The following is a 55,594-nucleotide window of genomic DNA, read 5'->3' as shown; positions in this document are numbered from 1 at the left end:
GGACAGCCCCATCGGGCTGTCCGGCCGATTGCTGTCATGGCCTTAAAAAAACTGGCCCGGTTCTTCGCTGGAGCGATGAACGGTCGGGTTCCGCCAAGCGCGCGTTCGACTGCTTGACTCTCCCCGGTGCGCAGGCAGGGATGGCGACCGAACAGAATGATGGTGACGACATGCCCTTGCCTGATGGACAACATGGACGTTGATTATCCGGGCAGCCCTGCCCGATACATTTTGTGTCGGGAATGGAGAACAGCCTGAAGGGCGATTGAGGCACAAGCTATGACGGACGTTCGTAAAAGACGCGCTCGCGATCCTGCAGCTACCCGTGAGGCGATATTGGACGCCGCGCAGGCGCTGCTGGCCAAGCATGGCCCCGAAGGCATCAGCCTGGCGGAAGTGGCGACGCTGGCCGGCGTCAATCGGGGCACTGCCTATCAGCATTTTGAAACGCGCGACAAACTGATCGCCGCTACCGCTGACGGCGTGTCCGACAGCATGTTCCGTGCCGTGTTCGGCGATCCTGAAACGATTGGCGAACGGCGGGTCGAACAGGTCGACATCGCCGACACGACCGATCGGCTGGCCATTTTCGCGATGGACAATCCTGAACTGTGCCGGATCTGGCTGCTCCAGTTGCTGGCCTCGCCCGATCCGATGGCCGATCCTTTCTGGCGCGAATATGAAGGGTCGTTGCAGCGTTTCGCCGACACCGATCTCGCGCAGCCGGGGATTGATGTCGAAGTGTTGTCGGTGATGATGCTGGCCGGTTCCTTCCTGTGGCCGGTATGGGCACGCTCTCACGCCCGCGACGATGGCGAGCGGCGCGATCTGGCGCGCCGCATGGCGCAGGAAGCGTTGCGCCTGTGCATGTACGGATCGCTGCGCGCTGAAGCTTTCCCCGAAGTTGCCGATCGTCTGCGTCAGGGCGTGGCGGCGGCCGATCCATCACCTTCCCTTTCCAAAAAGGACTAGCCCATGTTTTCAGCCATTGTGATCGACAAGACGGACGATAAGCAGAGCGTATCGCTCCAACAGATTGACGAAGCGCAGCTGCCCGAAGGCGATGTCACGATCGACGTCGACTATTCGACGCTTAATTACAAGGATGGCCTGGCCATCACCGGCAAGTCGCCGGTCGTGCGCAAATTCCCCATGGTACCCGGCATCGACCTGGTTGGTACCGTGCGCACATCCGACCATGCCGACTGGAAGCCGGGCGACAAGGTGGTCCTCAATGGCTGGGGCGTGGGCGAAGGCCATTGGGGCGGGCTGGCGCAGGTAGCCAGCCTCAAGGGCGACTGGCTGGTGCCGCTGCCCGCAGCTTTCACCGGGGCGCAGGCGATGGCGATCGGCACCGCCGGCTACACCGCCGCGCTATGTGTCGAAGCGCTGGTCAAGGCGGGCGTGACCCCCGATCAGGGCGAGATACTGGTCACCGGCGCGACCGGCGGGGTGGGTAGCGTCGCGGTCGCCCTGCTGAGCAAGGCCGGGTACAAGGTCATCGGCTCGACCGGCAAGGCGGCCGAGGCAGACTATCTGACGAAACTGGGCGCGGCGGGCGTCATCGACCGCGCGGACCTCTCTGAAAAGGGCAAGCCGCTTCAGAAGGAGCGTTGGGCGGGTGTCGTGGATTCGGTCGGCAGCTTCACGCTGGCGAATGCCTGCGCCCAGACCCGCTATGGCGGTGCGGTTGCGGCCTGCGGTCTGGCGCAGGGCGCGGACTTCCCCGTCACCGTCATGCCCTTCATCCTGCGCGGCGTGCGCCTGCTCGGCATCGACAGCGTGATGGCGCCAAAGCCGCCGCGTCTTGCAGCCTGGGAACGGCTGGCACGCGATCTCGATCCCGCTTTGCTCGGTGTCATCGCGCATGAAATCACTTTGTCGGAAGCGCCCGACGCTGCCGCCGATCTGATCGACGGCAAGGTGCGCGGGCGCATCATCGTCAATGTGAACCGCTGAACGACAGGGCCAGACCACATCATGACCGACCAGCCGCTTTCGATCGTCGCCGGTCCCCCACTCAGCGAAGAGCCGGGGCTGGGGACGCTGACATTGAGCGGCTGGTTGCGGGAGGTTACGTCCCGTTCTGGCCCGGCCGAAGCGCTGGTGATGCATGAAGGGGGCAGCGTTACCCGCTGGACCTACGACGATCTGTGGGCGCGCGCGAATGAAGTGGCGCGCGCGCTCATCGCCTGTGGCGTGGGGAAGGGCACCCGCGTCGGCGTGTTGATGACCAATCGCCCGGAATTTCTTTCGGCGGTATTCGGCACGGCGCTGGCGGGAGGCGTCGCCGCGACGTTCAGCACTTTCTCCACCCCCGCCGAACTGGACCATCTGCTCCAGTCATCGGCCTGCCACGTCCTGCTGATGGAGCGCAAAGTCCTCAAAAAGGATTTTGCCGCGATCCTCACCGATCTGGAACCGGCCATAGCAACGGCCAGCCCCGGCGCGCTGGCCGCACCCCATTTTCCCTTCCTGCGCTACATCGCCTGCGTCGGCGGTGGCGACGGCATGATCGAGCATTGGGCGAGTTTCCTATCGCGTGGTGATGCGGTTGATCAGGCGCTGGTCGATGCGACCGCCGCCACGGTCACCCCGGCCGACCCCGGCGTCCTCTTCTTCTCGTCCGGTTCCACCGCCAAGCCCAAGGGCATCCTGTCGATGCATCGCGGCGTCACGCTGCAACTGTGGCGCTGGAAACGCTTTCTTGCCGCGAAGGAGGACGCCCGCGCTTGGTCGGCCAATGGCTTTTTCTGGTCGGGCAATTTCGCCATGGCCATTGGCGGTGCCTTGTCATCGGGCGGCAGCCTGATCCTGCAGGCGACCTTCCAGCCCGAAGAAGCGCTGACCCTGATGGAGCGTGAGCGCGCGACCATGGCCTTCGCCTGGCCGCATCAATGGGCGCAACTGGAGGCTGCAACCAACTGGAACGCCGTCAATCTGTCGTCCCTCTATTATGTGAACCCCGCCAACCCGCTTGGCCGCCATCCGACCGTCAATACCGACTGGCAGGAACCGATGAGCGCCTATGGCAATACCGAAACCTTCACGATCAGCACCATCTTTGATTCCGGTACGCCTGTAGAACGGATCGCCGACACCCATGGTGCCCCGCTGCCCGGCAATATCTTCAAGATACTCGACCCGATGACCGGGCACGTCGTACCGCTGGGCGAACGCGGCGAAATCGCGGTCAAGGGACCGACGCTGATGCTGGGCTATATCGGCGTGCCATTGGACGAAAGCGTCGATGCCGACGGTTTCTTCCACACCGGCGATGGCGGCTGGTTCGATGCTGAAGGCCGCCTCCACTGGGAAGGGCGCCTCAACGACATCATCAAGACCGGCGGCGCCAACGTATCTCCGATAGAGATCGACACTGTCATCAAATCCTGCCCCGGCGTGAAGGTAACGCAGACCGTGGGCGTGCCGCACGAAACGCTGGGCGAACTGGTCGTCACCTGCATCGTGCCCCATGTCGGCGCGCCACTGGATGAGGAGGCGATCCGCCGCTTCGCCAAGGCGCAACTGGCCAGCTACAAGGTGCCGCGCCGCGTGCTGTTCTTCAGCGAGGATGACCTGTCGCTGACCGGCAGCGCCAAGATCAAGACTGCGGACCTCAAGGCGCTGGTCATCAAACAACTGGATGCCGAAGCCGCCTGATGGGTGATCAGGCGGATCAGGCACTGGCGATCGCCAATCTGAAGGCCCGCTACTGCGCGGCCGCCGATCTGGCGGCCAGCGACCCGGATCACGCGCGCCGCCTGCTCGCGGAGATTTTCGCGGACAATTTTATCGGCGATTATGGCATGGGCTTGCTCGACGGCGCGCAGGCGATCACCGACTTTCTCTGCACCGCGATCAGCGGGAACAGTCTGTGGGTGCTGCACATGCTCCATTCGCCCCGGATCGACATCGACGGTGATAACGCAAGTGGGGACTGGACCGTGCTGGTCACGCTCAAACGCCGCAATGGCGGTGCGGTCGATACCGTTATGGGCCGCTACAGCGACATGTTTCGCCGCACGCCACAGGGCTGGCGGATCGCACGGGTAGCCTTCACCCGCATAGAATAACAAAAGGGGACAGGATTATGCCCAATCGTTTCACTGGCAAGACCGTGCTTGTCACAGGCTCCGCGGGCGGACTGGGCCGCGCCCACGCGCTGGCCTTTGCAGGGGAGGGCGCACGGCTGATCCTGGCCGACATCAACGAAGCGGGGTTGGCGGAAAGCAAAGCGCTGATCGAGGCGCTTGGCAGCAGCGCGTCGGTCCACCATGTCGATATGGGGCAGGAAGCCGACATCGCGACCTTTGCCAGCGCCGTGCTGGCCACCCATGACCGGATTGACGTCCTCATCAACAATGCAGGCTTGCACGCGGGTGAAATTGCACGCGGCTTCTTCGGGCTGGGCTTGGCGAAGTGGCAGCATTTCTTCGCGGTCAACACCTTCGGTCCGATGCTGCTCGCCGAAGCGCTGCGCCCGGCGCTGGCCCGTGCAAAGGGCGTCATCATCAACAAATGCTCGATGGCCAGCTATAATCCCGCAACCGCCTATGGCATCACCAAGGCGTCGCTCAACATCTTCACCCACGCCATGGCGCAGCAATTCGGCGCGGACGAGATACGCTGCGTCGGCATCGCGCCGGGCCTGATGGAAACCGAAGCGGCATTGCAAGGGGTCGATCCCGCCAATTGGGAACGGCTGAAAGCCATGCAGTCGGTCAAGCGGCAGGGCACGGCGCAGGACATCTCCAATCTCGCCCTGTTCCTCGCCTCCGACGAAGGCAGTTTCGTCAATAATCAGGTCATCCTGTGCGACGGCGGCAACCAGATGCGCGGCTTTCGTTTCTGATGGCCGCACCAGACTTTGCCGAATGGATTGCGATCTGCGAACTGAAGGCGCGCTATTGCCGACTGCTCGACAGCAAGGGCTGGGACGGTTGGGCGGCCCTGTTCACGCCAGACTTTCTTCTGGACGCCACCGCATCGGGCGGACCGCGCATAGAAGGGCGTGAGGCCTTCGTCTCCAGCATCCGCCGGTCGCTGGAAGCCGCAGTCACGGTCCATCATGTCCATATGCCCGAAATCACGATGACGGGTGATGAAGCCACGGCAATCTGGCCGATGATGGATCATCTGGTCTGGCCCGACGGGCGCACGCTGACTGGCTATGGCCATTATCATGACCGCTATATTCGCGTGGGCGGCAATTGGCTGATCGCGGAATCACGCCTGACTCGCCTGCACATGGCGATGGTGCCGCCACTCGATACGCCCTGATTGACCGGCGGGCCATTGCCCCGGCGATCAATCGGCGCCTGATGCCCAAGCCTCTGGCGTGCCGCGCCCGTCCATGCTGGAGTGCCACGAGAGAAGCGTCACGGCGCGCGCAGCCAGAGGGCAGAGGAATGAGCCTGCACACCACTATCCACCTGCACAACGTCCCCGCTGGACGGGAAGCCGACTATGCCGCCTGGTTCGACGGCCCGCATCGTGACGACCTTGCCCGGCTGCGCGGCTTCCGTAGCGCCGACCGCTATGAATTGACGCCGCAGCAGATCATGCCCGACATTCCACAGCCCTGGCGCTATCTGAGCGTCTATGAACATGACACGGCGACCCCGGAAATAGACCTGCCCGCGCTGGCTCCCCTGCTGGCGCAGGCGCGCGACGCCGGGCTGATCGACGACAGCGACGAGAGCGAGCGTATCCACAGCTACGCCATGTATGGCGACTGGGCGTTCAGTCCCAATCATCGCCCCGACCAGCCCTTTTCCGGGGTCAGCATCATCCTGGCCAATTTCGTCGCCGGGCGGGAGGCGGAATATCATCACTGGTATGACACGGTCCATTCCCCCGAAGTCACCCGCGTGCCGGGCAAGGTCGGCATGAAGCGCGGTCGCCTGTCGCCGGTCCAGCTTGAACCCAAACGCTATTGCCCCGGCAGCGACCTGGTATTTTGTGCGCAGCAGACCGACGACCTGCTGTTCACCGTCAAGGATTTCAGCGCCCGCGCCCGCGGCGTCAGCCCCAGCGGTGTCGCCTTCGCCCCGCGCTCCGCCTCCGGCTCGGTCGCGCGCACCGTCCATTATTTCGCGAAGGTCAGCGGCACGACATTCTGGCCCGGCGGCATCGCCTATGATGGCGACCTGTCACTCTATCCCGCCGATTTCGCCCGCCCGGCGGGCTAGGCGCATACAGCTATCGCGCGCGCGATGACCAGCCCCCTTGCCGCGCGCGCGCCGGTGCGGGAAGGAATGAAGCGACAATCAGGACAAGCGGAGCAGGATATGGCCAAGACGATCGTGATCACTGGAGCCGGCGATGGCCTTGGCCGTGCGCTCGCCCGGCGTTTTGCGCGCGATGGGGAAACCGTGATCCTGCTTGGCCGCACATTGTCGAAGGTCGAAGCGGTTGCGGCGGAACTGGGCGCACCGCATCTGGCACTGCAATGCGATGTCGGCGACCCTGACTCGGTGCGGGCTGCCTTTGCAACCATTGCCGCGCAGCATGAGCATATCGACGTGCTGATCAACAACGCCGCCATCTACGAACCCTTCACCCTTGGCGACGTGCGCGACGACCAGATTGTCGCGTCGCTGATGACCAATGTTGCCGGGCCGATCTACTGCGCCCGCGAAGCGCTGCCGCTGCTGCGCGGCGGGGGGCATATCATCAATGTCAGCAGCGAATCCGTCGCCATCAAGATGCCGATGCTGTGGCTTTACGCCGGCGGCAAGCTGGGCGTCGAATATATGTCCGACCTGTGGGCGCGCGAACTGGAGGCGGACAAAGTCCGCGTCACCGTGGTGCAGGCCGGGCAGATGATGGATGAAACCAAGACCGGCACGAACTGGCCGATGGATGTCGCCGTCCGCTTCATGCAGGAAAATGCCAAAGTCGGCCTTAATCCCCGTGAACGGGCGATAAGCCATTATAATAGCGTCACCGACGCCTTTCGCGCGGTCATCGACATGCCCGCCGATTTGCATATGGGCACCGTCGCGCTCAGCGCCCGCCGCAGCTGATCCTCCCTTCCCGACATTCGACAGAAAGACCGCAGCCATGATCACTCTCCCCGACGCAAAGCTCTTTATCGACGGCGTGCTGCGCGATGCGCAGGGTGGCGCGACCTTCGACGTCATCAGTCCCTGGACCGGACAGCCGGTGGGCAAGGCCGCCAATGCCTCCGCCGCCGATGTCGACGAAGCGATCGCCTCGGCCCGGCGCGCTTTCGACACGACCGACTGGTCCACCAATGTCGCAAAGCGCGTCGAACTGGTGACGAAGCTGCGCGCGCTGTTTGAGGAGAATCGCGAACGCCTGTCAGACCTCGCCCGTAATGAGGCCGGCGCGGCGATGGGTGCGGTCGGGCGCGCCCATGTCGATATGGCGCTCGACGGCTGGGACGATTATCTGCGCCTCTTCCCGCAGCTGAAGTGGGAAAAGGATTATGGCGGCCGCACCGGCTATGGTTTTGAAACCCGGCGTCAGGCGGTCTATGAACCCGTCGGCGTCGTCGGCGCGATCACGCCCTGGAACGTGCCGCTCTACGTGAATGTGGGCAAGGTCGTCGCCGCGCTGCTGGCCGGCTGCACCGTGATCCTGAAACCCGCGCCCAACACGCCGGGCATGGGCGCAATCTTTGGCGAACTGGCGCTTGCGGCGGGCTTCCCCGCCGGCGTCCTCAACGTCATCTTCGGCAGCGATCCGGCGCTGGCCGGGGAAATGCTCGTCACCGACCCGCGCGTCGATCTCATCTCCTTCACTGGCTCCACCGGGGTCGGCAAGCGGATCATGGAACAGGGCGCGGCAACGCTCAAGCGCGTGTTCCTGGAACTGGGCGGCAAATCGGCCAAGATCGTGCTGGAGGACAGCGCCAATTTCGCCATGGACGTCGCCCAGTCGATGCTGGTGTTCCACGCCGGGCAGGGCTGCGCCGTCCATTCGCGCCTGCTGGTCCCGCGCAGCCGCTATGAGGAAGCCAAGGCGGTCCTCAAACATGCCTATGCCAGCTTCGGCGACAATTGGGGCGACTATGACAATCCCGCGCATATCATGGGTCCGGTCGTGTCGCAGCGGCAGATGGAGCGGGTGCTGTCCTATGTCGATATCGGCCAGGCCGAAGGCGCGACTCTGTTGGCAGGGGGCAAGGCGCGGCCGGATAAAGGCAGCGGTTATTTCATCGAACCAACCTGCTTTGCCGACGTTACCAACGACATGCGCATCGCCCAGGAAGAGATTTTCGGACCCGTGCTGGTCGTCATCCCGTTCGAGGATGATGATGATGCTGTCCGTATCGCCAATGAAAGCGCCTATGGCCTGTGCGGCGGCGTCTTTTCCGCCGACCTCGATCGCGCGATAGCAGTGGCGAAGCGCATACGCACCGGGTCGGTCAGCGTGAATGGCGGCATGTGCATCGCGGGAGACTTGCCTTTTGGCGGTTACAAGGCCAGTGGCATCGGTCGCGAATGGGGTCTGGAGGGAATCGAGGAATTTCTCGAAACCAAACTGATTGCATGGCGCGCCTGACGGACAAGTAAAGGACGGGATTTTGAGCGCAAAGGCGGACGCGACGATGGAGCAGGGCACGGCCAGGCCGTCCCGCGCGTCAACCGCTACCAAGGCGCTCAGCCATAATCTCAATGGCCAGCGGCTGGGACGCAAGGGGCGCGACACGCGCGACCGGATCCTGGCCGCGACCAACGAATTGCTGGCCGGTCCCCCCGATGTCGAGATTTCGCTGAGCGCAGTCGCGCGCCAGGCATCGCTCGGCATGACCTCGCTCTATAATTATTTCATCGACCTCACAGAATTGCTGCTTGCCGTGCTGGAACCGGTGATGGCGACGGCGGAGGATGAATATGTCGGTCTGCTCCGCGCGCGTTGGGACGACGCGGATCTGGGTGAACGCACATTGGCGTTCGTCACGGCCTATCATGGCTTCTGGGTCAAACATTCGCGCCTGCTCCACTTGCGTAACCGCATGGCCGACGCGCAAAATGAACGGATGATGATGCATCGTGTCCGCGCGGCCCAGCCGGTCATGCGGCTGATGGTCGATCAGATGGATGGTGAGCTCGCCCAGCCGCAATCGCCGGTATTCAGCATGGCGACCGTGCTGATGACCGGGCTGGAACGTATCGTCACGGTGACGACCGACGTTGTCCTGCAAAATACATTGCACGCGCCCAATCCGCTCGGCCGCACCCATTTGCTGCGCGCGGAGGCACGGCTGCTGGAACTGGGTATTCGCGATTATCGGATGCTGGCGGCCTCCGCCGACTGAAGGCTCAGTCCTTCTTGCCGCCCACGCCCTTCAGATAACGCTCCATCCCTTCCAGATAGGCCGGGTTCAGCATCAGCGCGCTATTGGCCATCCGCTCGACATGACGGCCCATGGACGGCCCGACCTCGGCGGCCAGTTCGATCGCGATCTTGGCCGCGCCCATCTGTTCGGCATTCTGCTTCGTCAGGTGACGGCAGAAATTCAGCGCCGCCTCGTCAAACCCTTCATCGGGCAGCACGTCATGCACCAGCCCCATGATCAGCGCGCGGTCGGCATCGGCCTTTTGGTTGCCCATGATCAGCCAGCGCGCCCAGTGCGGCCCACATATGCGGGTCAGGCGACTTACCCCATTGGATGCGGGCAGCACGCCGAACAGGCCTTCGGGGAAGGAGAAAGCCGCGCTCTTGGCCGCCAGTCGGAAATCGCATGACAATGCCATTTCCAGTCCGCCCCCGACACAGGTCGCATGAATGGCGCTGACAATCGGCTTTTCGATATGCTCCATCTCGTCATAGATGCGCTGCATCCCGTTGAGGTTGAGCCGGTGGTTCTCGCGGATGCCGGACGGCGTGCGCGGATAGGCAGGCGCATCCCCGCTTTTAAGGTCCGCCCCCGAACAGAAATAGCGCCCGGTCGCCCGGATCAGCATGACCCGCAATTCCGGCGTATCGCGAAAGCGCAGCAATGCCTGCTCGAACAGCGCCATCGTCTGCGCCGACAATGCGTTCAGCTTGTCGGGCCGGTTCAGCGTGGCGATCAGGATGCCGTCCTGGTCCTGCGTCAACAGATGCGGGGCGTCGCTCATCTCATCATCCTCAGGCGCGGGTGCGTGGCAGGCCCAGCGCGCGCTCGGCGATCATGGAACGATGGACCTCGCTTGTCCCGCCATAAATGGTCGCGCCCTGCGCATGGCGATAGAACATGTTGATCTCCGCCGCCGCGCCCTTGCGCTTGGACAGGGATAGTGGCGCCGTCAGGTCCAGCAGGTCGCGGGCGTCGCTCTGGAATTTTTCGGAGCTGAACATCTTGGCCATCGGCCCATAGGCCAGGTTCGGTTTCTTCTCCATGCTCGCCCAATTGGCGCGGAAGGCGATCAGTTCCGACACCCACAGATTGGCGGCGGTGCGCGCCAGCCGCGCCTGCGCACCCGCATCCTCGATCAGCGGCTTGCCCTTGTGGCTTCTCTCCCGGCACAGCGTTTCGGCGGCGTGGAGCATGGCGCGCTGATATTTGGCAAAGCCGCCGCCATGTTCCAGCTCCAGCGATGCGCTCATCGTCCGCACACCGCCATCAATCTCGCCCAGCCGCCAACTGTCGGGGATGCGGACCCCGTCATAGAAGGTGATGTTGGTGCGCTCGTCCTGAAAGGTATAAACCGGCTGGATCGTCACGCCATCGGCCTTCAACGGCACGATGAACATGGTCAGCCCCTTATGCTTGGCGACTTCCATGTTGGTGCGGCACAGCATCAGCACATAGGTGGACAGGTTCGCCCCGCTGGTGAACATCTTGGTGCCATCGATCCGCCAGCTGCCGTCCGACTCCTGCGTGGCGCGGCACTGCGCGGCAAATACGTCGGAACCGGAACCCGGCTCGGAATAGCCCAGCGAACAGATTACCTCGCCGCGCATGATCTGCGGCAATATGGCTTCCTTCAATTCGTCCGTGCCGAACCGATGGATGATCAGCGCCACCATCTGCGTCACGCCTGCTGCTGGGTTGTTATATCCCTGCACCTCGAACGCATCCATCGCGGCGGTCTTTTCATAGGCGGACAGGCCACGCCCGCCGACATCCTTGGGCAGGCCCAGATAGAGGAGATTTTGTTCTGCCAGCTTGCGGTTCAGCTCCGGATTATAGCCCTCCCAGCTATAGTGGAACGTCTCGCGCATTTCCGGTGTCACGTTCGCGGCAAAAAAGGCCTCAATCTCCTGCGTGATCGCCCGCGCGTCCTCACCCAGATCGAAGTCGACCGGCATCGCGCCTGCGTCCGGCAAGGCGGCGGCTTCCCCGCCATAAAGGCGTCGACCGGCCTCTGCGATCATCGCCTGCGGATCGCCCAGCACCAGCGGCCATGCCTTGGCCCGCAGGTTGAACAGAAAAATATCATATTCGGTGGTCAGGCCATAGCCGCCGAACGTGTGCAGCGCCTGAGCCACCGCCCGGCCTGCCGCATCGCTGTTCCACCATGCCGCCATGGAGATGGTCGCCCCGGCTTCCGACACGCCATCGGCCAGGTCGCGGATCGCCTTCCACACCAGAAACTTGCCGCCATCCATGTCGCACAAAAGGTCGGCGAGCGGATGGGAAATCGCCTGGAACTGGCCGATATACTGGTCGAACTGCTTGCGCTCGCAGGCATAGGCCGCCGCGAGTTTCAACGCCTCCCGCCCGACCCCGGCGAGGCCCGCTGCGATCAGCAGCTTCCATTCCTCGACACCGGCGGCAAAAGTCGCGAGCGCATCCGCGCCCGACGCCAGCGTCACGCGCGGATGCGCCAGCAGGTCGATTTCCGCCATCGGGGTGGAGGCCAGATTTTCCTCCGCGATCCGCGCCGTGTCGGGCACGCTGATCAGGACGATCTCATCGCCCATCCGCGCGATGATTGCCTGCGCCACCTGTCCGCCGCCGATCCATTGGGCAGGCTCGACCGCCGCATCGTGGAACGCCAGGCTGGCAACCACCTCGCCGCTGACGACCTGCGCCAGCAGCGTTGCTCCGGCATCGCCGCCCAGCTGCGCCAGCAGGCGCGCGGTCACCAATGTTTCGGCCAGCGGTCCCGACGCCAGCGTCCGGCCCGCTTCCTCCATCAGGATAGCAGCATCGAACAGGCCCAGGCCGAGGCCGCCTGCGTCCTCCGGCACGCGAATCGACAGCGCCCCCAATTCCGCCAGCCCCGACCATAGCGCTGGGTCAAACCCCGACGGCGCGGCCTCACGCACGCGGGCCATGCTGCTATGTTCGTCCAGAAAGCGCGCGAACATGTCGCGCATCATTTCCTGGTCGTCGGTCAGGTCGAAATTCATGGGGCTATGCTCCGGGGGGATTATTGCGCGGGCGCGGAACGGCGCATCATGACGCTCAGGTCCACCTGTCCGGTAGCGACCCCACCCATGAAACCGCCATCGACCGGGAACACCACGCCGTTGACGATGCTGGCCAGATCACTGTTGATCAGCACCAGTCCGGCGGCCTGTTCCTCTGGCGTCGAATAGCGGCCCATCGGTTCGGCGGCCGCGGCGATGACATCCTTGCCCGACGTCGCCTCGAACGCGGCCATCATCGGCGTTTGCGTGGGGGAGGGCAGGGTGCAGTTGATGCGGATGCCCTGCTTGATCAGGTGCGCGCCCATATATTGGGTCCACACGATCACATTCTCCTTGGAGAAGCTGTAGCCTTCCTTGACCGTGTCGGGATTGGCATCGCACCAGGCGATGGCCTCGTCAAAGCCCTTGGTCGTGACGAATTCCATATTGGTCGGAATCCGGCGGCTCCAGCCAAGCCCTCCCGTCGATGCAATGCTGGCGATCGCCCCGCCTGGTCCCATCAGCGGCAGCACCTGCTGCGTCAGATGGCGCAAGCCGATGAAATTGACCTTCATCACGTCCATCGCCGGGAAGGATTGCGGCAGGCCCGCGCAGTTGAACAGGGCGTCCACCTTGCCGCCGATACCCGCCACTGCCGCATCGATGGATGCCGGATCGCGCAGGTCGACATTGTGGAACGAGGCCAGTGGCAGGGCGCTGTCCTTATAATCCAGCCCATGCACTTCCGCGCCCAGTTCCAGCAACAGCTTTGCCGTCGCCTCCCCCATGCCGGAAAAACATCCGCTCACGATGACGCGCTTGCCCTTATAGCCCAATAGGTCGCTCATTCTTGGCTCTCCAATTCTGATGTCAGGCTTTGGCCGCGGGGGGCCAGCTGATGCTGCCGTCATCTTCCTCGACGAAGATGATCCGTTCGGGGCAGGCGCGCGCGCCATTTCGCGCGGCGCGCTCCTCGCCCTTCGGCACGTCGAACCCCTCGGTATCGATGTAGCCATCGTCATCGAGCGGATAGAGGGTTTCCGACACGGCGGCGCAGCGGGCATTGCCCACGCAACCGGCCTTTTCGATACGAATTTTCATGAGGCGTCTCCGCAATGGTTGCTGTCCTTAGAAAGGAGAAAGATGTGTCGATCAACATGGCCATCCGCTCAATCGCTGCCACGATACGGCAGCGGGGCAGGGCTGTGCGTCTATCGTCGGTGCGGTATCGTCGGGCGACGCGCGGCTGACATTGCCTTTGGCGGCGCTGCGCGCGACACCGGTTTTAACAAGATCCAGGATTGCCGGAGATTCACATGGTCCACGCCGCCTTAAGCCCCGCTGCACCCAAGCCCGCCCATGTACCGGACGCGCTGGTCTATGATTTCGATGTCCATGCCGATCCGGGCCTGCTGGCCGATCCCCACGCCCGCATCCTCGACCTGCTGCACAGCGCGCCGCCGGTATTCTGGACCCCGCGCAATGGCGGCGGCTGGGTCGCGCTGACCCACGCGGCCAATCATGAAGCATCCCGCGACACCGAAACCTATTCCAGCGAGTTCGTACCTCAGGACAAGATGAAGGCGCTTCTCGCCTCGCTGCCGCCGGGCGCGCCGCACATCCCCCAGCCGATCCCGATCACGCTCGATCCGCCGGAACACACCAAATATCGTCAGCCGCTGCAAAAGGTGTTTTCTCCCAAGACGATTGCGGCATTGCGCGACAGTATCCGTGAACTGGCGGGTGCCCTGATCGAGGAGATGAAGCCTGCGGGGCGGTGCGAGTTCATGTCTGCGGTCGCTGAACCGCTGCCGGTGCAGGTGTTCCTCAAAATGCTGGGCCTGCCGCTCGATCGCCTGCCCGAATATCGCGCCATCGTGAAGGAGCATATGGAGGCGATCGACAGCGACCGCGAAGGCTCCATGCGTCGCCTGCAAAAAATCGCCGCCGCCATGCGCGACACCGTGCTGGATCGCCGCGACAATCCGCGCGACGATATATTGTCGATGCTGTGGAAGCTGGAAATTGATGGCCAGCCCACAACGCTCGCCGACATGGAAAATTATGGCGTACTGCTGTTCATCGCGGGGCTGGACACGGTGATGAACGGTATGGGGCTGGCCATGCGCGGTCTTGCCACCGATCTGCCCCTGCAACGCAAATTGCGCGCGGAACCCAAACTGATCGCAGAAGCTGCGGAAGAAATGCTGCGCCGCTACACCTTCACCGTGCCGATGCGCATCATCAAGAAGGAAGCGGAGCTTGCGGGCGCGCGCATGATGCCGGGCGAAACGCTCAAACTCTTCCTGCCCGCCGCCGATCTCGACGCCAAGGAGTTTCCGCAGCCCGACATTTATGATCTCGACCGCGAAAATAACGTCCATATCGCCTTTGGCGTCGGGCCGCATCGCTGCCTCGGCTCCCATCTCGCGCGCGTCGAATTGCAGGTTCTCTATGAGGAAATGCTGGCGCGGATGCCCGAATTCCGGCTCGATCCCAATCATCCGACGGTTTTCCATGGCGGCCATGTCATCGGCATTGAAAGTCTGCATCTGGTCTGGGACGTCTGACCCATGGCCTGGCAACGCTCGCGTCCACGCCTCGACCGGGAAAACCGCGCCTTCTGGACCGGGGGCGCGGACGGGAAACTGCACATCACGCGCTGCGGCGATTGCGGCCAATATACCCACCCCCCGCGTGAGCTTTGCCGCCATTGCCAGTCTGAAAATGTTGCCCCCCATGCGGTCGCAGGGACCGGCACGATCGACACCTACACCGTCAATCATCAGGCCTGGGCCAAGGATATGGACGTCCCCTTCGTCATTGCGCGGGTGAAGCTGGACGATGCGCCCGGCGTCTATCTCACCACCAATATCGTCGGCAGCCCGGTCGATGCGGTGGATATGGATGATCGGGTCCGTGTCCTGTTCGAGGAGCAGGACGGCATCTGGTTCCCCCTGTTTGAGAAGGTGGGCTGAGCATGTCACAGCCTGAAGCCTATATTACGGGCATCGGCATGTCCGACGTCGGCGTTCGCCTGACCCGTTCGCCGCTGTTGCTGACGGTCGATGCCGTGCGTGAAGCCATTGCCGACGCGGGCCTGACCCTCGACCAGATTGACGGCGTCGCAACCTATCCCGGCAAGATGCCGAGCTTCCTGGGCTTTTCGCCGGTCAGTTCGGACGATCTGATCGAAGTGCTGGGCCTCAAGACTCGCTGGCATATCGGCGCGGCGGAATCGACCGCGCAATTGGGCGCGATCGTGGAGGCGGCCCATGCGGTCAAGGCGGGGCTTGCCCGCCACGTCCTCTGCTTCCGCACCGTCTATGAAGCCGCCGCCCTTGCCCGTCCCGAAGAATTCCCGCCTATGGAACGGCGCAAGGATGTGTCGGGCAATTCCCAATGGGTCTCCCCCTTTGGCGCTTTCTCTGCGGCCAACTGGACCGCGCAATTCGCGATGCGCCACATGAAGCGCTACGGCCTGACTCGCGAGCAACTGGCGCAGGTCGCGCTCAACGATCATGCCAATGCCGCGATCAACCCGCGCGCGCTGGTGAAGAAACCGCTGAGCATGGACGAATATATGTCCGCACGGATGATCAGCACGCCCTTCTGCCTTTATGATTGCGACCGCTTCACCGATGCCTCCACCGTCGTGATCGTTTCGGCGGGTGATGCGCTGGGGGACGTTACGGCCACGCCGATCCGCATCGCCGCCAGCGCCGGATCGGTCGAACGCTATAGCTGGGACCAGGCCGAATGGGCGGGTGCCTATCCCACCGGCCGCGACCTGTGGCGCAACACCGACTATAGCGTGAAGGACGTCGATACCGTTCAGCTCTATGACGGCTTTGCCTTTCAGCCGATCACCTGGCTCGAAGGGCTGGGCTTTTGCGACGTGGGCGAAGGTGGCCATTTCCTGGAAGGCGGCACCCGCATCGCCCGCGACGGCGCACTGCCGATGAACACCGGCGGCGGCCAGTTGGGCTGGGGTCGGCTCCATGGCTTTGGCTTTGCCTATGAGGCGGTCGTCCAGCTACGCGGACAGGGTGGCGCACGCCAGATTGGCGGCGATCCCCGTGTCGCCATTGCGACATCGGGCGGCGGTCCGATGGCGGCGGCGCTGTTGCTGGCCAAGGACTGACGACAAATGGACAGCGCCACGCTCGACACGCTGCCCGGATTCCGGCGGCGCGTCCGCGTCACGCCCGCGCCGGGTCAGGTGATCGCGGCACTAGAGGATGATTATCACTGCATGGCGGTCATCCTGCGCCATGACGACGGGATCGTCACCAGCGTCGAATCGGTGATGGAGCGCGTGCCCTGGACCACCTGTCCCGGTGCGCCTGCGGTGCTGGCGGCGACCTTCACCGGCGTCGCGCTGGCCGATATACCCGCGCGCGGCGAAAAGAAGGCGAACTGCACCCATCTGCACGACCTGACCGTGCTGGCCGCCGCCCATGCCGGTGAAACCAACACTATCATCTACGACATCGTCACCTGCGATCCTATTGACGGCCTGGCGACCGCCGAAATCCGCCGTGATGGTATGCCGCTGTTACAGGTCGCCCACCGCAATCATGTGATGGAAGCCCCCATTGCCATTGCGGGCCTGTCGATCATGAAATTGCGCGACTGGATCGAGGGGCTGGACGGCCCGCATCGCGAAGCCGCCAAATTGCTGCAATGGGGCGCGATTCTCGCCAATGGCCGCCTGATTCCGATGGAGCGGCAATCCACCGCTAGCCGGGTGCCGCCCAATTGCTTCACCTTTCAGCCCGACAATGCGGCAAAGGCGATCCGCATTGGCAAGGTGATCGACTTCACCGCCGCGCCATTGACCCCGCTCGATCATTTTGACGGCACCAATTTCGCGTCCCGCTAGCTGTCGAAGCGCGCCGGACGGGACAGGCGAAACGGCAGGGCGGGCGAGGATATCCGCGATTCCGTCCCATCGTCATGAATCAGCGAGACGCGGCCAACGCCGGGCGAGGAAACGACCGCCACCACGCTGTCGACCCACTGGTGCAGCATCGCGCGGGCATGGGCCAGTTCGTCGCCCTGCGTTGATGCCGCGCCCTCGGCCTCCAGCTCGCCTTCCAGCTGCAACACGCGCTCGGTCGCCTGCTTGATAATGTCACTCTTGTCGGTCATGCGCGCCTCTTTCCATCCTCCCAGAATGGCCAGCATTTCCGCCATTGCAAGGCGGTGGCCACATATCGCCCCGGCGAGTTGACCAATGGCCCCTGAGCGCCAATTCAAGGGGCATCCCATTGGCCATCTTGAGGACATCATGGCAGAGCTGAGCAACGCCCCGGCGCCTACCCCGGACCAGCTGGTAGATATCTACCGGCGCATGATCCGTATCGAGCGCAACGACGACGCCATCCGCAAGACCATTCGCCTTGGGCGGCTGGTCATGCCCTATTATTCGGCGCGGGGCCAGGAAGTGATCCCCGCCACCTTGTCATCGCTGATGACCGACGATGACAAGATCTGCACCATCTATCGCGGCATCCACGATATGGTGGCCAAGGACATGCCGCTGCGGCCGCTCTGGGCGGAAATCGCGGGCCGCGTCGATGGCACCTGCAAGGGCAAGGGCGGGCCGATGCACCTGACCCATCCCGAAAGCGGCGTCATGGTTACGACCGGCATTGTCGGTTCGTCCATGCCGATCGCCAATGGCCTTGCCTGGGCAGCCAAGCTGGACGGGTCGCGGCGCGTCACCATTGCCTATTTCGGCGATGGCGCGTCCAATATCGGCGCCTTCCATGAATCGCTCAATCTGGCGTCGGTGTGGAAGCTGCCGGTGATTTTCGTGTGCCAGAATAACGGCTTTGCCGAACATACGCGCTACGAAAATGGCACCTCGGTCGACTTCATCGCCAAGCGCGCAATTGGCTACGGGATGCCGGGCCATACCGTCGATGGCAATGACCCGCTGGCGATGTTCGCCGCCGCGCATGAAGCGATCAGCCGCGCGCGCGATGGCGAAGGGCCGACCCTGCTGGAATGCAAGACCTTCCGCTTCCACGGCCATGTGTTGGGCGACGACGACAAATATATGACCAAGGAAGAGAAAGCGGCGGCGATCGCGAAAGACCCGCTGCCCGCCTTCAAGGCATGGTTGGTCGAACAGGGCCACGCGACCGATGAGTCGCTGGCCGCGATGCAGGCGACGATCGAGGCCGAGATTGAGGACGCACAGGAATTCGGTCTCGCCAGCCCCTTGCCATCGGTGGACGAACTCCGCCGCGATGTTTTTGCGCAGGAGATCCCGGCATGAGCGCGAAGAAGATGAACAGCCTCCAGGCCGTCAATGCGGCACTGCATCAGGCGATGGCCGATGATGACAAGGTGATCGTGCTGGGCGAAGATATCGCCGATCGCGAAGGCGGTGGCGTCACCGGCGCGACCGCTGGTCTGTCGACCAAATTTGGCGACGACCGGGTCAAGTCTACCCCGATTTCGGAACAGGCGATCATCGGTGCCGCCATCGGCGCGGCGCTGGCCGGCTATAAGCCGGTCGCCGAAATCATGTTGATGAACTTCACCGCTGTCGCGATGGACATGATCTTCAACCATGCGGCCAAGCTGCGCTTCATGTCGGGCGGGCAAAGCACCGTGCCGATCACGATCCGCACCCTGACGGGCGCAGGATGGCAGACAGCGGGCCAACATGCCGATCATCTGGAAGGCTGGTTTGCCCATACGGCCGGGATCAAGGTCGTCGCACCGTCCAACCCGGTCGATTATAAAGGGCTGCTACTTTCCTGTATTCAAGACCCGGACCCCTGCATCTTCATCGAATCCGCAGGCTCCCTGTTCATCCCGGCCGAAGTGCCTGACGATCTGGCGCCTATTCCCCTGGGCAAGGCGCGGGTGGTGCAGGAAGGGACCGACGTTACCATCATCTCCTGGTCCTCGCAGGTGATCCGCTGCCAGCAGGCACTGGCTCCCTTGGCGGAAGCGGGCATTTCGGTCGAGCTGATCGACCTGCGCACAGTATCGCCCTGGGACAAGGAAGCGGTGCTGGCGTCGGTTGCCAAGACTGGCCGCGCGGTCATCGCCCATGAAGCGGTGCGCCATTTCGGCCCCGGCGGCGAAATCGCCTCTACCATCGCCGAAGAGTTGTTTGGCCAGTTGAAGGCACCTGTCCGCCGCCTCGGCGCGCCTTATTCGCCGGTGCCTTTCGCCAAGGTGCTGGAGGACGCCTACATCGTCTCGCCAGAGCGCGTGGTCGAAACGGTCAAGGCACTGATGGCCTGACCTATGATGGCTGTCCCGCCGCATCGGGCGGGACAGCCACAATCAGCCAATCGTCTGGCGGAACAGCGCCAAAGTCCGCGCCCAGGCAAGGTCCGCTGCCGCCTTGTCGAAACGCGGCGTAGTATCATTGTTGAAGCCATGCTCCGCGCCGTCGTAAATATAGGCCTGGTAGCGCGTCCCTGCCTGCTTCAGCGCCGCCTCATAATCGGGCCAGGCCGCATTGGTCCGCGCATCATTGCCGCCATAATGGATCAGCAACTGCGCCTTGATCTTCGGTACGTCGGCCAGCGTCGGCGGGCTGCCATAGAAAGGCACTGCGGCGCGCAGATCGGGCAGGCGCGTTGCCAGCAGGTTGGCGATCCAGCCGCCAAAGCAGAAACCGACCGTACCGATCTTGCCATTGCTGCCCGCCATCGTCCGGGCATAAGTCGCCGCCGCGACAAAATCCTCGCCAATCTTGGCCCGGTCCAGCGTTGCAAAGGCAGTGCGCGCTTTGTCCTCATCCCCCGGATAGCCGCCGATCGTCGTCAGCGCGTCGGGCGCCACCGCCATATAGCCATCGACCGCCAGCCGCCGGGCAATATCCTCGATATGCGGATTCAGCCCGCGATTTTCGTGCGCGACGATGATGACCGGCAGCGTCGCGCCCTTCTTCGCCGCCGGTCGCGCGATATAGGCGCGCACGGTGCCGTTGCCCGCCGGCGAGTCAATATCGACATGGCTGATGATGATCCGCTTGTCGTCGGGCTTGATCACTTGGCCGCGCGCGAAATCGGGGCTGAGCGCCGCCAGCGTCGCGGTGGCCGCCGTCGTGCTGCCGACATAGAGCGCGCATTGGCTCAGGAACCCACGCCGGTCGATCGCGCCATGGACATAGGCATCGAACAGGTCCAGCACCGCGCGCGGATAGGCGGCGGCTCCCTTCATATCAGCATCCTGCGTCATATTGCTGTCCTTCCCTCACGCCCACCGCCGCAGGTTTATTGCCGCCTTTCATGGACAAGCCAAGAAAAACTCATAGCCCGCACCCGCAAAGCCTCGCTATGGGAAGCCAACCCCATAGATACAGGATTACCGCCCGGACATGACTGCCCCGCTGTCGCCCCGCACCATCGGTCCCTTCACGGTCAAGGCTATCGGCCTTGGCTGTATGAATTTGAGCCACGCCTATCTGCCCCGGCCCGCGCCCGAACAGGCCGAACGGCTGTTGCTTCACGCATTGGATGCCGGGGTCGATTTCTTCGATACCGCCGCGCTTTACGGCTTTGGCGCCAATGAAGAATTGCTGGGCCGCACCATCATGCACCGACGGGACGCATTCACCCTCGCCAGCAAATGCGTGCTGGGCGGCAAGGACGGCAAGCGCGGCATTGACGGATCACCCCAGGCGATCGCCGCGACGCTGGAGGATTCGCTCCAGCGGCTGAAGGTCGATCATATCGACCTTTACTATCTCCACCGGCTCGACCCCAATGTGCCGATCGAGGAGTCGGTCGGCGCGCTGTCCCGCGCGGTGGAGGCGGGCAAGATCGGCGCGATCGGCCTGTCGGAAATGTCCGCCGCCACGCTGCGCCGCGCTCATGCGGTTCACCCGATCGCGGCGATGCAGACCGAATATTCGCCCTGGAGCCGCAATGCCGAAGTCGCGGTGCTGGACGCTTGCGGCGAACTGGGCGTGGGCTTCGTCGCCTTCTCCCCCGTTGCACGCGGCGTCTTGGCGGGCGGGGTGGGACCGGAAGGTGTGGAGGCAGGAGACGTCCGCGCGTCCATGCCGCGTTTCCATGCCCCCCATCTGGCGCATAATCTTCAACTCGCCGCTGCCTTTGGCCACATCGCGGCGGAAGCGGGCTGCACCATGGCACAGCTGTCGCTCGGCTGGCTATTGTCGCGCCGCCCTTATGTCGTCGCCATCCCCGGCACTACCAGCATCGCCCATCTGGATGAGGATATGGCGACGCTGGCGATCGACCTGTCCGCCAGCACGCTGGCGGCGGTCGATGCGCTGTTCAGCTTCGGTGCGGTATCCGGCCCGCGCTATCCCCGCGCCGCGCAGGCGCAGATCGATACCGAGACATGGGATGGGGAACCGCTCGAATAGCCTATTCCACCACGACCCGCACCCGCCCCAAATTCTGGATGCGGGCAAAGGGCGTGATGGCGTCACCCTGCCGTTGCGATACCACTCGCAGCGCCGGGAAATAGGTGCCGGGTCGGGTGAAGCTGTGGCTGGCCCGGACCGTCACAGTCGCGCCCGCGCGGCGGGGGAGGGCGGCCTTGACCGGGAATGTCCCGTCGCCCTCAAAATCCCATTCCGCCGCCACGATCTGCCCCGCGCCCGGCGGCACGGCGATGCTGGCGGCAAAGGCGACCGGTGCGCCGGACTTCACCAGCGCCTTCACGCCGCCATTGGCGCTGACCTGCGCGATCGGCTGGAGGCCATTGCGCGCAGCCGCATCGGTCGGGACGATCACTTGCCCGTCGGCAATGCGATAAGCGGTGCTGGCAGGCGGGGCGACGCCCCGTTCGACCCAGGCCGAAAGGTCGCGCAGCGCCTGTTGCAGCACGCACCAGATAGCTGACCGTCCGGGTCGGGTCCTCCTGTCGGCTGCTGTCGCCATGCAGCGCATGGTCGGTAAACCATAGCCGCAGATTGTCGTCCGTCGCCGCGCCCAAATGCGCCGCAATCCGCTGGCGATACCAGTCCGCCTGCCACGGCATCGCCTCTCGATCCCACAGATTTTCCACGACGATCATCTTGCCCGCAAATTTGCCGGTCAGTTGCGATCCCGATGTCGCCTGCACGAACAAGGGGCCAAGGATCATGGGTCGTTGCGGATAGATGGAGGTACCATCGCTCTTGCGAAACTGGTCCCAGACCGGAAAGTCGCGTCCGGGTACCTGATGGCGATGATAGGTCTGCGCGGCCAGGAAATTGCTGTTGTCCACCTGCACGGTGTCGCCCGCCTTCACGCTGGCGGCGATCGCAGGATCAGCCACGCCCAGAATGACGACATCCCCGACGATCCGGCTGAGCGCCAGCCGCCGTCCGTCCGCCAATATCAGATCGCCACCCAGAAAATCGACAGCCGGTGGCGCGCTCGACAGGCGATAGGCGACGATGAGCTGCGCCCCTTCGCCCTGCAACGCGGCAAAGGCATTATCAACCCCGCCATCCTTGCGCCCGTCCACCACGCTGGTGTTGAGCTTCAGCCGCGCCGCCTCCGCCGCCGTGATCGCCGCTATCACCTGCGCCTTGTGCTGCACCCGTGCGCCGTCGAAATCGCCGGGATTGTCGAAACCTAGATAGCCCGGCTTGGTCCAGAAATCGGTGAAGTAGCTGGGATCGGCCATCACCATGCCCTGATAGAGGGCGGCAAAGCCATGCACCCCCATGGTGCGATAGCCAAACCAGGACGGCGTGGGGAAGCCCATCTTCGTCACCTCGCGCAGCGCATCGGCTTCGCGCGTGGTGAGGCCGGCATAGGGATCGCCGCTGCCGCCCGGCTCGACCGCGTCGATGATCTGTGGCCAGCGATCCTTCAAGATGCGCATCGCATGCATCCGCACGGTGAACATATTGGGGATCGCCATCGTCGATCCCATGACATAGGGGACCACCCCGTCCCACACGCCGGCGCTGTTTTCGATCGACCCGATCGTGCGAAACGCGCCGCCGCTGCCGCCATAGGCATAGCCATAGGGTCGCTTGCCGCCATACATTTGCTGCGCCACCACGCGCGAATAGGCTGCGGCTGCCGCATTGGCGCGCCACGCGGCGATGGTCGGGTCTACGCCTGTGCCCGGCATACCCACCTGACCGCGCCCGCCGCCATTGGTCTCGACGAAATAGCCGCCCGATGCGAGCGCAAAACCGACCTTGTCCTCCTCGCCGACGCTGGGCAATTGGCCGTTATTCTCGCTGTCGGGAACTGGCGTGATATGCTGGAAGAAGCGTCCCTGATAGTGCGCCTTGTCGGGGAAATAGAAGGAAAAGCGCGTCTCCGTGCCGGTAAAGCCGCCATGGACATAGCGGTGCCGCACTGGCGCGTCGCGCCATTCATCCTTGTCGATAAAGGGCTGGGCAAACATCGCGTCAGCTGCGGGCGCTGGCTGGGCCGACTGGTCCGCACCCGCCGGCACAGCCATCAACAGTGATAGCGTCGCGAATCCCGCGACCATCAATCCAGCCTTCATGCTCTTGTCCTCTCGTCGTGCCGGTCAGGCGGTCATCGCCTGCCGTCCTCTTGCTTCTTCCCAATGATCGCCGTCACCGCCCAGCACCGCGTTCAGTGTCGCGCGTTTCAGGAACAGGTGGCAGGGATGCTCCATCGTCAGGCCAATGCCGCCATGCAGCTGGATCGCCTCCTCGGCGATCAGCCGATAGACACCCGCCGCATGGGCCTTCATCGCCCCCATCGTCACCGCGTCCGCCGCCGTGTCGCTCGCCCGCGCCCAGAACAGCGCCTCGGCTGCGACCAGCGCGGTTTTCATGTCGGCAACGCGATGCTTCAATGCCTGAAACAGCGCCAGCGGCCGGTCGAATTGCCGCCGCGTCTCCAGATAATCGATCGACATGGCCAGCGCCGCGTCCGCGCCTCCCAGGCAGTCGGCGGCCAGCGCGACGCTGCGCAGCGCCGACAGCCGACTGGCCAGCGCCGTCGCGGCGTCGCCGGTCGCCAACACTATCCCCGCCGCATCGCCCGCATCCACATCGAACAAGCGTCGCGTCCCGTCCCACGTCGTCCGCGCCGTGAAGGCCAAATCGCCCACCGGCAACAAGGATATGATCCCCGCCTCCACCTGCAACACATGACTCGCCCGGTCGGCATCCGGCACGGCGCTCAGCCCGTCCGCCAGTGATGCCGTCATCACCTCACCCGCCATCGCCCGGCCCAGCAACTCATCCTGCCCGCCAGCCGCGCTCAGCGCCTCGATCACCAGCATCTGCGCGATCGCCGGACCCGCCACCAATGTCCGCCCAAGCGCCTGGTGGATCACCCCCGCCGCCGCGCGCCCCAGCCCCAGCCCGCCCTGCTCCTCCGGCACGGCCATCATCAGCCATCCCATGTCGGCAATCAGGTTCCAGCTATGGGCCGCATCGGGGGTCAGGTTGCCGTCAAACGCCTTGGCCGCCGCGTCCTGCAATTCGGCTCTGGTCATGCTCATGCCGCGCCCTCCTTCACGAACCAGTTTTTGGGTTCACGCGGCATTCCCAGCAGGCGTTCGGCGATGATGTTGCGCTGGACCTCGTCGCTGCCGCCCGCAATCGTCCAGGCATAGCTGTTCATGAAATCGGCCATCCAGTTGCCCGTCTCCATGCCCCCGCCAAAGGTGATCGGCGCATGATATTGCGCCTCCAGCCCGCCGATCCGCAGCCCCAGCGATGTGAATTCCCGCAACGTTCGCGAATAGGCCAGCTTGACGATGGAGGCGTCGCCGACCCGCTCTTCACCCGCGATCCGATTGGCCAGAAACTGGTCGGCGACGGCGCAGGTCGCATCCACCTTGCTCGCCAGCCGCCCGAAATCGCGCAGCACGCCTGCATCCTCGCCGCGCCCGTTCGCGCGAATGAGGTCGCCGATCCGCCACAGCGCGCCACGCATCCGCGCGCTCAGCTCCAGCAGGGTCAGTCCGCGCTCGGACGACAGGGTCGATTGCGCCACGGCCCAGCCTTGCCCTTCCTCGCCCAGCCGGTCAGCGACCGGAATCTCGACATTGTCGAGGAAGATTTCGGCAAATTCCTCATCGCCATGAATCTGGTGGATCGGCCGCGCGGTCACCCCCGGCGCCTTCAGGTCCAGCAGCAAATAGGTCAGCCCGGCTTGCTTCACGCCCTCGCTGCTGGTGCGCACCAGCAGCAGGCATTGGTCGGCAAACTGCCCCATGGTCGACCACAGTTTCTGGCCGTTGACGACATAGACGTCACCCTTCCGCTCCGCCCGCGTGCGCAGCGCCGCCAGGTCCGACCCAGCGCCCGGCTCGGAAAAGCCCTGACACCAGATTTCGCCTTCAAGGATACGCGGAATATAGCGTTGCTTCTGTTCCTCGCTGCCCCATTCAAACAGGGTGGAGGCGGCATGATAGGTGGACATGAAGGACAAGAGCAGGCGCGGCGTATCGGCCCGCGCAAATTCCTCGTAAATCACCTTCTGCTGCGCCAGCGACCGCCCGCCACCCGGCCAGTTTTCCGGCCAGTGCGGCACGGCATAGCCTGCCTTGGCGAGCGTCGCGAACCAGCTGCGCTGCAATTCCAGAAAGGCCGCCTCGCTCGTGCTTTGGCCACGCCAGTCCTTGGGCGCATGAATGGCGAGCCAATCGCGCACCTCCTGCCGCAAGCTGTCCAGTGCCTCGCTCAAAGTCCCGTGCCTCCACAAAATATATATCAGCTAGGCCGCACTTCGGGCTGTCCGCGCAAGAGGCGGCCCCGTGATATCCCCAAGGCGATACGCTACAATGCCACCTCGATCATCGCGTCCACCACCCGCACCTTATAGGTGGCGATCGGGTCGCGCGCCGGCCCGGTCAGCGCCTCGCCGGTCTCCAGATCGAACCGTGCGCCATGGGCGGGGCAGGCGATCCAGCCCAGCCGCATCCGCCCGCATGCCAGCGGCTCCTGCGCGTGCGAACAGATATTATCGAGCGCATGGATGCGCCCCTCAAAATGACACAGCATGATCGCGCGCCCGCCTGCCTCGACGGCGACGGTTTTGCCTTCGGGTACATCGTCCAGCGGCAACAGGGGGGTGAAGCGGGTATCGTCCATATCCATGCCCCATTTTTAACTCGCATGGCCATTGGGCCAAGTCCGTCGATGCCATATCACCGGGGCGTTCTCTTGGTGCCGCGTCTATTCTCGCCCCGCTCCATCCCTTAATCAGCATGATATGGACTTTGACTGGACAGATCAGGAAACCGCCTTCCGCGACCGGCTGCGCGCGCTGCTGGCCGACACGCTGCCGGACGACTGGGAGCGTTTTTCGCAGCATGGCCCGGCCTCGCCCGCGCTCACCAGATATGCCGAAAGCTTCTGTGGCACATTGGCAGAGCAGGGGTTGCTGATCCCCCACTGGCCGGTCGAACTGGGCGGGCAGGGGCTGGACCCTTGGCACCAGACCATCCTGGCCGAGGAAATGTGGATCGCGGGCGAACCGCGTGGTGGCCAATATATGAACGTCAACTGGATCGGCCCGACGCTGATCCGCTACGGCTCCCCCGATCAGCAGGCCCGCTATCTGCCCCCGATCGCGGAAGGCAAGGCACTGTGGTGCCAGGGCTTTTCCGAACCCGGCTCCGGCTCCGATCTCGCCTCGCTGCGCACCCGCGCGGAAAGGGATGGCGACCAATACCGCGTCACGGGCCAGAAAATCTGGACCAGCTATGCCGGCCTTGCCGACACCTGTTTCCTCGTCTGCCGCACCAGCGACGATCGCAAGCGCGGCATTTCCATCCTGCTCGTGCCGATGGACACGCCCGGCATCACCGTCCGGCAAATCCCCTCGCTGATCGGCGAAGGCGACATCCACGAAGTCTTTTTCGACGATGTCATAGTCCCCGTCACCGCGCGGCTTGGCGACGAAGGGCAGGCGTGGGAAATCATCGGCTATTCGCTCACCAACGAACGGCTCGGCATCCCGCGTTACGCGCTGGCCCGCGCCGCGCTCGACCGCGCCGTCTCCATTTTGAAAGCACAAGATGAGTTCGACGGTGAGGCGGTGAAAATCGAAGCCGCACATTGCGCAGCGCTGACCGAAGCCGCCCGCATGGCCAGCTACGCCATCGTCGACCGCCGTGCCAAGGGCGAAGCGATCGGCGCGGAATCCAGCTCCGCCCGCTTCGCTACCGTCATGGCCGAACGGCGGGTGTGCGAATTTATCGTCGAATATCTGCCCGAAGCGCTGGCCGACGCCCATCCCTATCTCAAGATGCATCACCAGCGCGGCATCGTTGCGGGCATCGCGGCAGGCGCAGCGGAAATCCAGCTCAACATCATCGCCACCGATGTCCTCAAATTGCCCAGGGAGCCGCGCTGATGGACCTCTCGCTCACTGACGATCAGGTCGCGATCCTCGACGCGATCGACACGCTGACCCGTCCCTATGCGGGCGCGTCGCTGCATGAGGCAGGCTTCGCCCTGCCCGACGCGCAACTGGATCGCGATCTGGCCGAAGGCGGCTTTCTCGACATTGGTTTCGATCCCGATCTGGGCGCAGTCTCCGCCGCGCTGGTGGTCGAACGCCTCGCCCGTCTGCCGCAAACGGTCGAAGCCGCCGCCAGCGCGCTGATCCGCCCGCTGCTCGGCGGCGATCTGCCGCGCCCGCTCTGTCTGGTGGAAGAAGGCCGCACCACACGCCCCATCCGCTTCCTGCGTGAAGGTGCGACCGTGCTGCTCGTCGGCCCCTCCGGCGTCTCGACCTTCACTGCCACCGCCGCGCAGGTCCGTCCCGAACCCGAAGCGCTCTACGGCTACCCCATGGCCACGCTGCTCACCGTGCCAGCGGAACGCACCCTGCACGCCATCCCCGCCAGCGAAGTCCTGATCCGCTGGCGCATCGCGCTCGCCGCCGAAGCCGCCGGCCTCCTCGCCGCCGCGCTCGACATCACCGTCGCCCATGTCACCGACCGCCAGCAATTCGGCCGTCCGCTCGCCACCTTCCAGGCGCTGCGCCACCGCCTCGCGCAAGCGCAGGTGCGCGCCAATGGCGTGCGCTGGCTGGCGCTCAAAGCCGCCGCGACGCTCGACCCCGGCGACGCGGCGCTAGCTGCCCTGCACGCACAGGAATCGGCCCGCGCCACTGTGTACGACTTCCACCAGTTTTTCGGCGCGATGGGCGTGACGCTCGAACATCCGCTGCACCTGTGGACCTATCGTCTCAAAGCGCTGGTCGGCGACCTGCGCGGCCGCGGCGGACAGGGATTGGCCGCCGCGGAGGCGCTTTGGGGCTGAACTGTAACCCACTCACCCCGTTCGTCCTGAGTAGCCATTGAGCGAAGTCGAAATGGCGTATCGAAGGATCAGGCGCAGCACATGATGCTTCGATACGGGCCTTCGGCTTCGCTCAGTCCCTACTCAGCACGAACGGAGTAGAGTGCAGCCTAAAACCCCAGGTCCAAAATCGGCCCGTCGAAATTCCCCGCCAGCTTCTGGGTCGCCGCGCTCAGTTTCTCCGGCTCTACGCCCTTCAGATAGCCGTCGATGATCCGCTGATAGTTGGAAATCAGCCCCTCAATATCCTTCGACAGCCGCATGAAGTCGAAGCCTTTGGCGTGCAGTCCCTTCTGCTGGATCGGGATGTTGCTGTAATCCTGACGCGGGATCATCGGGAACTGATCGCTGTCATAGGGCAGCATCACCGCTTCCATCACCGGCGCTGGTTCCTGACCTTCCGGGAAATGCGTCAGCGACCATAGCTCGAACAGGCAGCTTTCGGGGCCAAGCGGCCTGATGCGGTATGCTGCCATGCTCGACAGGAACGGCAGCAGGAAATAATTGGGGAAGATATATTCCACCGCCTTGACCGGCGTGTTGACCGCAATGTGATTAAGGTCGGGTGCCGGTTCGCCGCGCGCCTGCGCCGCCTGCGTGACGCAATGATTGACCATGCCGAACCATTGCATGATCGCCTGACCCGGATCGTCGGGCAATTCCACGTCGATCAGCGTGCGCGCCACCGCCACATCCTTGGCATGGCACATGCCCGCCATGCCATCGCTCAGCAATTGCATATGTTCGACCTGATCGATGATATTGTCCTTCATCGACCGGTTGGGATTGATCGGCACGCCGATCCCGCCCGTATCCATGCCGTACATCATATTGTAGAGGATCGGCACCTTCTGCTGGAGCTGGGGGTGCGTCCGCATGACATGATAGCCTTCCATGAAGGCTTCCATCGCGATCTTCCAGTTGGCGGGCAGCACCGTGGCGAATTGCCATTCCGCGCGCATCTTGTCGGCATGATAGGCGTCCAGCCCGGCGGCCAGCGGCCCCAGCTGCTGCCGGAATCCCGGCGCATCATCATCGAAATTGATGAATACGCAGCCCATCTCGATTTCGCTGCGGCACGGGCGCAGCGCCAGGTCGTCCTCGTCCAGTTGCCCTTCGCTGAACATATGGCGGCCATAGACGAAGCTGTTCTTCCCCTCGATATTCCAGCGCCAGCCATGGAAGGGACAGATGAACCCCTTGCCCTTGCAATTGCCATGGCTGCCTTCGGTCAGCGGCACACCGCGATGGCGGCAGGCATTGTGAAAGGCGCGGATGCCGTCCTTGGTCCGCACGATGATGATCGACTGGCCCAGATTACTATATTCGATCCAGTCGCCGACTTCCGGCAGCTGTTCGACGCGGCAGGCCATCTGCCAGACATGGGGCCACAGCTCCTCGCACTCGCGCTTGTAGAAGCCTTCATCATAATAGCGCGGCGTGGGGATGCGTTCGGGATCGGTAATCTCGAACGGAACCGATGTCGTCGCTGCCATAACCTCTGCCATATCACCCTGTCCGCTGTCTGTTTGACACAGAAGGGTAAAGGCTGGAGAGGGGTGTTCAAGACGGATCGGGCACCCGCCCCGCTTCATCGCCGTGGCGGTGGAATCTATAACAATCCTCCCTTTGCAGGGGAGGAATCGCGCAATTCCTCCCGCACTTCATCCCCATGCGCGCCCAGTCCCGGCGCGCCGCCAGCCACCTTGCCCGGCGTCGCCGAAAACCAGGTCGGAACGCCCGGAAAACGCACCGCGCCATGCTCCGTCTCCACCGTCTCGAAAAAACCGATGGCGTTCAGATGCTCATTCCCGAACAGTTCATCGGTCGTGCGCAGCGGCGCGGCGGGAATGTGGAGCTGTTCCAGCAAATCCAGCCATTCCTGCGTCGTGCGCTGCGCAAATGTCCCGCCCAGCAGGCCATAGACCCGGTCGATCTGCTTCGCCCGCTTGGGCAGGCTGTCAAATTCCTCGCTCGCCCATTCCGGCCGCACCGCGCCCATGAAGGCGTTCCAATGCTTGTCATTATAGACGAGCGCCGCGACATACCCGTCCTTGGTTGCATAGGGCTTGCGGTTGCGCGCCACCACCCGGTGATAGTTGGCTGGCCCGATCGGCGGATTGAACAGCATCCCGCTGGCATGTTCGGTCAGCATGAAGGACGCCATCGTCTCGAACATGCCGACTTCGACCTCTTGTCCCTCGCCAGTGCGTTCGCGGTGGAACAGCGCCATTATCGTGGCGTATAGCCCGGTCAGTCCCGCGACCTTGTCGGCGATGATCGTCGCCATGAAATCAGGCTTGCCGGTCATCAATCCCTGCAAATGCGGGATGCCGCATTCGGCCTGGATCGTGTCGTCATAGGCGGGCTTGTCGCAATCCGGCCCGCGACGGCTATAGCCATAGCAATTGGTATAGACGATGTCTGGCTTGATCGCCTTGACCGCCGCATAATCGAACCCCAGCCTGGCGATGGCCTTGCCCCGCATCGAATGGATGAAGATATCGGCCGTCGCGATCAGCGCGCGCAGCACATCCTTGTCGGCATCCAGCGTCAGATCCAGCACGATGCTGCGCTTGCCGCGATTGACGTTGGTGAACACCCCGCCCAGATCCGGCGCATTGCCGCCGTTGATATAGCGGGTCTGGTCGCCGCCGCCCGGCGGCTCCACCTTGATGACGTCCGCGCCCATATCGGCCATGATCTGCGTGGCATAGGGGCCAAAGATCATCGCGGTCAGGTCGACCACCCGCACGCCTGTCAGCGGTCCGCCATGCGCCTTTGGCTCGCCCATTATATTCTCCTGTTCCATGCCATCGGGCTAGGACAGGATGTGCGCGGATGCCATGGCCAACCGCTTCGCCCCACCGATATGTCGAGTGCTGAACAGCCGTTCGATTGTGCGGTCCATTTCTCGCTGATACCCCAAAGTCAGGAAATCATGGACCGCGACGATGCGGCAAGCAGGGCCAGAAACGTGGATTTTGCCTTTACCGACGACCAGCAGAATATTCGTGACGCCGTGCTGGCCCAATGCAGCGCGTTCAGCGACGATTATTGGCTGGCGCGCGATCATGACACCCAGTTTCCCGACGATTTTTACCGGGCGATGGCACAGGCAGGCTGGCTGGGTGTTGCCATGCCGGAATCGGTCGGCGGCGCGGGTCTTGGTATTACCGAAGCGGCGATCATGATGCAGGCGGTGGCCGAAGCGGGCGGCGGCATGACCGCCGCTTCCACGATCCACGGCCCGGTGTTCAGCCTGGAACCGATCGACCTGTTCGGGACGGAGGAACAGAAGCAGCGGATGATCCCGCCGATCCTGTCGGGCGCGGAAAAGATGTGCTTCGCCGTCACCGAGCCGAATACCGGACTCGACACGACCAAGCTCAAGACCCGCGCCGTGCGGGAGGCGGGCGGCTATCGCGTCAATGGCGAGAAGATCTGGATCACCAACGCGCATGTCGCCGATCGTATGATGCTGCTCGCGCGCACCACGCCGATTGACGAGGTGGAGAACAAGACCCACGGCCTCTCGCTTTTCTTCACCAGGCTGGACCGCACAAAGATCGAACATCGCTTGATCCCGAAAATGGGCCGCCACGCGGTCGGCTCCAACATGCTGTTCATAAACGATCTTTTCATTCCCGAAGAGGATCGTATCGGCGAGGAAGGGCAGGGCTTCCGTATCATCCTCAAAGGGCTGAACCCCGAACGCATATTGCTCGGCGCCGAAGCGATCGGTATCGGCCGCAACGCGATCCAGCGCGCGGCGCGCTATGCCCGCGAACGCATCGTGTTCGACCGGCCGATCGGCATGAACCAGGGAATACAGCACCCGCTGGCCAAATGCTGGGCGCAGCTGGAGGCCGCCAACCTGATGGTGATGCAGGCCGCGACCAAATTCGACAAGGGCGAGGATTGCGGTGTCGAAGCCAATGCCGGCAAATATCTCGCCGCCGAATTTGCGTTTGAAGCCTGCCATACCGCCATGCTGACGCTGGGCGGCATGGGCTATGCGCAGGAATATCATGTCGAACGGCTGCTGCGCGAAGTGCTAATTCCGCGCACCGCGCCGGTCAGCCCGCATATGATACTTAACTTTCTCGCCGAAAAAGTGTTGGACTTGCCCAAATCCTACTGACCGGAGAGAAGATCATGTCCACACCCGCAAATCTTTCGATCAAGATGCGTTCCTGGCTGTTTGCGCCGGGCGACAGCGACAAGAAGATGGCCAAGGCCGCCGACAGCGCCGCCGACATTGCGCTGTTCGATCTGGAAGATGCCGTCGCCACCGAAAACAAGGTGCTCGCGCGCAAACTCGTCCATGATTTTCTCGCCAGCCGCACGGAAGGGCGCGAACGTCTGTGGGTACGGATCAATCCGCTCGATGGTCCCTACACCCTGCTCGATCTCGCCGCGATCATGCCCGCCCGGCCGGGCGGCATCATGCTGCCCAAAGTCTATGGACGGCAGGATGTCGACCGGCTCGACCATTATCTTTCCGCGCTCGAAGTCGCCAACGGCATCGAACAAGGCTCCACCCCGCTGATCGTGCTGGTCACTGAAACCGCTGAGGCCATGTTCCACACCGGCAGCTACAAGGGCGCACCGCGCGTCGTCGCGCTGACCTGGGGTGCGGAGGATCTGGCCGATTCGATTGGGGCCAGCAGCAACCGCAATGAAGATGGTAGCTATGGCTTCACCTATGAACTGGCCCGCTCCATGTGCCTGCTGGGTGCCGCCACGGCAGGCGTGACCGCAATCGAAACGATCCAGGGCGATTTCCGCGATCTCGACGGCTTGAAGGCGCGCGCCGAAAAGGTCCGTCGCGACGGCTATCGCGGCATGTTGGCGATCCACCCGGCGCAGGTCGATGTCATCAACGCGGCCTTCACCCCGACTGCAGAGGAAATCGCGCAAGCGAAGGAAATCGTTGATATATTTGCCAAAAATCCCGGCGTGGGCGCGATCGGCTATAAGGGCGGGATGCTTGATCGGCCCTATCTCAGCCGTGCTGAACAACTGCTCAAACAGGCCGGGTTAACATGACGCAACATGTTCAGCTCAGTGTCGGGTTAAGGCCCGGCGACCATATCGTCCTGGGCCAGGCCTGCGGCGAACCCACCACTTTGGTCGAGGCGCTGATCAAACAAGGCCGGGATATTCCTGGCCTGTCCGCCTTCATCGCCACCAGCTTCTCCGGTCTCTTCACCCCCGCCACCGCCGACAGCTTTGCGCTTTCCAGCATGGGCGCTATCGGCGCGCTGCGGTCGATGACCAGAGCGGGCAAGCTCCAGGTCATCCCCGTCCATGTCAGCCAGGTCGCACCGCTGATCGCCGCCGGAATCATCCCCTGCGACGTCGCAATGATTCAGCTCAGCCCTGCCGACGAACATGGCAATCACAGCTGCGGCCTGATCAGCGATTATGTCCGTGCCGCCGTGGACAAGGCCCGTATCGTTATCGCCGAAATCAACGAAGCGGTCCCTTTCACGCCGGGTGAAACCATCCCGGCCTCGGCCATCGACGTGGCCATCCATGTCAATCGGCCCCCGGTCGAGGTTGCCGCCGCCGCGATCGGCCCGACTGACGAAGCCATTGCCCGTCACTGCGCCGCCTATATCGGCGACGGCGCGGTGATCCAGACCGGGGTAGGGGCGGTTCCCGACGCGATCCTGCGCCTGCTCCACGACCGCAAGGATCTGGGCGTCCATTCCGGCATGTTGGGCGATGGCCTGGTCGATCTGGTCGAAGCGGGCGTCATCACCAACGCCCGCAAGGAAGTCGATCCCGGAGTCTCGATCAATGGCGCACTGATCGGCACCCGTCGCCTCTACGACTGGGCGCATCGCAACCCAGCGATACGCATGTGCGCGACCAGCTACACCCATGACGCCGCCATATTGGGGCGGCTGTCCCGTCTGGTGACCATCAACTCCGCGCTGGAGGTTGACCTTACCGGGCAGGTCAATGCCGAACAATCGGGCGCGGCCTATCTGGGCGGCACCGGCGGCCAGGTCGACTTCGTCCGCGCCGGGGCCAGATCGCCCGGCGGCCGCTCGATCATCGCGCTGTCCGCCTCGGCCAAGGGCGGCACGCTCAGTAAGATCGTCGCCCATCTATCCGGCCCGGTCACCACCGCCCGCACCGACGTGGACGTCATCGTCACCGAATATGGCGCAGCGGAACTCAAGGGGCAGAGCCTCGCCGAACGCACCCGCCGCCTGATCGCCATTGCCCATCCCGACTTCCGCGAGGAACTCGATCGGGCTGCCCATATCATCGCGCAAAGGGGATTTTGATCATGACCGACGCTGTCCTCTTTGAAGCCCGCGCCGATGGCATCGCCATCCTGACGATCAACCGCCCCGACCAGCGCAACTGCCTCAGCCGCGAAGTGCGCGAAGGGCTGCGCGCCGCATGGGAAAAGTTCGAGTCCGACCCGGCGCTGCGCGTTGCCATCCTGACTGGGTCGGGCGACAAGGCATTCTGCGCGGGCGGTGACCTGAAAGAAATGGTCGAAACCGGCATGACCGTGCCGCCGCGCGCCATGTTCCCCTTGCCCTATGACAGTATCGAACTGAGCAAGCCGACCATCGCCGCCGTCAACGGCGTTGCCTTTGCCGGCGGCTGGATGATCGCGCAGGCCTGCGACCTGTGCGTCGCCAGCACTACGGCACGCTTTGCCATCACCGAGGTCAAGGTCGGCCGCTCCTCCCCCTGGGCCGCGCCGCTCATTCACATGATCCCGCAGCGGATCATGATGGAGATCATCCTGACCGGCAAACCGATCACTGCTCAGCGCGCCTATGAGATTGGTCTGGTCAACCGTCTGGCCGAACCCGAAGCGCTGCTGGACGCCGCCATCACCCTCGCCACCGAAATTCTTGATGGCGCGCCTTTGTCGGTGAAGGCCGGGCGCGACACGGTGATGCTGGCGACCGAAATGGGCCGCGCCGCCGCGCTGCAAGCAGCCCGCGCTGCCTCGGAACATAGCTATATGAGCCAGGACGCGCAGGAAGGCCCGCGCGCCTTCGCCGAAAAACGCTCGCCCAACTGGCAGGGCCGATAGATGACAAGCGAGGATGTTATGACAGATTTGACAGAACCGGTCACCGTCCCGGTCGAAGCCTATGTGTCGCGCGATTATGCCCGCGCCGAACAGGACCGCCTCTGGCGCAAGGTCTGGCTACAGGCGGCCCGGCTGGAAGACATCCCCAATGTCGGTGACTTCATCACCTATGACATCCTGGAAGACTCGGTCATCGTCATGCGCACCGGCCCGGACGAGTTGCGCGCCTTCCACAATGTCTGCCCCCATCGCGGCCGCCGCCTGATCGACACGCCACCCGGCGCCCGTAACGCGCGCGGCAACCGGACGAGCATCATCTGCGGCTTCCACGGCTGGACCTTCGACCGGGCCGGGCAATGCAGCTTCGTCAATCATCAGGACGACTGGCAGGGCAAGCTGACGGCGGAGCGCACGGCGCTCGGCAGGGTGCGGGTCGATAGCTGGGGCGGCTGGGCGTGGATCACGCTCAACCCCGATGCAGAACCGCTTGCTGACTATCTGGGCGTCGTGCCGGAGATGCTCGATCCGTTCGGCCTTGCGAATATGCGCTATCGCTGGCGCAAATGGATCATCTTCGACTGCAACTGGAAGGTCGCGCTGGAAGCGTTCAGCGAGACTTACCATGTCCAGACCACCCACCCCGAATTCAACGCTTTCGGCGAATTTCGCGGCTGGGCGCGCCAGCACGGCCTGCACAGCAATATCGGCTATGACGCGCCCAAGAATATGGATGAGAACCAGGCCAAGCTGCGCATCGGTTCGGGCGAGGACCCGCGCCTGTCGACGGCGGAAATGCAGCTCTTCACCTGGGAAAATGCCAACACCAACACGACCATGACTTTGGTCAACGCAGCCACCCGCCTGAAGGACGAACTGCCCGAAGGCACACCCGCGCCGCAGGTGCTGCAACATTGGCTGGCGTCCGCCCGTGCCGACGATGCAAAGCGCGGCGTATTCTGGCCCGTGGTCGAACCGGCCCATACCGCCAGAAGCGGCACCGCCTGGCAGATTTTCCCCAACTTCCAGATTGGCCACGCCGTCAACAACATGCTCTGCTATTCGGCCCGCCCCTATCTGGGCGATCCCGACAAATGCATCTTTGAAGCCGCGGTGTATGAACTGTTCCCGGAGGGCGAAGCGCCAGCCACGGAATGGGAATATACCCCGCCTGAAGCCTGGCCTCCTGTCCTGCAACAGGATTTCACCAACATGGCCGCCGTCCAGCAGGGCATGAAAAATATCGGCTTCCGCGGTACCCAGCCCAACCCCTATATGGAGCGCTCGGTTGCCAGCCTCCACCATAACCTGGCGCGCTATATGGGGACGGGGGCACCCAAGCCGATCGACTGAATATCTGCAAAGCCCAACCAAAAAGCCCGCCGCCATATCTGGCGACGGGCATTTTGGTTAGCTGCGCTATGCCGCCTATTCAAACGGCTCTTCACCCTGCAGCTTGGTGCGGTGCATCATGCGGTTGCAGGTTGGATCATAAGCTTCGGCGCGGTGCATCGTGCCGGTATTGTCCCAGATCACCAGATCGCCCACGCTCCAGTCGTGGCTGTAGCTGAATTCTTCCTGCGTCGCCCATTCGCGCAGTCCGACCAGTATTTCGGCGCTCTTCATCGCCGGTACGTCCAGCACCCGGTGCGCGGTGCAGCCCAATACCAGCGACTTGCGGCCCGACTTGTGGTTCCACACCAATGGCAGTTCATTCTCGCCGATCCGCTGCATCCCCTGGATTTTGGCCAGGCTGGGTTCGGGTTCATAATAAAATACCGTCGCCCACACCGAATGGATCACGCGCAGCTTTTCATATTCGGCCTTCTGCTCGTCGCTCAGCGCCTCATAGGCGGCATAGGTGTTGCAAAAACCGGTATTGCCGCCCCAGCTTGCCTTGACCTTGCACGACAGCAGCGACGCCAGGATCGGCGTGTCATTCATCGTGCCGTCGATATGCCAGTAGAGCGAGCCTTTAAGATATTCAGCGCTCTGCGGATTTTCCTTCACGTCGAGCGTGATCTTGTGGATCTTGTGATTGGTCCCGTCCTGCATTTCCGGCGCGAACGTACCCAGCGTCTTGGTGAAGGCGATCTGTTCATCGTCGTTGAAATCGATCTTGGGGAACACCAGCACGCCGCGCTGTTCCAGCAAGTCGCGGATCTGTGGCCCCAGATCGCCCGCCAGCAACTCCTCCTTGCTGTTCAGGATGCGGCTGCCGATCTTCGGCTTGATCTCTTCATGCGCAAAGCGCGTGATCGCGGTGGTTGCCATGTCCGACTCTCCTCAGTGTAGCCTGTACGTTGAACACATGTTCAGCACTGCGCCTGCAAAAAGTCAACACCTCTCATTTTTCACGCGAGCAGATCGTCCAGCCATTGTTCTACCGCCTGCCGTGCGTCGGCGTGTCCGGCGGCGACACCCAATCCGCTTTCCATTACGAGCGCGCGCCCGGCGCTGGCTAACAACAGGCTCAGCCCCGTCGCACTGACGCCGCGCTGCGCCAGCCGGTCGCCCAGCAGGCGTTCAAAACATTCGGTCTGGCGCGCGCGCATCGCTTCGCTGTGGCGGGCGATTTCGGCGCGGATTGCCTTGCGATGGTTGGCCAGCGCGACAAATTCCATCGCCAGCGCAGTGCGGCTGGTGTCGGAAAAAAAGCGCCACAGCGCCCGGACCGGATCGTCACTGGCCAGTGCCTGCTCGATCATCGTGTCGCTCTGTTCCGCGCCCCGCCGGAACACGGCCAGCAGCAGGTCGTCGGTCGTCGGAAAATAATAATGGACCAGCGACGGCGGCAATTCGGCGCGCAGCGCGACGCGTCGTGAACTGGCGGCGGCATAGCCTTCATCGCGGATCACCTGTTCGGCGGCTTCGACAATGCGGGCGCGGGTTTCGGAGCTTTCCGCCCCGATGCGACGTTTCTGGACCATTGCGCGACCATAGGTGTCGCTGCCGCGTGTGCAAGAGTGCTGGATGGACGGCGGCGGGACCACCCGAACGGTCACCGGGCGAAATCCTGGACGGATATGCCGCTCATCGCGGTCCAGCCCGCATCATTATTGAACACGCCGCCGGTCGCAAAGCTTGCCTCGTCGCTTGCCAGGAACAGCGCCATCATCGCCATTTCCTCCGGTTGCGCCATGCGGCCCAACACGCCCATCCGGTCCATCAACATGGAGGAGGTGGGCAGGCCCGCTTTCTCCATTTCCTGCCGCTGATGCTTGGCCATTGGCGTTTCGGTCGCGCCGGGACAGAGCGCATTGACGCGGATGTTATGACGCCCCAATTCGACCGCCGCTACCTTCGTAAGCGCAACTGCGCCCGCCTTGGACGCGCAATAGCCCGCCGTGCCGGCGACGATCGACGCCGCGATGGAAGCGGTGTTGACGATCGATCCGCCGCCCGCTGCGATCATGCGCGGGGCGACATGCTTGATCATCAGCCAGACGGCCTTCAGGTTGACGGCGATACATGCGTCGAAAGCATCTTCGTCGATGGTCAGGATCGACCGTTTATTCTCCGTATCGACGCCGGCATTGTTGAACAGGATCGTGGGCAGGCCCAGTTCTGCCTCGATGCGAGCAACGATGCGTACTATGTCGGCGGTCTTGCTGACATCGGCGCCGATGGCGATCGCCTGACCGCCCTGCGCGCGGATGGCTTCCACAACGGCCGCAACCCTGGCTTCATCCAGATCGACAGCGGCGACCTTCGCGCCTTCGCGCGCGAACAACAATGCGGCCGCTTCGCCCATGCCGCCCGCCGCGCCGGTGATGATCGCGATCTTGCCCGCAAGCCGCATGGGTCTTGTCCCTTCGACCTTACCCTTAATGCGATCCCATATAGCGGCCGCCATTGGTGCTGATCGTCTGGCCAGTGATGTAGCTGGCTTCTTCCGACGCCAGATAGGCGCAGGCGGCGGCGATATCCTCCGGCTTGCCGATGCGCTTCATCGGTAGCGTCTGGGCGAAGGCCTCGGCATCAATTGGCGCGGCGCGTAGCATTGGGGTGTCGATGAAGCCGGGCGGCACCATGTTGAACGTCACGCCGCTGGCGGCAAATTCCAGCGCCAGCGCCTTGGTCATGCCCATCAGCCCACCCTTGGACGATACATAATGGCCCTGCGCGAAGGAACCGGACTGGACCGAGGAGGAGGTGATATTGATCACCCGGCCCCAGCCGGCGGCGAGCATGTCTGGCAGCACTTCCTTGGTCAGAAGGTAAGGGCCGCGCAGGTTGATATGGATGACCTTGTCGAACAGGTCGTCATCAATGTCCATGAACGGCGTGAAGGGGGCGATCCCGGCATTGTTCACCAATATCGCGACCGGACCCAGCCTGGCGCGGGTTTCTTCCGCCGCCGCATGGATTGCAGCCTTGTCGGAACAATCGACGGTCAGCGCAATGGCGGTGCCACCTGCCGCCTCGACCAGTCGGGCGGTTTCCGCAGCGCCTTCGGCATTAATGTCCCAGATCGCTATTTTTGCGGTATCTTCGGCTAGTCGGATGGCGATGGCACGGCCGATACCTGATCCAGCACCCGTCACCACTGCGACCTTGCCATTGAGAGAGCGTGTCATCGCCAAATCCTTCCTGTCGTTCGATCCCTGTGGATCTCATCCGTGTTTGAACAGGTGATCAACTTGGGCCTCCGGACTGTCAAGCAAGGCCGGATTGTGATCGCCTGAGCGAAGCCGTGGCGTAACTTAATGACGGGCGAACAGCGCCGAACGCAGCATGTGATAGGAGACGTCCTGTCCGGGGTCCGGCTTTTCACCATGGTCAGCGGCAGGGAGCAGCATTTTCATGTCGAATGTCATGCGCCAATCCATCCTTGCCGTCGGGGATGCGGTGCCAGGCAATGGCATAGACTTCGCCGGTCGCCCTGTCGCCGTCGACACTGATCAGATGATTGCAGATGTGGTGGCTGCCAATATGCATATGGGGCAGTGACCGCTCCAGAAAGGCGAAGTATCGATCGACAGGACCACTGGAATAGGGACCATGATTGTCGATCGCATCGTCGGTGTAGAGCGTGCGCAGCAGGCCCATATCCTTGCGATCAATCCCCCGCGCATAAAGTTGCGCCAGTTCCCGGATCTCGTCCTTCGCAACCAGTTGCGCCAATGCGTCCATGCCTGCCTCTCCTGTCATGTAGGACTAGGCTAGTCGCAATCAGGCCGGATCGGCACCCTTCAAGCTTCCCCACAGCCGATATCGGGGCGGCGATCAGGACATCGACAATCGCTGTTGGGTCGGCAGCTTCGCTGCGATAGGGTCTGGCCAGCAAGCGGCGTGAAGCCGCCGGGGGAGGTATGGGCTATGGACGGGTTGGTCGTCGCTACGCAATCAGGCTTGGTTGGGGGAACAGTCAGTGACGGCGCACGGCGCTGGCTGGGCATTCCCTATGCTGATGCCGCCCGGTTCGCTGCGCCGATGCCAGCGGCCTCCTGGATCGACGTGCGGGACGCGACCGTTGTGGGGCCGCAATGCCCGCAAATGTATGGCAACGCCGCCAAGCGCGCCCGGATCGCTGCACCCGACTTTTCCGAACAATGCCTGACACTCAACATCTACGCCCCGGACGATCTGGTCGAGGGCGAACGTCTGCCCGTCTATGTGTGGATTCACGGCGGCGCTTTCGTCGCGGGCAGCGGCAATGGCTATGATGGTTCGGCACTGGCGCGCGACGGGCGGATCATCGTCGTCACCATCAACTATCGTGTCGGGGTGCTGGGTTTCGTCAACTTCGGGGCGGCATTAGGAACGTCCGACATCCCTTCAAACCTTGGCCTGCGCGATCAGATTGCAGCGCTGACCTGGGTGCAGGCGAACATTGCGGCCTTTGGCGGCGATCCTTGTCGGGTGACAATCGGCGGCCAGTCGGCCGGGTCGATGTCGGTGTCGCTGCTGCTCCACGCAACGGCTGCCCGCCCCCTGTTCCAGCAGGCTATCATGCAGAGTGGCGCGGTCAGCATGATCCATAGTCTGGGCAAGAGCGTGGGAATCGCGCAGCAGTATCGCGCCGTGCTGGGCGATGATGGCCGCAGCCTTGAAGCCCTAAAGGCCGTAGATCTGTACCGCCTGTTCGAGGCGCAGGCGGCTGTCGGTGCCGCCAATCCCGGCACGATTCCCGCCTCGCCCTGGCTCGACGATGATCTGGTGCCGGGGACGCTGGCGGATGTACATCGGGCGCAGGCAGCGCCGGTGCCGTTGCTGGCGGGGGCAACGCGCGATGAGGTGCGATTGTTCGAGTTGATGCCCGGCGACATATTGCCGACCAGCTGGCTTGCGCTGGAGACGCTGCTGCACGGGCAGTTGGGAACGGAACGGGCGCAGGCGATATTGGCGACCTATCCGCGTACCACGGCCGGGCGTCGGGCGCTGGCGGGCGACCTGACCTTCGTCATGCCGACCCGCCATTTCGCCGACCGCCATGCCGCGCACAGCCCGACCTGGTTCTATCGGTTCGACTATGCCCATCCGATCGCCGGGGCGACCCATGGGCTGGACCTGACCCTGACCTGGCCGATGCGAGGGCTGCGCGCTGCATTGGCGCGGGGTGGACGGATGACGGGACGCCGCGCGGCACTGGGGCAGCGGATGACGCGGCACATCGCACATTTCGTGCGCCATGGTCGGCCCGAAGCGGCATGGCCAGCCTATGACGCCAGCCAGGGGCAGATGATGATCTTCAACCTGGCCGACCGGGTGGAGGCCCGGCCCGAAGCCGCCCGTTGGCAGGCATGGGCCGGGCATGATGTCGGGGTCGGCCTGACCGACTGACCCCGACGGGCGATCAGGCGCTGATCTCTTCGGGCCAGTAGAGCCGCATTGGATTGTTGATCAGCAGCTTGCGTTGCAGATCAGCGGTGGGCGCGATGCGTGGGATCATGTCGACCAGATGGCCGTCATCGGGGATGGCGTCCTGCATATTGGGGTGTGGCCAGTCGGTGCCCCACAGAACCCTGTCCTGATAGTCGGCGACCAGCGGCGCGACGGCGTCGGCAAAGCTGTTCCACGGGTCGCCATTCGGGTCCAGCCGATCGGGGCAGGTCGCCTTGAACCAGATATCGTCCCGGCTGTCGAGAAACGCGCGAAACGCCTTCATCTCCGCGCCGTCCGGCCCCTGGGTCACGTCGGGGCGGCCCATATGGTCGATCACCAGCGGCACGGGGATGGCGTCCATGAAGGGGCGCAGTTCTTCGAGAATGTCCGCCTCGAAATAGATGACGACATGCCAGCCTGCGGGCAGGCGCTGGGCCACTTCGAGGAATTTGTCCTTGGGCGCGTCATCGACTAGGCGCTTCAGAAAATTGAAGCGGATGCCGCGCATCCCGCCGTCATGCAGGGCGGCAAGTTCGGCGTCGGAGATGGCTGGATCGACCACGGCGACGCCGCGCGCCCTTTGTATTCCATCTGGGCCGTTCGATTTGGCGATGGCGTCCAGCGTCGCTGCATTGTCGGTGCCGTGGCAGCTGGCCTGGACGATGACATTGCGGGCAAAGCCCAGATGGTCGCGCAGGGCGAACAGCATATCCGGCCCGGCGTCCTGCGGCAGATATTTCGCCTTCGCGCTGAACGGAAAGTCCGCCATCGGCCCGAACACATGGCAATGCGCGTCGATCGCGCCGGGGGGCGGGGTGTAGAGCGGCTTGGACGGATTGCCATGCCATGAGACAATGCGTCCGGTTTCTTTGGCACTCATGCGAAAATCTCTCCATCCATCAATTTGCGCGCGGTGCGCAGCATGGCGGCGCTGGTGACGGTGCCACTATCGTCCAGTTCCATGACGCAGGTGGTTTCGCCGGTCGGATGTTCCACCGACAGCGTCTTGCGGTTGCCACCGGGGATGCTGGCGACTTCGGCGGCTGGCGACCCTTCGATCAAACAGGCGGTGGCGACGCTGACCGCGCCCAGCACGCCGATGGAGGCATGGGCGCGGTGGGGGATGAAGCTGCGGACGGTGACCGCGCCACCATTGCGCGGCGGGGCGACCAGCATCATCTTGGGTACCGATTTTTCGGTGACATCGCCAAGGTTCATCCGTTCGCCAACGGCGAGGCGGATGGCCTCAATCCGGGCCTTGAGCGCGCTGTCATTGTCCAGCGTGTCACGGTCCTCATAGCCGGTGACGCCGACATCGCTTGCCTTCATGACGACGCAGGGCATCCCGTTGTCGATCAGGGTCACGCGGACGTCGTCCACTATATCAAAGGCGTTGCCGGTCGGTAGCAGTGCGCCGCAGGAAGAACCGGCGGTGTCGCGAAATTCCAGCGGTATCGGCGCGGCGCTGCCGGGGACGCCGTCGATTTTGGCGTCGCCGTCATAACGCACGATGCCGCCGGGGGTCTGGACCGTGGCGATGGCGATCTGGCCGGTATTTTCCATGAAGATGGCGACGCGGGTTTCGTCCTGCTGCGCGGCGATCAGGTCGCGCTCGATCGCGAAGGGGCCGATCCCGGCAAGGATATTGCCGCAATTCTGGGCGTCGCTGACGATCGCCTGATCCACAAAGACTTGCAGGAAGAGATAGTCGATATCGACGCCGTCGCGCTGTGACTTTTTGATGATCGCGACTTTGCTGGTCAGCGGATCGGCACCGCCCATGCCGTCAATCTGGCGCGGGTCGGGCGACCCCATGACGCGCAGGAGGAAGGCGTCGCGGGCGGCGGTATCGGCGGGCAGGTCGTCGGCCAGGAAATAGCCGCCCTTCGACGTGCCGCCGCGCATCCACATGACGCGGGCGCGGTCAAACATATTTCAGGCCCATCTCTTCGAGGCGCGGGCGCATGTTGTAGATGTCGAGGCCGAGTTCGCCTGCGGCGAGGCGGACGCGCTTGGCTTCTTCGGCGGCTTCGCGGGCCTGTGCCTTTTCCAGCACCGACACGGCGTCGGCGCGGGGGACGATGCAGACGCCGTCATCGTCGGCGATGACGACGTCGCCTGCATTGACCAGCGCGTTGGCGCAGACGATGGGAACGTTGACCGATCCCAGCGTGCCTTTGATCGTACCCTGGGCGTGGACCGCCTTTGACCAGACCGGGAAGTTCATCTGCTTCAAGTCGCGCAGGTCGCGGACGCCTGCGTCGATGATGAGGCCGCGGCAGCCACGGGCCTGGGCGGAGGTGGCGAGGAGGTCGCCGAAATAGCCGTCGGTGCAGGGGCTGGTGGGGGCGAGGACGAGGATGTCGCCTTCCTTGAGCTGTTCGATAGCGACATGGACCATCCAGTTGTCGCCCGGAGGGGCAGAGATGGTGACGGCGCTGCCCGCGATCCGGGCGCCGGGATAGATGGGGCGCATGTGGGGGGCGAGCAGGCCGGTGCGGCCCTGGGCTTCATGGACGGTGGCGACGCCGCATTGGGCAAGCCCGTCAATGACGGAAAGGTCCGCCCGTTCGATATTCTGGACGACGATGCCGGACATGGCGCTGCTCCTCTTTACCTAAACCCGACAGTGAGATGGACATATGTAACGAAATGCTCAAATCGGTTCTGGCGCAATGTCATAAAATTTTGCTAATTGTCAAAAATGGAAGCTGATCAGTTCAATATCCGGCACCTCGCCGCGCTGGTCGCCGTGGTCGATCAGGGCAGTGTCAGTCTGGCGGCGCGGGCGGTGAATTTGACCCAGCCGGCGGTGACGCAGGGCATCGCGAAGCTGGAGGGGCAGTTGGGTGTGGCGTTGTTCGAGCGGCGGCCGGGGGGGATGGTGCCGACCGAGGTGGCGCTGCGGTTCAAGCCGCGTGTCGAGGTCGTGTTGCGCCTGATCGGCAGCAGCCGGGTGACGGCAGCGCAAATCCGGGCCTTCGTCGCGCTGGCGCGCGCGGGCAGCTATGCCGCGGCGGCGGCGCTGGTCGGGGTGGCAGAGCCGTCGCTGCATCGTGCGGTGGGCGATCTGGGGCTGGCGCTGGGGGTAAGGCTGGCCGAGCGGCGGGGCAGGGGGCTGATGCTGACGCGCGCTGGCGTGGCGCTGGCGCGGCGGTTGCGGCTTGCGCTGGCCGAGTTGCGGCAGGGGCTGGAGGAGATTGCCGCGCTGCGGGGACAGGAGAGCGGGCGGATATTGGTCGGCGCGATGCCGCTGAGCCGCGCGCGGCTGTTGCCGCTGGCGATCACCCGCTTTCGCCGCGATTTTCCGCAGGTCGATATATCGGTGGTGGAAGGATCGCACGCCGAACTGGTGGGACCGCTGCGCGATGGCGAGATCGACATGATGGTTGGTGCCTTGCGCGATGCGACGATCGGGCAGGATCTGGTGCAGCAGCCCCTGTTCGAGGACCGGCCGACCATATTTGCGCGGGCGGGCCATCCATTGGAGCAGGGCTGGGATGGTGATGATCTGCGGCGTTTCCCATGGATATTGCCGCCCGAAGGAACGCCGTTGCGGCAATTGTGGCGGGCGATGTTCGCGGCGCTGGGGGGAGAGCTGCCCGCAGTGCCGATCGAGTGCGGATCGGTGATGACGGTGCGGCAATTGCTGGTGAGTGGTGAGTATCTGACGCTGTTGTCGGTCGACCAGTTGCGGGTCGAGCTGGACAGCGGGATGCTGGCGGATATTGGGCCGGCACCGGGCGAGATCAGCCGTACCATCGGCCTGACCAGCCGGGCCGACTGGCGGCCGACGCGGATGCAGCAGCAATTCATGGCTGCCATCAGCCAGGCCGTCACGGACATGAATTCGTAAATTCTAATATCATGCCCCTGGATATGATTGGCGACGCCACGCGCGTTATTGCATCATTTTCATCATGGAGCAGGAAGTCGGTCTGATCGGGTTTGGTGAAGCAGGGTCCACCTTTGCACGGGCAGGGGATTGGGCCGCCGCCGCCCATGTCTATGATGCCAAGACGGAATGCGCGACCACGCGCGAATCGATGCTGGCGGCCTATGCGCAGGCGGGTGTGCTGCCTGCGCTCTTCATGGAAGATGCGCTCGACGGTGTGGACCTGATCCTGTCGCTGGTGACGGCGGACCAGGCGCTTGCGGTGGCGGAAGGCGCGGCGGACCTGATCGCGCCGGGCGCGATCTACTGCGACATGAACAGCGTTGCGCCGCAGACCAAGCAGGCGGCCGCACGGGCGATCGAGGCGGCGGGCGCGCATTATGTCGATATCGCTGTCATGGCCCCGGTCGATCCGGCGCGGCTGAACGTGCCGTTGCTGCTGAGTGGCGAGAAGGCGCAGATTGCAGAGGCGCGGCTAAGGGCGCTGGGTTTTGCCAAAACCCGCATCGTTGGCGCGGACGTGGGGCGGGCGTCGTCGATCAAGATGATCCGTTCGGTCATGGTCAAGGGCATAGAGGCGCTGACCGCCGAATGTGTGCTGGCGGCCGATGCGGCAAATGTGCTGGACGAGGTGCTGGCGTCGCTCGATGCGAGCGAGAAGGCCAAGCCTTGGGACGTGCGGGCGGACTATAATCTGGACCGGATGCTGGTGCATGGCCTGCGTCGCGCCGCCGAGATGGAGGAAGTGGTCAAGACGCTGGAGGGGCTGGGCACGGGTGCGATCATGACGCGCGGCACGGTGGAACGGCAGCGGGCAATTGGCGCGCTGGGCGTGATGGCGGTGCCGGAAGGGCTGGGAGCGAAGATTGGCGTGGTTTCTTCCCACGTCATTCCCGCAGAGGCGGGAATCCACCTCGCTACCTCGCGACAGGAGGAACTGTTGGGAGACGGGTTCCCGCCTTCGCAGGAATGACGGGGTTTTGTTGGGCAGGCGCGGTGCGTCGATGCCTGAGACCCCGGCCTGCGCCGGGGTGACGGAACAGGGTTTAGGAAAGAGACGCAATGAGCCTGATTATTGATTGCCATGGCCATTATACGGTGTTGCCCAAGGGGCATGATGCCTGGCGCGAGGAGCAGAAGGCGGCGTTCAAGGCCGGGACGCCGTGCCCGCCCTATCCCGATATTAGCGACGCAGAGATTCGTGAGACGATCGAGGCGAACCAGTTGCGGCTGATCAAGGAGCGTGGCGCGGACCTGACGATCTTTTCGCCTCGCGCATCGGCGATGGCACCGCATGTCGGCGATGAAGCGATGGCCAGGGAATGGGCGATCCGCTGCAACGACCTGATCGCGCGGGTGGTGGCGATGTTCCCCGAAACCTTTGTCGGCGTATGCATGTTGCCGCAGTCGCCCAAGGCGGACATGCGCAATAGCATCGCCGAGTTGGAGCGCTGTGTCACTGAACTGGGTTTCATCGGCTGCAACCTCAATCCCGATCCGGGCGGCGGGCATTTCACCCACCCGCCGCTGACCGACCGCTATTGGTATCCCTTCTACGAGAAAATGGTCGAGCTGGACGTCCCGGCGATGATCCATGTTTCGGGCAGCTGCAACCCGGCGATGCACGCGACCGGCGGCTATTATATCGCGGCGGACACGATCGCTTTCATGCAGTTGCTGGAAGGCGACCTGTTCAAGGATTTCCCGACGCTGCGTTTCATCATCCCGCATGGCGGCGGCGCGGTGCCCTATCATTGGGGGCGTTATCGCGGCTTGGCCGACATGCTCAAAAAGCCCGATCTGTCGACGCATCTGATGAACAACATCTATTTCGACACCTGCGTCTATCATCAGCCGGGCGTCGATCTGCTGGCCGATGTGATCGACAACAAGAATATCCTGTTCGGGTCGGAAATGGTCGGCGCGGTGCGCGGGATCGACCCCACCACCGGGCAATATTTCGATGACACCAAGCGCTATGTCGATGCGCTGGACATTAGCGCGGCCGAGCGCGCCGCCATTTTCGAGGGCAATGCCCGCCGCGTCTTTCCCCGGCTGGACGCGCAATTAAAGGAGAGGGGACTATGATGACAGAAGATCCCAAGCATCAGGATATTCACGAATATCTGGCTGAGTTCGAGGATATTCCCGGCACCCGCGTCTATACGGCGGCACGCGCGCGCAAGGGCTATCATATGAACCAGTTTGCGATGAGCCTGATGAAGGACGAAAATCGCACCCGGTTCAAGGCCGACGAGCGCGCCTATATGGACGAATGGCCGTTGACCGAGGACCAGAAGCTGGCGTTGCTGGCGCGCGACTATAATCGGTGCCTGGACCTGGGCGGCAATGTCTATTTCCTGTCCAAGCTGTTTTCGACCGACGGGATTCCGTTCGCCGAGGCGGTCAGCACCATGACCGGCATGAGCTTTCCCGAATATCGGGAAATGATGATGAATGGTGGCCGTTCACCCGAAGGCCAGCGGTCGATCAGGGAGAAAAGATGATGGCGAGGATTACTGCTGGCGTGGCGTCGAGCCATGTGCCGCTGCTGGGCGTGGCGTCGGACTTCAACAAGGATCGTGACGAATATTTCGGGCCGATCTTTGCAGGGTATGACTGGACGCGCGAATGGGAGAAGGCGGAAAAGCCCGATGTCATCATTCTGGTCTATAATGACCATGCGTCCGCCTTTGACATGAAGATCATCCCGACCTTCGCGATCGGTTGCGGCGAGCGCTACAAATCGGCGGACGAAGGCTGGGGGCCGCGCGCGGTGCCGGACGTGGAGGGGCATCCCGACCTGGCCTGGCATATTGCGCAGAGCCTGGTGCTAGACGAGTTCGACATGACCATCATCAACGAGATGGACGTCGACCATGGGCTGACCGTGCCGCTCAGCATGATGTTCGGCAAGCCCGACGCCTGGCCGTGCAAGGTCGTGCCGCTGGCCGTCAATGTCGTCACCTATCCCCCGCCGTCGGGCAATCGCTGCTGGGCGCTGGGCGAAGCGATCAAGAAGGCGGTCGAAAGCTTCCCCGAAGATCTGAACGTCCAGATCTGGGGCACCGGCGGCATGAGCCACCAGTTGCAGGGACCGCGCGCGGGGCTGATCAACAAGGAATGGGACAATATGTTCCTGGATGGGCTGGTCGGTGAGAGCGACCATCTGCGCCGGATTCCGCATATCGAATATCTGCGCGAGACGGGCAGCGAAGGCATTGAAATGGTGATGTGGCTGGTGATGCGCGGGGCGCTGGGGAAAAAGACCCGCGCGCTGCACCGCCATTATCATGTGCCCTGCTCCAACACCGCGATCGGCCATATGGTGCTGCGCCCGGATAATGGCGAAGGGCTGGATATGACCGGGAGCGATACGGTGACGGCGATCGCAGCGGAGTAACATTCATCGAGGCGTGCCTTGGCGCGTGCCTCAACCCACCCCAACCCCTCCCTTAAATGGGAGGGGCATTTATAATACGGAGTTTCTCATGCGTATTGCCCTGGCTGGTGCAGGCGCCTTTGGCGAAAAGCATCTCGACGGCCTGAAGAATATCGATGGCGTGAGCGTGACGTCGCTGGTTGGCCGACGGCTGGATGCGACGCAGGCGATTGCCGACAAATATGGCATTGGTCATGCGACCACCGAGTTGGCGGACACGCTGGCGCGCGATGATGTTGATGCGGTGATCCTGTGCACCCCGACGCAGATGCACGCAGCGCAGGCGATTGCCTGCATGGAGGCGGGCAAGCATGTTCAGGTGGAGATTCCGCTGGCCGATAGCTGGGCGGACGCGCAGGCGGTGCTGGCCAAGCAACAGGAAACCGGCCTGACCTGCATGGTCGGGCATACGCGGCGGTTCAACCCCAGCCATCAATATGTCCATAATCTGATCACGGCAGGTGATCTGAACATCCAGCAGATGGATGTGCAGACCTATTTCTTCCGCCGCAAGAATATCAATGCCAAGGGCGAAGCGCGGTCGTGGACCGACCATCTGCTGTGGCACCATGCGGCGCATACGGTCGATCTGTTCGCCTATCAGGCGGGCAGGATCGTGTCGGCGCACGCGATGCAGGGGCCGATCCACCCCGACCTGGGCATTGCGATGGACATGTCGATCCAGTTGAAGAGCGAGAGCGGGGCGATCTGCACCCTGTCGCTGTCATTCAACAATGACGGGCCGCTGGGCACCTTCTTCCGCTATATTGGCGACACCGGCACCTATATCGCGCGCTACGACGATCTGGTGAACGGCAAGGAAGAGCCGATCGACGTGTCCAAGGTGGCAGTGTCGATGAACGGCATCGAATTGCAGGACCGCGAATTCATCAGCGCGATCCGCGAAGGCCGCGAACCCAATTCGAGCGTCGCAAAGGTGTTCGATTGCTATCGTGTGCTGGGCGAGCTGGAGCAGCAGCTGGCGTAAAAGGAATCCCTGCGGGGTCGCAAGGAAGGCGCGGCGGGCAACCGACCGCGCCTTTTTTGTGCGTCAGACGGTTACGAACGGGTGCGCCAGCCGCAAATCGTCCAGCAGGGTTTCGAGCCGGGCCACATCGGCAAAGGCACCGGTCGGCGTCACCGACCAGTTGCAATGGGGGTGCGTGGCGCGGCTGTAGAGGCGGATCGGGCCGATCAGTTTGCGCCAATGATGTTTGCTCTTGCCATGGTCGCGCAGCAGTTTCGCCACGAGCAGGTCGGTGAGCTTGTCCACGGTCATGGCGTTACGCATAGGGCCGGGGACGCGCGGGTTCAACCGTCTCTGGCGGCGCGCCAGCTGCGCGGCGGCTGGCCGATATGGCGGGCGAAGAAGCGGGAAAAATAGGCCGGATCCTCAAAGCCTGTGGCATAGGCGATCTGTGCCACCGACATTTGCGAATAAAGCAGCAGGCGGCGTGCCTCCAGCAAAGCGCGATCATCGAGCATCTGAGCGGGAGAGGTGCCCGTGACACGGGCGCAGGCCTGACGCAGGGCGGTGAGGCTGACACCCAATGCGCGGGCATGGTCCGCCACCGGCTCGCGCTGGCGGAAGCGCTGCTCGATCCGTTCGCGCAGCCGGGCGACGAGTGCGGCCTGGCGCGGCGTGCCGGGCTGCGCCTGTTGCGTGAGAGCCGCGTGGCGTAGCGCCAGCACCATGAGGTGCAGCAGGGCGGATTCCACTGCGGCGCGCTGGCCGGGGCCGGACCAGCCCAGCTCCTGCGCCATGCGTGTGATCTCGGCTTCGGCGGCATCGCCCTCCGCCTGTGGCAGCATGATGGCATGGGGGTGGGCAAAGAGCGGGGCGAGATCGGCGTCGCGGGCAATGAGGTGGCGCAGATAGGCCGCGGCGATGGTGGTGACATGGCCGCTGGACTCGCGGTGCCAAGTGAAGCCATGGACGATTCCGGCGGGAACCAGCAACAGACAGGGTGCCTCGAACCGGAATTCGCTGGCTTCGGCCTGCATTGCGCCGCCGCCCTGCGCGATCAGGATGATATGGTTGAGGTCGCGATGGACATGGCGGTTGATCGTCCATTCGCTGGGACGGGAGCGGTCGTCCAGGCTTTCGACATGGACGAACCCCTCCGCCACACTGCGCTGCGGTTCGCCATAAAGGTAGAAGCTGGGGACCGGGGCGACCGACATGGGCGGCGGCGTCAGGCGGGGCGGGGGCGCAGCAGGATCAGTAGTGCCGCGCCGACCAGCGATCCGAGCGCCATGGCAAAGGCAACCCATGGCAAGCCGACGTTAAGGCTGAATAGGAAGCCCGCCACTATCGGTCCCAGCGCCGCGCCGCCCCGGCCGAAGCCGATGACGATGCCGGTCCCCCCCGCGCGTACGGCAGTGGGAAAGGATTGGGCCATCAGCGCATATAGGCCGACGACCGCGCCATTTGTGCAGAAACCGGCGGCGGCCGCAATCAGGCTGAGGCCCGCCAGCGTCGTCTGTTCCTGACCGAACAAGGTGACCAGACAGGTGGAGGCGATCATGGCGATGATGACGAGCGGCCGGATCGCAATCCGCCAGCTGAGCGCGCTCAGCAACAGCGCACCAAGCAGGCCGCCGACATTGGCCCATACCAGCACACCGCCTGCGGCCGACGGGGCATAGCCCATATCCACCACGATCTTGGGCACCCATTTCAGGATGAAATAGAAGGTCATGATATGGCAGAAATAGCCAAGCGTCAGCAGGATGGTGGTGCGCGCAAGGCCCGGCGCAAACAGCGCGGCAAAGGAGGGTTTGAGCGCGGCGGTGTCGACGGGCGGCAGGGCGTCGAGCGCGGCATGGCCCAGGCGGCGGAGTGCATGATTGACCCGCGCCAGGGCGTTGTCGGGCCGCTTTTGCAGCAGGAAGCCGATCGACTCAGGGAGCAGGAACCAGATGAAGGGCAGGAACAGGGCAGTGGCGATTCCCCCGAACAGGAAGATGTCGCGCCAGTCGCCCGCGACCAGCAGATGGGAGGCGACCGATCCGCCAAGAATCGCGCCCGCCGGATAGCCCGCCGCCATGATCGCGACGGCCAGGCTGCGCGCGCGGGCATTGGCGAGTTCCGCGACCATCGCATTGGTGCAGGCGAGCATCCCGCCAATGCCAAGCCCCGTGGCCAGACGGATGACCGAGAGGGAGATGACGTCCCAAGCCTGCGTCGCCGCGCCCATGCCGAGTGCCATGACGATGAGGCAGAAGAGGATGGTAGGGCGGCGACCGATCCGGTCGGCGACATTGCCGAGCAGGATGGAGCCTATGGCCATGCCGATCAATTCCATAGACAGGACGAGACCGAGGGCGGCGCGCTCCACGCCCCATTCCTTGGCAATACCAGGCGAAGCGAAGCTGATCGCCAGCACATCGAACCCGTCTAGCGCATTGAGCAGGACGCAAAGGATGATCGCGATGATCTGAAGCCGCCCCATAGGTGCTTCATCCAGTTGCCGCCGGACGTCCGTTGCGTATTCCGCCATCCTCAATCCTTTTATTTTTAACCAACCGCGAAAATATCGAGCCGCACATGATCCCTATAGCGTGCAGCGGTGCAAAGAAAGACGGTGCGGCCAAGCCAGGCATGCGGACCATCGCTCGCCACCTCAAAACGCGGCGTGGTGCGGAAATAATAGAGGGCTGGATCGACCGCGTCCCCGGCCGCGATCCGGGCCAGCACCGGGGCGGGGCCATGGCGATAGCCCGGATTGACGATCGACAATATGGTGCCGTCGCTGGCCTCTATCGAATAGCGGGCGAGAATGTCGGCCGTGCCGTCCGGGCGGATAGATTGCCAGTCCGCGCCGCCGGGCAGGATCTTGCCGATCAGGCGCGGGCCGTCCACGCTGCCGCCAGTAATGGGAATGACCCGCTTGCGCACACCATCGACGGTGCCCAGTTCCTGCGGCGCGCCGATCAGGACGCGCAACCGCATGGCAAGGGTGAGGGGCGGAGTCGCCAGCGCGTCAGAAGGCGCGGCCATGGCGGGCGTGGCAGCCCCGGAGAGGGCTAGGCCGGGCATCGCCTTGAGCAGGCTGCGACGGGGCAGGGTGTCGGTCATGTCTCTCCCTCTCTGTCGGATCGTCCATTACTGGCTCAACCGGCATTTCATGTGATAATCCGCCGTTTCGGTCAAGTTGACGCTGCATTAACGGAGCAGGGCTGCTGAATCATCCAACTATATGGTTGCTCCGCCCCTGTGATGGCGACCGGCAAATGGGCATGATCGGCGCAAATCTGGTTCGGCAGGAGAGGCATAGCATGAAAACCCAGGTCGCCATTATCGGAGCAGGGCCAGCCGGGCTATTGCTGGGCCATTTGTTGCGGGCCGAGGGGATCGACACTATCATCGTCGAACGGGCCGCGCCCGATTATGTGCTGGGGCGCATCAGGGCGGGGGTGCTGGAGCGGACGACGACCGATCTGATGGACCGGGTTGGACTGGGCGCGCGCATGCACGCGGAGGGCTTGCCGCATGACGGCTTTCACCTGGCCGATGGCGAGCGACTGATCCGCATCGATGTCGCAGGGCTGACCGGCAAGCAGGTGATGGTCTATGGCCAGACCGAAATCACCCGCGACCTGATGGAGGCGGCGCCCGAACGCGGGCTGGAGATCATCTATGACGCGGGCGACGTCGCGCTGCATGATGTTGATAGCGATGCGCCCTATCTGACCTACAGCAAGGATGGTGCGAGCCACCGGATCGATGCGCAATTTCTGTGCGGATGCGATGGTTTCCATGGCCCCTCGCGCAAAGCGATCCCGGCGTCGGTGGCAACCGCCTATGAGAAAGTCTATCCTTTTGGCTGGCTGGGCATATTGGCCGACGTGCCGCCCTGCAATCATGAGCTGATCTACGCCAATCACGAGCGCGGCTTTGCGCTGGCGTCGATGCGGTCGGAAACGCGCAGCCGCTATTATGTGCAGGTGGCGCTGGACGAGAGGGTCGAGGACTGGTCCGACGACCGGCTGTGGGACGAACTGGCGATCCGGCTGGGACCGGAGGCGGCAGCGCAGATGGTGCGCGGCCCGGCGCTGGAAAAGTCGATCGCGCCGCTGCGTTCCTATGTGTTCGAGCCGATGCGGCACGGGCGGCTGATGCTGGCAGGCGACAGCGCGCATATCGTGCCGCCGACAGGCGCGAAGGGGCTGAACCTGGCCGCGTCGGACGTGCATTATCTGTCGCAGGCGCTGATCGGCTATTTCGGGCGCGGGGATGCGGACGGGGTGGCAGGCTATTCTGCCAAGGCGCTGGCGCGCGTGTGGAAGGCGGAACGCTTTTCCTGGCAACTGACCCGGTTGATGCACCGTTTCCCCGACAGCGATGCGTTTGACCGGCGGATGCAGGTGGCGGATCTGGACTATATTGCCTCGTCAGTGGCGGCGCAGACGACGATCGCCGAAAATTATGTGGGTTTGCCGCTGTAGGGGCGGCGATAGCGCTGATTCGGCGTGACGATTCGCTGTTTCTGACACGATCGGGCGACGAGAATGGCGCGGGATGGCTGAAAAGCTGCCCGCGCCATTGTCCGTTTCAGCCCGTGCAAACTGCGATATTTGAGGGGTTTTGGCGTCATTTTCGTGAACATTCTCAACAAAAAATCGCATCCTGGGCAATTTCCCTGTTGACCGAATCTGCGTGTCTACCTAGAGGGCTGTTCACCGGACGGGGCGCTGCCAGCGGGTAGCGCGTTTTACGGTCGCCAACATGATGGGATGAACAGTCCTCCGAAACGCAAGGATCGGGGTAGGCTGGTTGTC

At 63.5% G+C, this 55,594-nt stretch carries 58 protein-coding genes; 32 read left to right on the top strand and 26 right to left on the bottom strand.

The genetic code is table 11. The features are described 5' to 3' along the window. Positions 1–194: hypothetical protein (locus EBBID32_RS24970; RefSeq protein ID WP_231382209.1), on the bottom strand; the 194-nt coding region annotated here is incomplete at its 3' end. Positions 195–279: 85 nt separating this feature from the next. On the opposite strand from EBBID32_RS24970, the gene EBBID32_RS14470 reads away from it, so the two are divergent. The 10 genes from EBBID32_RS14470 to EBBID32_RS14425 all read left to right on the top strand — a co-directional run bounded on the left by EBBID32_RS14470 (position 280) and on the right by EBBID32_RS14425 (position 9,292). Next, the gene (locus EBBID32_RS14470) at positions 280–972 is read left to right on the top strand and encodes a TetR/AcrR family transcriptional regulator (protein ID WP_037490870.1); all 693 of its coding nucleotides are present in this window, start codon (positions 280–282) and stop codon (positions 970–972) included. A gap of 3 nt (positions 973–975) precedes the next feature. Continuing rightward, positions 976–1,959 (top strand): acrylyl-CoA reductase (NADPH), encoded by a 984-nt coding sequence (acuI, locus tag EBBID32_RS14465; RefSeq protein WP_006959427.1) that lies wholly within the window; start codon positions 976–978, stop codon positions 1,957–1,959. A 21-nt stretch (positions 1,960–1,980) separates the two neighbouring features. Then, positions 1,981–3,663, top strand: a complete 1,683-nt coding sequence (locus tag EBBID32_RS14460) for a class I adenylate-forming enzyme family protein (protein ID WP_006959425.1) — start codon at positions 1,981–1,983, stop codon at positions 3,661–3,663. Then, positions 3,663–4,076, top strand: coding sequence for a nuclear transport factor 2 family protein (locus EBBID32_RS14455; RefSeq protein ID WP_006959424.1), 414 nt, complete (start codon positions 3,663–3,665; stop codon positions 4,074–4,076). The genes EBBID32_RS14460 and EBBID32_RS14455 overlap by 1 nt, the downstream gene beginning before the upstream one ends. A gap of 17 nt (positions 4,077–4,093) precedes the next feature. Then, a complete protein-coding gene (locus EBBID32_RS14450; RefSeq protein ID WP_006959422.1) occupies positions 4,094–4,855 on the top strand; it encodes an SDR family NAD(P)-dependent oxidoreductase in 762 nt (253 codons plus the stop codon). Continuing rightward, complete coding sequence (locus EBBID32_RS14445; protein WP_006959421.1) at positions 4,855–5,283, top strand: nuclear transport factor 2 family protein; 429 nt, start codon at positions 4,855–4,857, stop codon at positions 5,281–5,283. Before EBBID32_RS14450 ends, EBBID32_RS14445 begins: the two co-directional genes overlap by 1 nt. Positions 5,284–5,411: 128 nt before the next feature. After that, positions 5,412–6,194: a hypothetical protein gene (locus EBBID32_RS14440; RefSeq protein ID WP_006959419.1), complete on the top strand. Its 783-nt coding sequence runs from the start codon at positions 5,412–5,414 to the stop codon at positions 6,192–6,194. Positions 6,195–6,293: 99 nt separating this feature from the next. Next, entirely contained in the window at positions 6,294–7,031 is a 738-nt protein-coding gene (locus EBBID32_RS14435) for an SDR family oxidoreductase (protein WP_037490868.1), read from the top strand. 37 nt (positions 7,032–7,068) lie between these two features. Next, a complete protein-coding gene (locus EBBID32_RS14430) occupies positions 7,069–8,535 on the top strand; it encodes an aldehyde dehydrogenase family protein (protein WP_006959416.1) in 1,467 nt (488 codons plus the stop codon). Positions 8,536–8,557: 22 nt separating this feature from the next. Beyond that, positions 8,558–9,292 (top strand): TetR/AcrR family transcriptional regulator, encoded by a 735-nt coding sequence (locus tag EBBID32_RS14425; RefSeq protein WP_006959415.1) that lies wholly within the window; start codon positions 8,558–8,560, stop codon positions 9,290–9,292. Between the two features lie 4 nt (positions 9,293–9,296). On the opposite strand, the gene EBBID32_RS14420 is transcribed toward EBBID32_RS14425, so the two are convergent. From EBBID32_RS14420 to EBBID32_RS14405, 4 genes are read right to left on the bottom strand one after another with little or no spacing between them, the layout of a single operon-like run. After that, positions 9,297–10,097, bottom strand: coding sequence for an enoyl-CoA hydratase/isomerase family protein (locus EBBID32_RS14420; RefSeq protein ID WP_006959413.1), 801 nt, complete (start codon positions 10,095–10,097; stop codon positions 9,297–9,299). A 10-nt stretch (positions 10,098–10,107) separates the two neighbouring features. Further along, positions 10,108–12,318, bottom strand: a complete 2,211-nt coding sequence (locus EBBID32_RS14415) for an acyl-CoA dehydrogenase family protein (protein ID WP_006959411.1) — start codon at positions 12,316–12,318, stop codon at positions 10,108–10,110. 20 nt (positions 12,319–12,338) lie between these two features. Next, positions 12,339–13,166 (bottom strand): coniferyl-alcohol dehydrogenase, encoded by an 828-nt coding sequence (locus EBBID32_RS14410; protein WP_006959409.1) that lies wholly within the window; start codon positions 13,164–13,166, stop codon positions 12,339–12,341. Positions 13,167–13,188: 22 nt separating this feature from the next. Further along, entirely contained in the window at positions 13,189–13,419 is a 231-nt protein-coding gene (locus EBBID32_RS14405; RefSeq protein WP_006959407.1) for a ferredoxin, read from the bottom strand. Between the two features lie 215 nt (positions 13,420–13,634). Here EBBID32_RS14405 and EBBID32_RS14400 point away from each other — a divergent pair, with 215 nt between their 5' ends. The 4 genes from EBBID32_RS14400 to EBBID32_RS14385 are packed head-to-tail and all read left to right on the top strand — an operon-like array spanning position 13,635 to position 17,203. Further along, positions 13,635–14,888 (top strand): cytochrome P450, encoded by a 1,254-nt coding sequence (locus tag EBBID32_RS14400; RefSeq protein WP_006959405.1) that lies wholly within the window; start codon positions 13,635–13,637, stop codon positions 14,886–14,888. A gap of 3 nt (positions 14,889–14,891) precedes the next feature. Beyond that, positions 14,892–15,296 (top strand): Zn-ribbon domain-containing OB-fold protein, encoded by a 405-nt coding sequence (locus EBBID32_RS14395; protein WP_006959403.1) that lies wholly within the window; start codon positions 14,892–14,894, stop codon positions 15,294–15,296. Further along, entirely contained in the window at positions 15,293–16,462 is a 1,170-nt protein-coding gene (locus EBBID32_RS14390; RefSeq protein ID WP_051093354.1) for a thiolase family protein, read from the top strand. The genes EBBID32_RS14395 and EBBID32_RS14390 overlap by 4 nt, the downstream gene beginning before the upstream one ends. Before the next feature lie 6 nt (positions 16,463–16,468). Beyond that, positions 16,469–17,203, top strand: a complete 735-nt coding sequence (locus EBBID32_RS14385) for a DUF2889 domain-containing protein (protein ID WP_006959398.1) — start codon at positions 16,469–16,471, stop codon at positions 17,201–17,203. Here EBBID32_RS14385 and EBBID32_RS14380 read toward each other — a convergent pair. After that, positions 17,200–17,472 (bottom strand): hypothetical protein, encoded by a 273-nt coding sequence (locus tag EBBID32_RS14380; protein WP_037490885.1) that lies wholly within the window; start codon positions 17,470–17,472, stop codon positions 17,200–17,202. The two genes, EBBID32_RS14385 and EBBID32_RS14380, sit on opposite strands and share 4 nt — an antisense overlap. A gap of 139 nt (positions 17,473–17,611) precedes the next feature. Between EBBID32_RS14380 and EBBID32_RS14375 the strand changes: the two genes are divergently transcribed. Both EBBID32_RS14375 and EBBID32_RS14370 read left to right on the top strand, forming a co-directional pair. Continuing rightward, on the top strand, positions 17,612–18,607 hold the full coding sequence (locus tag EBBID32_RS14375) for a thiamine pyrophosphate-dependent dehydrogenase E1 component subunit alpha (RefSeq protein WP_037490883.1): 996 nt from the start codon (positions 17,612–17,614) through the stop codon (positions 18,605–18,607). Beyond that, a complete protein-coding gene (locus EBBID32_RS14370) occupies positions 18,604–19,590 on the top strand; it encodes an alpha-ketoacid dehydrogenase subunit beta (protein ID WP_006959392.1) in 987 nt (328 codons plus the stop codon). The genes EBBID32_RS14375 and EBBID32_RS14370 overlap by 4 nt, the downstream gene beginning before the upstream one ends. 42 nt (positions 19,591–19,632) lie before the next feature. Here EBBID32_RS14370 and EBBID32_RS14365 read toward each other — a convergent pair whose 3' ends face one another. After that, entirely contained in the window at positions 19,633–20,535 is a 903-nt protein-coding gene (locus tag EBBID32_RS14365) for a dienelactone hydrolase family protein (protein WP_006959390.1), read from the bottom strand. A 139-nt stretch (positions 20,536–20,674) separates the two neighbouring features. On the opposite strand from EBBID32_RS14365, the gene EBBID32_RS14360 reads away from it, so the two are divergent. After that, positions 20,675–21,688, top strand: a complete 1,014-nt coding sequence (locus tag EBBID32_RS14360; RefSeq protein ID WP_006959388.1) for an aldo/keto reductase — start codon at positions 20,675–20,677, stop codon at positions 21,686–21,688. Between the two features lies 1 nt (position 21,689). Here the strand turns inward: EBBID32_RS14360 and EBBID32_RS24965 are convergent, their stop codons facing one another. From EBBID32_RS24965 to EBBID32_RS14340, 5 genes are all read right to left on the bottom strand, one after another. Beyond that, a complete protein-coding gene (locus EBBID32_RS24965; RefSeq protein ID WP_231382208.1) occupies positions 21,690–21,977 on the bottom strand; it encodes a PKD domain-containing protein in 288 nt (95 codons plus the stop codon). Next, complete coding sequence (locus EBBID32_RS14355) at positions 21,889–23,784, bottom strand: hypothetical protein (RefSeq protein ID WP_006959384.1); 1,896 nt, start codon at positions 23,782–23,784, stop codon at positions 21,889–21,891. Before EBBID32_RS14355 ends, EBBID32_RS24965 begins: the two co-directional genes overlap by 89 nt. 24 nt (positions 23,785–23,808) lie before the next feature. Next, complete coding sequence (locus EBBID32_RS14350; RefSeq protein WP_006959383.1) at positions 23,809–24,756, bottom strand: acyl-CoA dehydrogenase family protein; 948 nt, start codon at positions 24,754–24,756, stop codon at positions 23,809–23,811. Beyond that, positions 24,753–25,946, bottom strand: a complete 1,194-nt coding sequence (locus EBBID32_RS14345) for an acyl-CoA dehydrogenase family protein (RefSeq protein WP_006959381.1) — start codon at positions 25,944–25,946, stop codon at positions 24,753–24,755. Before EBBID32_RS14345 ends, EBBID32_RS14350 begins: the two co-directional genes overlap by 4 nt. Before the next feature lie 92 nt (positions 25,947–26,038). After that, entirely contained in the window at positions 26,039–26,359 is a 321-nt protein-coding gene (locus EBBID32_RS14340; protein WP_006959380.1) for a Rieske (2Fe-2S) protein, read from the bottom strand. A gap of 115 nt (positions 26,360–26,474) precedes the next feature. Here EBBID32_RS14340 and EBBID32_RS14335 point away from each other — a divergent pair, with 115 nt between their 5' ends. Beyond that, positions 26,475–27,620: an acyl-CoA dehydrogenase family protein gene (locus EBBID32_RS14335; RefSeq protein ID WP_006959378.1), complete on the top strand. Its 1,146-nt coding sequence runs from the start codon at positions 26,475–26,477 to the stop codon at positions 27,618–27,620. Continuing rightward, complete coding sequence (locus EBBID32_RS14330) at positions 27,620–28,534, top strand: acyl-CoA dehydrogenase family protein (RefSeq protein WP_006959377.1); 915 nt, start codon at positions 27,620–27,622, stop codon at positions 28,532–28,534. Before EBBID32_RS14335 ends, EBBID32_RS14330 begins: the two co-directional genes overlap by 1 nt. 149 nt (positions 28,535–28,683) lie before the next feature. Here EBBID32_RS14330 and EBBID32_RS14325 read toward each other — a convergent pair whose 3' ends face one another. Continuing rightward, on the bottom strand, positions 28,684–30,081 hold the full coding sequence (locus EBBID32_RS14325) for an aromatic ring-hydroxylating oxygenase subunit alpha (protein ID WP_231382207.1): 1,398 nt from the start codon (positions 30,079–30,081) through the stop codon (positions 28,684–28,686). A 104-nt stretch (positions 30,082–30,185) separates the two neighbouring features. After that, positions 30,186–31,367, bottom strand: a complete 1,182-nt coding sequence (locus tag EBBID32_RS14320; RefSeq protein WP_006959373.1) for a CaiB/BaiF CoA transferase family protein — start codon at positions 31,365–31,367, stop codon at positions 30,186–30,188. Positions 31,368–31,550: 183 nt separating this feature from the next. On the opposite strand from EBBID32_RS14320, the gene EBBID32_RS14315 reads away from it, so the two are divergent. From EBBID32_RS14315 to EBBID32_RS14295, 5 genes are read left to right on the top strand one after another with little or no spacing between them, the layout of a single operon-like run. Next, positions 31,551–32,717, top strand: coding sequence for an acyl-CoA dehydrogenase family protein (locus EBBID32_RS14315; protein WP_037490878.1), 1,167 nt, complete (start codon positions 31,551–31,553; stop codon positions 32,715–32,717). Between the two features lie 14 nt (positions 32,718–32,731). After that, positions 32,732–33,625, top strand: a complete 894-nt coding sequence (locus tag EBBID32_RS14310; RefSeq protein ID WP_006959369.1) for an HpcH/HpaI aldolase/citrate lyase family protein — start codon at positions 32,732–32,734, stop codon at positions 33,623–33,625. After that, positions 33,622–34,878: an acetyl-CoA hydrolase/transferase family protein gene (locus tag EBBID32_RS14305; protein WP_006959368.1), complete on the top strand. Its 1,257-nt coding sequence runs from the start codon at positions 33,622–33,624 to the stop codon at positions 34,876–34,878. Before EBBID32_RS14310 ends, EBBID32_RS14305 begins: the two co-directional genes overlap by 4 nt. Positions 34,879–34,880: 2 nt before the next feature. Then, the gene (locus EBBID32_RS14300) at positions 34,881–35,648 is read left to right on the top strand and encodes an enoyl-CoA hydratase/isomerase family protein (RefSeq protein WP_006959366.1); all 768 of its coding nucleotides are present in this window, start codon (positions 34,881–34,883) and stop codon (positions 35,646–35,648) included. 18 nt (positions 35,649–35,666) lie between these two features. Next, the gene (locus tag EBBID32_RS14295; RefSeq protein ID WP_231382206.1) at positions 35,667–36,998 is read left to right on the top strand and encodes an aromatic ring-hydroxylating oxygenase subunit alpha; all 1,332 of its coding nucleotides are present in this window, start codon (positions 35,667–35,669) and stop codon (positions 36,996–36,998) included. Between the two features lie 75 nt (positions 36,999–37,073). On the opposite strand, the gene EBBID32_RS14290 is transcribed toward EBBID32_RS14295, so the two are convergent. The 5 genes from EBBID32_RS14290 to EBBID32_RS14270 all read right to left on the bottom strand — a co-directional run bounded on the left by EBBID32_RS14290 (position 37,074) and on the right by EBBID32_RS14270 (position 40,781). Further along, positions 37,074–37,919 (bottom strand): TauD/TfdA dioxygenase family protein, encoded by an 846-nt coding sequence (locus EBBID32_RS14290; protein WP_006959362.1) that lies wholly within the window; start codon positions 37,917–37,919, stop codon positions 37,074–37,076. Between the two features lie 80 nt (positions 37,920–37,999). Continuing rightward, positions 38,000–38,575: a TetR/AcrR family transcriptional regulator gene (locus tag EBBID32_RS14285; RefSeq protein WP_037490862.1), complete on the bottom strand. Its 576-nt coding sequence runs from the start codon at positions 38,573–38,575 to the stop codon at positions 38,000–38,002. A gap of 71 nt (positions 38,576–38,646) precedes the next feature. Further along, complete coding sequence (locus EBBID32_RS14280; protein ID WP_006959357.1) at positions 38,647–39,447, bottom strand: SDR family NAD(P)-dependent oxidoreductase; 801 nt, start codon at positions 39,445–39,447, stop codon at positions 38,647–38,649. Between the two features lie 25 nt (positions 39,448–39,472). Then, positions 39,473–40,225 (bottom strand): SDR family NAD(P)-dependent oxidoreductase, encoded by a 753-nt coding sequence (locus EBBID32_RS14275; protein ID WP_006959354.1) that lies wholly within the window; start codon positions 40,223–40,225, stop codon positions 39,473–39,475. Between the two features lie 202 nt (positions 40,226–40,427). Next, positions 40,428–40,781 (bottom strand): nuclear transport factor 2 family protein, encoded by a 354-nt coding sequence (locus EBBID32_RS14270; protein ID WP_006959349.1) that lies wholly within the window; start codon positions 40,779–40,781, stop codon positions 40,428–40,430. A gap of 186 nt (positions 40,782–40,967) precedes the next feature. Here EBBID32_RS14270 and EBBID32_RS14265 point away from each other — a divergent pair, with 186 nt between their 5' ends. Further along, a complete protein-coding gene (locus tag EBBID32_RS14265) occupies positions 40,968–42,431 on the top strand; it encodes a carboxylesterase/lipase family protein (protein WP_006959347.1) in 1,464 nt (487 codons plus the stop codon). Between the two features lie 13 nt (positions 42,432–42,444). Here the strand turns inward: EBBID32_RS14265 and EBBID32_RS14260 are convergent, their stop codons facing one another. The 3 genes from EBBID32_RS14260 to ligK are packed head-to-tail and all read right to left on the bottom strand — an operon-like array spanning position 42,445 to position 45,072. Further along, positions 42,445–43,353 (bottom strand): amidohydrolase family protein, encoded by a 909-nt coding sequence (locus tag EBBID32_RS14260; protein WP_006959345.1) that lies wholly within the window; start codon positions 43,351–43,353, stop codon positions 42,445–42,447. Beyond that, complete coding sequence (locus EBBID32_RS14255; RefSeq protein ID WP_006959343.1) at positions 43,350–44,405, bottom strand: 4-oxalomesaconate tautomerase; 1,056 nt, start codon at positions 44,403–44,405, stop codon at positions 43,350–43,352. The genes EBBID32_RS14260 and EBBID32_RS14255 overlap by 4 nt, the downstream gene beginning before the upstream one ends. Next, complete coding sequence (gene ligK / locus EBBID32_RS14250) at positions 44,398–45,072, bottom strand: 4-carboxy-4-hydroxy-2-oxoadipate aldolase/oxaloacetate decarboxylase (protein WP_006959341.1); 675 nt, start codon at positions 45,070–45,072, stop codon at positions 44,398–44,400. Before ligK ends, EBBID32_RS14255 begins: the two co-directional genes overlap by 8 nt. 105 nt (positions 45,073–45,177) lie before the next feature. Between ligK and EBBID32_RS14245 the strand changes: the two genes are divergently transcribed. The 6 genes from EBBID32_RS14245 (at position 45,178) to EBBID32_RS14220 (ending at position 50,798) form a co-directional block, all read left to right on the top strand. Next, entirely contained in the window at positions 45,178–46,329 is a 1,152-nt protein-coding gene (locus EBBID32_RS14245; protein ID WP_006959339.1) for a LysR family transcriptional regulator, read from the top strand. A gap of 64 nt (positions 46,330–46,393) precedes the next feature. Continuing rightward, positions 46,394–47,341 carry an NAD(P)-dependent oxidoreductase gene (locus EBBID32_RS14240; protein ID WP_006959337.1) on the top strand — a complete coding sequence of 316 codons (948 nt, stop codon included), beginning with the start codon at positions 46,394–46,396 and terminating at the stop codon, positions 47,339–47,341. An 89-nt stretch (positions 47,342–47,430) separates the two neighbouring features. After that, a complete protein-coding gene (locus EBBID32_RS14235) occupies positions 47,431–48,456 on the top strand; it encodes an amidohydrolase family protein (protein ID WP_006959335.1) in 1,026 nt (341 codons plus the stop codon). Beyond that, the gene (gene ligA / locus EBBID32_RS14230) at positions 48,453–48,875 is read left to right on the top strand and encodes a protocatechuate 4,5-dioxygenase subunit alpha (protein WP_006959334.1); all 423 of its coding nucleotides are present in this window, start codon (positions 48,453–48,455) and stop codon (positions 48,873–48,875) included. Before EBBID32_RS14235 ends, ligA begins: the two co-directional genes overlap by 4 nt. After that, a complete protein-coding gene (locus tag EBBID32_RS14225; protein ID WP_037490859.1) occupies positions 48,875–49,771 on the top strand; it encodes a class III extradiol dioxygenase subunit beta in 897 nt (298 codons plus the stop codon). The genes ligA and EBBID32_RS14225 overlap by 1 nt, the downstream gene beginning before the upstream one ends. A gap of 88 nt (positions 49,772–49,859) precedes the next feature. Further along, the gene (locus EBBID32_RS14220) at positions 49,860–50,798 is read left to right on the top strand and encodes a Gfo/Idh/MocA family oxidoreductase (protein WP_006959330.1); all 939 of its coding nucleotides are present in this window, start codon (positions 49,860–49,862) and stop codon (positions 50,796–50,798) included. Between the two features lie 63 nt (positions 50,799–50,861). Here EBBID32_RS14220 and EBBID32_RS14215 read toward each other — a convergent pair whose 3' ends face one another. From EBBID32_RS14215 to EBBID32_RS14200, 4 genes are read right to left on the bottom strand one after another with little or no spacing between them, the layout of a single operon-like run. Then, positions 50,862–51,089, bottom strand: a complete 228-nt coding sequence (locus EBBID32_RS14215) for a hypothetical protein (protein WP_006959327.1) — start codon at positions 51,087–51,089, stop codon at positions 50,862–50,864. 32 nt (positions 51,090–51,121) lie between these two features. Further along, positions 51,122–51,994 (bottom strand): helix-turn-helix domain-containing protein, encoded by an 873-nt coding sequence (locus tag EBBID32_RS14210; protein WP_006959325.1) that lies wholly within the window; start codon positions 51,992–51,994, stop codon positions 51,122–51,124. Positions 51,995–52,005: 11 nt separating this feature from the next. After that, complete coding sequence (locus EBBID32_RS14205) at positions 52,006–53,313, bottom strand: MFS transporter (protein WP_006959322.1); 1,308 nt, start codon at positions 53,311–53,313, stop codon at positions 52,006–52,008. A gap of 17 nt (positions 53,314–53,330) precedes the next feature. Then, positions 53,331–53,891 carry a DUF3237 domain-containing protein gene (locus EBBID32_RS14200; protein WP_006959321.1) on the bottom strand — a complete coding sequence of 187 codons (561 nt, stop codon included), beginning with the start codon at positions 53,889–53,891 and terminating at the stop codon, positions 53,331–53,333. 200 nt (positions 53,892–54,091) lie between these two features. Between EBBID32_RS14200 and pobA the strand changes: the two genes are divergently transcribed. After that, on the top strand, positions 54,092–55,261 hold the full coding sequence (gene pobA, locus EBBID32_RS14195; protein ID WP_037490873.1) for a 4-hydroxybenzoate 3-monooxygenase: 1,170 nt from the start codon (positions 54,092–54,094) through the stop codon (positions 55,259–55,261). Positions 55,262–55,594 lie beyond the last annotated feature (333 nt).

The organism is Sphingobium indicum BiD32 (genome assembly GCF_000382885.1).
Classification (GTDB): Bacteria; Pseudomonadota; Alphaproteobacteria; order Sphingomonadales; family Sphingomonadaceae; genus Sphingobium; species Sphingobium japonicum_C.
This window is presented reverse-complemented; position numbering and strand designations above follow the sequence as displayed.

Coding starts and splice junctions, on each gene's coding strand:
- EBBID32_RS14210 (WP_006959325.1), bottom strand. CDS start 51,994: ATGTCGGTCGCCCCGGTCCCCAGCTTCTACCTTTATGGCGAACCGCAG.
- EBBID32_RS14420 (WP_006959413.1), bottom strand. CDS start 10,097: ATGAGCGACGCCCCGCATCTGTTGACGCAGGACCAGGACGGCATCCTG.
- EBBID32_RS14400 (WP_006959405.1), top strand. CDS start 13,635: ATGGTCCACGCCGCCTTAAGCCCCGCTGCACCCAAGCCCGCCCATGTA.
- EBBID32_RS14215 (WP_006959327.1), bottom strand. CDS start 51,089: ATGACCGTGGACAAGCTCACCGACCTGCTCGTGGCGAAACTGCTGCGC.
- EBBID32_RS14245 (WP_006959339.1), top strand. CDS start 45,178: ATGGAAGCTGATCAGTTCAATATCCGGCACCTCGCCGCGCTGGTCGCC.
- EBBID32_RS14370 (WP_006959392.1), top strand. CDS start 18,604: ATGAGCGCGAAGAAGATGAACAGCCTCCAGGCCGTCAATGCGGCACTG.
- EBBID32_RS14320 (WP_006959373.1), bottom strand. CDS start 31,367: ATGGGCGAGCCAAAGGCGCATGGCGGACCGCTGACAGGCGTGCGGGTG.
- EBBID32_RS14255 (WP_006959343.1), bottom strand. CDS start 44,405: ATGTTTGACCGCGCCCGCGTCATGTGGATGCGCGGCGGCACGTCGAAG.
- EBBID32_RS14285 (WP_037490862.1), bottom strand. CDS start 38,575: ATGGTCCAGAAACGTCGCATCGGGGCGGAAAGCTCCGAAACCCGCGCC.
- EBBID32_RS14290 (WP_006959362.1), bottom strand. CDS start 37,919: ATGGCAACCACCGCGATCACGCGCTTTGCGCATGAAGAGATCAAGCCG.
- EBBID32_RS14205 (WP_006959322.1), bottom strand. CDS start 53,313: ATGGCGGAATACGCAACGGACGTCCGGCGGCAACTGGATGAAGCACCT.
- ligK (WP_006959341.1), bottom strand. CDS start 45,072: ATGTCCGGCATCGTCGTCCAGAATATCGAACGGGCGGACCTTTCCGTC.
- EBBID32_RS14350 (WP_006959383.1), bottom strand. CDS start 24,756: ATGAGCATGACCAGAGCCGAATTGCAGGACGCGGCGGCCAAGGCGTTT.
- EBBID32_RS14365 (WP_006959390.1), bottom strand. CDS start 20,535: ATGACGCAGGATGCTGATATGAAGGGAGCCGCCGCCTATCCGCGCGCG.
- EBBID32_RS14340 (WP_006959380.1), bottom strand. CDS start 26,359: ATGGATATGGACGATACCCGCTTCACCCCCCTGTTGCCGCTGGACGAT.
- EBBID32_RS14405 (WP_006959407.1), bottom strand. CDS start 13,419: ATGAAAATTCGTATCGAAAAGGCCGGTTGCGTGGGCAATGCCCGCTGC.
- EBBID32_RS14470 (WP_037490870.1), top strand. CDS start 280: ATGACGGACGTTCGTAAAAGACGCGCTCGCGATCCTGCAGCTACCCGT.
- EBBID32_RS14270 (WP_006959349.1), bottom strand. CDS start 40,781: ATGGACGCATTGGCGCAACTGGTTGCGAAGGACGAGATCCGGGAACTG.
- EBBID32_RS14385 (WP_006959398.1), top strand. CDS start 16,469: ATGGACAGCGCCACGCTCGACACGCTGCCCGGATTCCGGCGGCGCGTC.
- EBBID32_RS14375 (WP_037490883.1), top strand. CDS start 17,612: ATGGCAGAGCTGAGCAACGCCCCGGCGCCTACCCCGGACCAGCTGGTA.
- EBBID32_RS14225 (WP_037490859.1), top strand. CDS start 48,875: ATGGCGAGGATTACTGCTGGCGTGGCGTCGAGCCATGTGCCGCTGCTG.
- EBBID32_RS14415 (WP_006959411.1), bottom strand. CDS start 12,318: ATGAATTTCGACCTGACCGACGACCAGGAAATGATGCGCGACATGTTC.
- EBBID32_RS14200 (WP_006959321.1), bottom strand. CDS start 53,891: ATGACCGACACCCTGCCCCGTCGCAGCCTGCTCAAGGCGATGCCCGGC.
- EBBID32_RS14435 (WP_037490868.1), top strand. CDS start 6,294: ATGGCCAAGACGATCGTGATCACTGGAGCCGGCGATGGCCTTGGCCGT.
- EBBID32_RS14260 (WP_006959345.1), bottom strand. CDS start 43,353: ATGAGTGCCAAAGAAACCGGACGCATTGTCTCATGGCATGGCAATCCG.
- EBBID32_RS14280 (WP_006959357.1), bottom strand. CDS start 39,447: ATGCGGCTTGCGGGCAAGATCGCGATCATCACCGGCGCGGCGGGCGGC.
- EBBID32_RS14235 (WP_006959335.1), top strand. CDS start 47,431: ATGAGCCTGATTATTGATTGCCATGGCCATTATACGGTGTTGCCCAAG.
- EBBID32_RS14335 (WP_006959378.1), top strand. CDS start 26,475: ATGGACTTTGACTGGACAGATCAGGAAACCGCCTTCCGCGACCGGCTG.
- EBBID32_RS14355 (WP_006959384.1), bottom strand. CDS start 23,784: ATGAAGGCTGGATTGATGGTCGCGGGATTCGCGACGCTATCACTGTTG.
- EBBID32_RS14455 (WP_006959424.1), top strand. CDS start 3,663: ATGGGTGATCAGGCGGATCAGGCACTGGCGATCGCCAATCTGAAGGCC.
- EBBID32_RS14360 (WP_006959388.1), top strand. CDS start 20,675: ATGACTGCCCCGCTGTCGCCCCGCACCATCGGTCCCTTCACGGTCAAG.
- EBBID32_RS14410 (WP_006959409.1), bottom strand. CDS start 13,166: ATGAGCGACCTATTGGGCTATAAGGGCAAGCGCGTCATCGTGAGCGGA.
- EBBID32_RS14310 (WP_006959369.1), top strand. CDS start 32,732: ATGTCCACACCCGCAAATCTTTCGATCAAGATGCGTTCCTGGCTGTTT.
- EBBID32_RS14220 (WP_006959330.1), top strand. CDS start 49,860: ATGCGTATTGCCCTGGCTGGTGCAGGCGCCTTTGGCGAAAAGCATCTC.
- EBBID32_RS14445 (WP_006959421.1), top strand. CDS start 4,855: ATGGCCGCACCAGACTTTGCCGAATGGATTGCGATCTGCGAACTGAAG.
- EBBID32_RS14240 (WP_006959337.1), top strand. CDS start 46,394: ATGGAGCAGGAAGTCGGTCTGATCGGGTTTGGTGAAGCAGGGTCCACC.
- EBBID32_RS14330 (WP_006959377.1), top strand. CDS start 27,620: ATGGACCTCTCGCTCACTGACGATCAGGTCGCGATCCTCGACGCGATC.
- EBBID32_RS14460 (WP_006959425.1), top strand. CDS start 1,981: ATGACCGACCAGCCGCTTTCGATCGTCGCCGGTCCCCCACTCAGCGAA.
- acuI (WP_006959427.1), top strand. CDS start 976: ATGTTTTCAGCCATTGTGATCGACAAGACGGACGATAAGCAGAGCGTA.
- EBBID32_RS14295 (WP_231382206.1), top strand. CDS start 35,667: ATGACAGATTTGACAGAACCGGTCACCGTCCCGGTCGAAGCCTATGTG.
- ligA (WP_006959334.1), top strand. CDS start 48,453: ATGATGACAGAAGATCCCAAGCATCAGGATATTCACGAATATCTGGCT.
- EBBID32_RS14440 (WP_006959419.1), top strand. CDS start 5,412: ATGAGCCTGCACACCACTATCCACCTGCACAACGTCCCCGCTGGACGG.
- EBBID32_RS14395 (WP_006959403.1), top strand. CDS start 14,892: ATGGCCTGGCAACGCTCGCGTCCACGCCTCGACCGGGAAAACCGCGCC.
- EBBID32_RS14275 (WP_006959354.1), bottom strand. CDS start 40,225: ATGACACGCTCTCTCAATGGCAAGGTCGCAGTGGTGACGGGTGCTGGA.
- pobA (WP_037490873.1), top strand. CDS start 54,092: ATGAAAACCCAGGTCGCCATTATCGGAGCAGGGCCAGCCGGGCTATTG.
- EBBID32_RS14450 (WP_006959422.1), top strand. CDS start 4,094: ATGCCCAATCGTTTCACTGGCAAGACCGTGCTTGTCACAGGCTCCGCG.
- EBBID32_RS14300 (WP_006959366.1), top strand. CDS start 34,881: ATGACCGACGCTGTCCTCTTTGAAGCCCGCGCCGATGGCATCGCCATC.
- EBBID32_RS14325 (WP_231382207.1), bottom strand. CDS start 30,081: ATGGCAGAGGTTATGGCAGCGACGACATCGGTTCCGTTCGAGATTACC.
- EBBID32_RS14430 (WP_006959416.1), top strand. CDS start 7,069: ATGATCACTCTCCCCGACGCAAAGCTCTTTATCGACGGCGTGCTGCGC.
- EBBID32_RS14265 (WP_006959347.1), top strand. CDS start 40,968: ATGGACGGGTTGGTCGTCGCTACGCAATCAGGCTTGGTTGGGGGAACA.
- EBBID32_RS14380 (WP_037490885.1), bottom strand. CDS start 17,472: ATGACCGACAAGAGTGACATTATCAAGCAGGCGACCGAGCGCGTGTTG.
- EBBID32_RS14305 (WP_006959368.1), top strand. CDS start 33,622: ATGACGCAACATGTTCAGCTCAGTGTCGGGTTAAGGCCCGGCGACCAT.